Source organism: Alteromonas sp. W364 (genome assembly GCF_031846205.1).
Classification (GTDB): Bacteria; Pseudomonadota; Gammaproteobacteria; order Enterobacterales; family Alteromonadaceae; genus Glaciecola; species Glaciecola blandensis.
Genome location: NZ_JAVRID010000007.1, coordinates 1 through 57,671, shown reverse-complemented (window position 1 = coordinate 57,671; position 57,671 = coordinate 1). Strand labels below are relative to the sequence as shown.

General features: G+C 43.5%; 50 protein-coding genes (1 of these 50 running past the window's edge). 32 read left to right on the top strand and 18 right to left on the bottom strand.

Annotated elements, in window-relative coordinates:
• From RM556_RS12280 to proB, 3 genes are all read right to left on the bottom strand, one after another.
• Positions 1 to 54, bottom strand: partial view of a TonB family protein gene (locus tag RM556_RS12280; RefSeq protein WP_311374719.1) — the 5' portion only. Its footprint begins 1,146 nt before the window's first position; the window shows 54 of its 1,200 coding nt (coding positions 1-54); the start codon lies at positions 52 to 54; its stop codon lies off the left edge, out of view.
• A gap of 166 nt (positions 55 to 220) precedes the next feature.
• Positions 221 to 1,471: a glutamate-5-semialdehyde dehydrogenase gene (locus RM556_RS12275; protein ID WP_311374807.1), complete on the bottom strand. Its 1,251-nt coding sequence runs from the start codon at positions 1,469 to 1,471 to the stop codon at positions 221 to 223.
• 7 nt (positions 1,472 to 1,478) lie between these two features.
• Complete coding sequence (gene proB / locus RM556_RS12270; protein WP_311362520.1) at positions 1,479 to 2,603, bottom strand: glutamate 5-kinase; 1,125 nt, start codon at positions 2,601 to 2,603, stop codon at positions 1,479 to 1,481.
• Positions 2,604 to 2,863: 260 nt separating this feature from the next.
• Here proB and RM556_RS12265 point away from each other — a divergent pair, with 260 nt between their 5' ends.
• From RM556_RS12265 to RM556_RS12245, 5 genes are all read left to right on the top strand, one after another.
• Entirely contained in the window at positions 2,864 to 5,359 is a 2,496-nt protein-coding gene (locus RM556_RS12265; RefSeq protein WP_311374718.1) for a M1 family metallopeptidase, read from the top strand.
• A gap of 89 nt (positions 5,360 to 5,448) precedes the next feature.
• Entirely contained in the window at positions 5,449 to 5,925 is a 477-nt protein-coding gene (locus RM556_RS12260; RefSeq protein ID WP_311374806.1) for a DUF6702 family protein, read from the top strand.
• Positions 5,926 to 5,948: 23 nt separating this feature from the next.
• A complete protein-coding gene (locus RM556_RS12255; protein WP_311362522.1) occupies positions 5,949 to 6,230 on the top strand; it encodes a hypothetical protein in 282 nt (93 codons plus the stop codon).
• A 198-nt stretch (positions 6,231 to 6,428) separates the two neighbouring features.
• Entirely contained in the window at positions 6,429 to 7,586 is a 1,158-nt protein-coding gene (locus RM556_RS12250; protein WP_311362523.1) for an AarF/ABC1/UbiB kinase family protein, read from the top strand.
• Positions 7,587 to 7,617: 31 nt separating this feature from the next.
• Positions 7,618 to 8,685, top strand: coding sequence for a mechanosensitive ion channel family protein (locus RM556_RS12245; RefSeq protein ID WP_311374717.1), 1,068 nt, complete (start codon positions 7,618 to 7,620; stop codon positions 8,683 to 8,685).
• Between the two features lie 274 nt (positions 8,686 to 8,959).
• Here the strand turns inward: RM556_RS12245 and RM556_RS12240 are convergent, their stop codons facing one another.
• A complete protein-coding gene (locus RM556_RS12240) occupies positions 8,960 to 9,304 on the bottom strand; it encodes a MerR family transcriptional regulator (RefSeq protein WP_311362525.1) in 345 nt (114 codons plus the stop codon).
• 90 nt (positions 9,305 to 9,394) lie between these two features.
• Between RM556_RS12240 and RM556_RS12235 the strand changes: the two genes are divergently transcribed.
• Positions 9,395 to 10,297, top strand: a complete 903-nt coding sequence (locus RM556_RS12235; protein ID WP_311374716.1) for an alpha/beta fold hydrolase — start codon at positions 9,395 to 9,397, stop codon at positions 10,295 to 10,297.
• Between the two features lie 25 nt (positions 10,298 to 10,322).
• Here the strand turns inward: RM556_RS12235 and RM556_RS12230 are convergent, their stop codons facing one another.
• Positions 10,323 to 11,573 carry a hypothetical protein gene (locus tag RM556_RS12230; protein ID WP_311374715.1) on the bottom strand — a complete coding sequence of 417 codons (1,251 nt, stop codon included), beginning with the start codon at positions 11,571 to 11,573 and terminating at the stop codon, positions 10,323 to 10,325.
• 141 nt (positions 11,574 to 11,714) lie between these two features.
• On the opposite strand from RM556_RS12230, the gene RM556_RS12225 reads away from it, so the two are divergent.
• From RM556_RS12225 to RM556_RS12215, 3 genes are all read left to right on the top strand, one after another.
• Positions 11,715 to 13,595 carry a DUF885 domain-containing protein gene (locus tag RM556_RS12225; protein WP_311374714.1) on the top strand — a complete coding sequence of 627 codons (1,881 nt, stop codon included), beginning with the start codon at positions 11,715 to 11,717 and terminating at the stop codon, positions 13,593 to 13,595.
• A gap of 175 nt (positions 13,596 to 13,770) precedes the next feature.
• Complete coding sequence (locus RM556_RS12220) at positions 13,771 to 14,220, top strand: hypothetical protein (protein ID WP_311362529.1); 450 nt, start codon at positions 13,771 to 13,773, stop codon at positions 14,218 to 14,220.
• Between the two features lie 26 nt (positions 14,221 to 14,246).
• The gene (locus RM556_RS12215; RefSeq protein WP_311362530.1) at positions 14,247 to 14,717 is read left to right on the top strand and encodes an EVE domain-containing protein; all 471 of its coding nucleotides are present in this window, start codon (positions 14,247 to 14,249) and stop codon (positions 14,715 to 14,717) included.
• A 68-nt stretch (positions 14,718 to 14,785) separates the two neighbouring features.
• On the opposite strand, the gene RM556_RS12210 is transcribed toward RM556_RS12215, so the two are convergent.
• A complete protein-coding gene (locus RM556_RS12210) occupies positions 14,786 to 15,097 on the bottom strand; it encodes a DUF6482 family protein (protein ID WP_311362531.1) in 312 nt (103 codons plus the stop codon).
• Between the two features lie 248 nt (positions 15,098 to 15,345).
• Here RM556_RS12210 and RM556_RS12205 point away from each other — a divergent pair, with 248 nt between their 5' ends.
• The 3 genes from RM556_RS12205 (at position 15,346) to RM556_RS12195 (ending at position 17,989) form a co-directional block, all read left to right on the top strand.
• Positions 15,346 to 16,260, top strand: coding sequence for a DUF3014 domain-containing protein (locus tag RM556_RS12205; protein ID WP_311362532.1), 915 nt, complete (start codon positions 15,346 to 15,348; stop codon positions 16,258 to 16,260).
• Positions 16,261 to 16,800, top strand: coding sequence for a DUF1285 domain-containing protein (locus tag RM556_RS12200; RefSeq protein ID WP_311362533.1), 540 nt, complete (start codon positions 16,261 to 16,263; stop codon positions 16,798 to 16,800). It begins immediately after the preceding gene.
• A 196-nt stretch (positions 16,801 to 16,996) separates the two neighbouring features.
• A complete protein-coding gene (locus RM556_RS12195) occupies positions 16,997 to 17,989 on the top strand; it encodes a fatty acid desaturase (protein WP_311362534.1) in 993 nt (330 codons plus the stop codon).
• Between the two features lie 38 nt (positions 17,990 to 18,027).
• On the opposite strand, the gene RM556_RS12190 is transcribed toward RM556_RS12195, so the two are convergent.
• Positions 18,028 to 19,578, bottom strand: a complete 1,551-nt coding sequence (locus tag RM556_RS12190; RefSeq protein ID WP_311374713.1) for a methyl-accepting chemotaxis protein — start codon at positions 19,576 to 19,578, stop codon at positions 18,028 to 18,030.
• 153 nt (positions 19,579 to 19,731) lie between these two features.
• Here RM556_RS12190 and RM556_RS12185 point away from each other — a divergent pair, with 153 nt between their 5' ends.
• The 6 genes from RM556_RS12185 to RM556_RS12160 all read left to right on the top strand — a co-directional run bounded on the left by RM556_RS12185 (position 19,732) and on the right by RM556_RS12160 (position 27,708).
• Entirely contained in the window at positions 19,732 to 21,036 is a 1,305-nt protein-coding gene (locus tag RM556_RS12185) for an amidohydrolase family protein (protein WP_311362536.1), read from the top strand.
• Positions 21,037 to 21,155: 119 nt separating this feature from the next.
• Positions 21,156 to 21,725 (top strand): VTT domain-containing protein, encoded by a 570-nt coding sequence (locus RM556_RS12180; protein ID WP_311374712.1) that lies wholly within the window; start codon positions 21,156 to 21,158, stop codon positions 21,723 to 21,725.
• Between the two features lie 145 nt (positions 21,726 to 21,870).
• Positions 21,871 to 22,629 carry a methyltransferase gene (locus RM556_RS12175; protein WP_311362538.1) on the top strand — a complete coding sequence of 253 codons (759 nt, stop codon included), beginning with the start codon at positions 21,871 to 21,873 and terminating at the stop codon, positions 22,627 to 22,629.
• A gap of 353 nt (positions 22,630 to 22,982) precedes the next feature.
• Positions 22,983 to 25,328, top strand: coding sequence for a TonB-dependent receptor domain-containing protein (locus RM556_RS12170; RefSeq protein ID WP_311374711.1), 2,346 nt, complete (start codon positions 22,983 to 22,985; stop codon positions 25,326 to 25,328).
• A gap of 111 nt (positions 25,329 to 25,439) precedes the next feature.
• A complete protein-coding gene (locus RM556_RS12165; protein ID WP_311374710.1) occupies positions 25,440 to 26,660 on the top strand; it encodes an alkaline phosphatase family protein in 1,221 nt (406 codons plus the stop codon).
• On the top strand, positions 26,644 to 27,708 hold the full coding sequence (locus RM556_RS12160; protein WP_409220086.1) for an alkaline phosphatase D family protein: 1,065 nt from the start codon (positions 26,644 to 26,646) through the stop codon (positions 27,706 to 27,708). The genes RM556_RS12165 and RM556_RS12160 overlap by 17 nt, the downstream gene beginning before the upstream one ends.
• 224 nt (positions 27,709 to 27,932) lie before the next feature.
• Here the strand turns inward: RM556_RS12160 and tusA are convergent, their stop codons facing one another.
• The 3 genes from tusA to rph all read right to left on the bottom strand — a co-directional run bounded on the left by tusA (position 27,933) and on the right by rph (position 29,601).
• A complete protein-coding gene (tusA, locus tag RM556_RS12155; RefSeq protein WP_311362541.1) occupies positions 27,933 to 28,178 on the bottom strand; it encodes a sulfurtransferase TusA in 246 nt (81 codons plus the stop codon).
• Positions 28,178 to 28,819, bottom strand: coding sequence for an orotate phosphoribosyltransferase (gene pyrE, locus RM556_RS12150; protein WP_311374709.1), 642 nt, complete (start codon positions 28,817 to 28,819; stop codon positions 28,178 to 28,180). The genes tusA and pyrE overlap by 1 nt, the downstream gene beginning before the upstream one ends.
• 68 nt (positions 28,820 to 28,887) lie before the next feature.
• A complete protein-coding gene (gene rph / locus RM556_RS12145; protein ID WP_311362543.1) occupies positions 28,888 to 29,601 on the bottom strand; it encodes a ribonuclease PH in 714 nt (237 codons plus the stop codon).
• Between the two features lie 162 nt (positions 29,602 to 29,763).
• On the opposite strand from rph, the gene RM556_RS12140 reads away from it, so the two are divergent.
• The 3 genes from RM556_RS12140 (at position 29,764) to RM556_RS12130 (ending at position 33,924) form a co-directional block, all read left to right on the top strand.
• Positions 29,764 to 30,627 carry a YicC/YloC family endoribonuclease gene (locus tag RM556_RS12140; RefSeq protein ID WP_311374708.1) on the top strand — a complete coding sequence of 288 codons (864 nt, stop codon included), beginning with the start codon at positions 29,764 to 29,766 and terminating at the stop codon, positions 30,625 to 30,627.
• Positions 30,628 to 30,915: 288 nt separating this feature from the next.
• Positions 30,916 to 33,219 (top strand): TonB-dependent receptor domain-containing protein, encoded by a 2,304-nt coding sequence (locus RM556_RS12135; RefSeq protein ID WP_311362545.1) that lies wholly within the window; start codon positions 30,916 to 30,918, stop codon positions 33,217 to 33,219.
• 24 nt (positions 33,220 to 33,243) lie between these two features.
• A complete protein-coding gene (locus tag RM556_RS12130) occupies positions 33,244 to 33,924 on the top strand; it encodes a Fe2+-dependent dioxygenase (protein ID WP_311362546.1) in 681 nt (226 codons plus the stop codon).
• Here RM556_RS12130 and RM556_RS12125 read toward each other — a convergent pair.
• On the bottom strand, positions 33,899 to 35,125 hold the full coding sequence (locus RM556_RS12125) for an acyltransferase family protein (protein WP_311362547.1): 1,227 nt from the start codon (positions 35,123 to 35,125) through the stop codon (positions 33,899 to 33,901). The genes RM556_RS12130 and RM556_RS12125 overlap by 26 nt on opposite strands.
• 64 nt (positions 35,126 to 35,189) lie before the next feature.
• Positions 35,190 to 35,807, bottom strand: coding sequence for a CIA30 family protein (locus tag RM556_RS12120; protein ID WP_311374707.1), 618 nt, complete (start codon positions 35,805 to 35,807; stop codon positions 35,190 to 35,192).
• 225 nt (positions 35,808 to 36,032) lie between these two features.
• Between RM556_RS12120 and RM556_RS12115 the strand changes: the two genes are divergently transcribed.
• Both RM556_RS12115 and RM556_RS12110 read left to right on the top strand, forming a co-directional pair.
• On the top strand, positions 36,033 to 37,649 hold the full coding sequence (locus tag RM556_RS12115; protein ID WP_311362549.1) for a sigma-70 family RNA polymerase sigma factor: 1,617 nt from the start codon (positions 36,033 to 36,035) through the stop codon (positions 37,647 to 37,649).
• 199 nt (positions 37,650 to 37,848) lie between these two features.
• Complete coding sequence (locus RM556_RS12110; protein ID WP_311374706.1) at positions 37,849 to 38,577, top strand: hypothetical protein; 729 nt, start codon at positions 37,849 to 37,851, stop codon at positions 38,575 to 38,577.
• 8 nt (positions 38,578 to 38,585) lie between these two features.
• Here RM556_RS12110 and RM556_RS12105 read toward each other — a convergent pair whose 3' ends face one another.
• A complete protein-coding gene (locus RM556_RS12105; protein WP_311374705.1) occupies positions 38,586 to 39,569 on the bottom strand; it encodes an MDR family oxidoreductase in 984 nt (327 codons plus the stop codon).
• Positions 39,570 to 39,961: 392 nt separating this feature from the next.
• A complete protein-coding gene (locus tag RM556_RS12100; RefSeq protein WP_311374704.1) occupies positions 39,962 to 42,928 on the bottom strand; it encodes a TonB-dependent receptor domain-containing protein in 2,967 nt (988 codons plus the stop codon).
• Between the two features lie 462 nt (positions 42,929 to 43,390).
• Here RM556_RS12100 and RM556_RS12095 point away from each other — a divergent pair, with 462 nt between their 5' ends.
• Positions 43,391 to 44,458 carry a histidine kinase gene (locus tag RM556_RS12095; RefSeq protein ID WP_311374703.1) on the top strand — a complete coding sequence of 356 codons (1,068 nt, stop codon included), beginning with the start codon at positions 43,391 to 43,393 and terminating at the stop codon, positions 44,456 to 44,458.
• On the top strand, positions 44,451 to 45,206 hold the full coding sequence (locus RM556_RS12090; RefSeq protein WP_311374702.1) for a LytTR family DNA-binding domain-containing protein: 756 nt from the start codon (positions 44,451 to 44,453) through the stop codon (positions 45,204 to 45,206). The genes RM556_RS12095 and RM556_RS12090 overlap by 8 nt, the downstream gene beginning before the upstream one ends.
• A gap of 108 nt (positions 45,207 to 45,314) precedes the next feature.
• On the opposite strand, the gene katG is transcribed toward RM556_RS12090, so the two are convergent.
• On the bottom strand, positions 45,315 to 47,582 hold the full coding sequence (gene katG, locus RM556_RS12085) for a catalase/peroxidase HPI (RefSeq protein ID WP_311374701.1): 2,268 nt from the start codon (positions 47,580 to 47,582) through the stop codon (positions 45,315 to 45,317).
• Positions 47,583 to 48,089: 507 nt separating this feature from the next.
• Between katG and RM556_RS12080 the strand changes: the two genes are divergently transcribed.
• From RM556_RS12080 to RM556_RS12055, 6 genes are all read left to right on the top strand, one after another.
• Entirely contained in the window at positions 48,090 to 49,346 is a 1,257-nt protein-coding gene (locus tag RM556_RS12080; protein ID WP_311374700.1) for an HlyD family efflux transporter periplasmic adaptor subunit, read from the top strand.
• A gap of 15 nt (positions 49,347 to 49,361) precedes the next feature.
• Positions 49,362 to 50,087, top strand: coding sequence for an ABC transporter ATP-binding protein (locus tag RM556_RS12075; protein WP_311362557.1), 726 nt, complete (start codon positions 49,362 to 49,364; stop codon positions 50,085 to 50,087).
• 2 nt (positions 50,088 to 50,089) lie between these two features.
• Positions 50,090 to 51,403 carry an ABC transporter permease gene (locus RM556_RS12070; RefSeq protein WP_311374699.1) on the top strand — a complete coding sequence of 438 codons (1,314 nt, stop codon included), beginning with the start codon at positions 50,090 to 50,092 and terminating at the stop codon, positions 51,401 to 51,403.
• Between the two features lie 11 nt (positions 51,404 to 51,414).
• Positions 51,415 to 52,620 carry an FtsX-like permease family protein gene (locus RM556_RS12065; RefSeq protein ID WP_311374698.1) on the top strand — a complete coding sequence of 402 codons (1,206 nt, stop codon included), beginning with the start codon at positions 51,415 to 51,417 and terminating at the stop codon, positions 52,618 to 52,620.
• 76 nt (positions 52,621 to 52,696) lie between these two features.
• On the top strand, positions 52,697 to 54,043 hold the full coding sequence (locus tag RM556_RS12060; RefSeq protein ID WP_311374697.1) for a sigma-54 dependent transcriptional regulator: 1,347 nt from the start codon (positions 52,697 to 52,699) through the stop codon (positions 54,041 to 54,043).
• The gene (locus RM556_RS12055; RefSeq protein ID WP_311374696.1) at positions 54,043 to 55,374 is read left to right on the top strand and encodes an ATP-binding protein; all 1,332 of its coding nucleotides are present in this window, start codon (positions 54,043 to 54,045) and stop codon (positions 55,372 to 55,374) included. The genes RM556_RS12060 and RM556_RS12055 overlap by 1 nt, the downstream gene beginning before the upstream one ends.
• Positions 55,375 to 55,386: 12 nt before the next feature.
• Here RM556_RS12055 and RM556_RS12050 read toward each other — a convergent pair whose 3' ends face one another.
• The 3 genes from RM556_RS12050 to moaB form a co-directional block, all read right to left on the bottom strand.
• Positions 55,387 to 55,647, bottom strand: a complete 261-nt coding sequence (locus RM556_RS12050; RefSeq protein ID WP_311362562.1) for a MoaD/ThiS family protein — start codon at positions 55,645 to 55,647, stop codon at positions 55,387 to 55,389.
• A gap of 63 nt (positions 55,648 to 55,710) precedes the next feature.
• A complete protein-coding gene (gene moaC, locus RM556_RS12045) occupies positions 55,711 to 56,190 on the bottom strand; it encodes a cyclic pyranopterin monophosphate synthase MoaC (RefSeq protein WP_311374695.1) in 480 nt (159 codons plus the stop codon).
• A 5-nt stretch (positions 56,191 to 56,195) separates the two neighbouring features.
• A complete protein-coding gene (moaB, locus tag RM556_RS12040; protein ID WP_409220084.1) occupies positions 56,196 to 56,720 on the bottom strand; it encodes a molybdenum cofactor biosynthesis protein B in 525 nt (174 codons plus the stop codon).
• A gap of 198 nt (positions 56,721 to 56,918) precedes the next feature.
• Here moaB and RM556_RS12035 point away from each other — a divergent pair, with 198 nt between their 5' ends.
• A complete protein-coding gene (locus RM556_RS12035) occupies positions 56,919 to 57,536 on the top strand; it encodes a tRNA-uridine aminocarboxypropyltransferase (protein ID WP_311362565.1) in 618 nt (205 codons plus the stop codon).
• Positions 57,537 to 57,671 lie beyond the last annotated feature (135 nt).

Genomic DNA, 57,671 nt, shown 5'->3' with positions numbered 1-57,671 from the left:
CTTGCTGAAACTATTCAACAACCGTTCTTCTTCCATGGTTTCGAAATCAATCATAATGTCTTTTACATCGTCGGGCTTAAGCCCGTTATAGTTATAATTATATGTATCACATATATGTATTGCATTATCCCGCAGTGATTAGCGCATCACTGTAGGTAATTTTGTACTGCTTCCATGCTTCAATTTGCTTGATTCAACTAGTGCCAATTTGTGATGCGTTTTACTTACGCACAGTGCCGTCTCCAAACACCACAAACTTCTGTGTCGTTAGAGATTCAGCCCCCATTGGACCGTAAGCATGTAGCTTACTAGTTGAGATGCCGATTTCAGCACCTAAACCAAGCTCGCCACCGTCGGAAAACCGAGATGACGCATTAACCATCACAACAGATGAATCAATTTCTTTAACAAAGCGCTGTGCTAGAGAAAAATCTTCGGTGACGATAACTTCTGTATGTCCGGAACCATATTCGCGAATATGCTCAAATGCCTGCTCTTCATTTTTAACCACTCTAACGGCGATTTCTAATGCAAGATATTCAGCATGCCAATCATCTTCATTGGCCTGCAGCGCAGCCTTGAAATATCCTATCGATTGCTCACAAGCATGCACCACTACTCGCTTAGACTCAAACATTTTCGCAACTTTGGGTAAAAATTCATCAGCGACATCTGTATGGACTAATAGGGTTTCAAGGGCATTACAGACACCTGTTCTTTGGGTTTTACCATTTTCCAAAATGGCCAGCGCTTTGTTTATATCTGCCGCTTTATCGACGAAAAGATGGCAAACCCCTTTAAAATGCTGGATGACAGGGATTCGACTATGTTCTGTAACGTAATTAATCAAACCTTCGCCACCGCGCGGAATAACCAAATCTATGGTATGACTTAAGGTCAACATGGTCGCCATCACGTCACGATCAGCAAGCGGAATAACGGTCACAATATCGGAACTGAGAGACATTTCGTGTAAAGATTGCTTCAAAATACTGGCTAGAGCCTGATTGCTATGTTGCGCCTCCTTACCACCTCGCAGAATGACCGCGTTACCCGATTTTAGGCACAAAGCCGCCGCATCAATCGTCACGTTCGGTCGCGACTCATAAATCATGGCAACAACACCAAGAGGGATCCGCATTTTCCCTACTTGGATCCCTGACGCTTGAGGCTGCATATTTGAAATACTGCCTAAGAATTCAGGTTGAAAAGCAATTTGTTTCACCGCTTCTGCAATATTATGAATAGCATGTTCGTCTAGCTTTAAGCGATCTAGCATCGCGGAGGAAATTTTAGCAGCTTCTGCATTTGCCATGTCTTTCTGATTTGCAGCTAAAATCTGTGGCACGTTATCTAGCAAGTTTTGTGCAATTAACAACAATAGAGCTTGGCGTTGTGCTGATGTGATCCCAGCAATTTGATGCTTCACCGCAGCCGCCCTTTTGGCAGTAGCAGTAATATCGAAAGAGATATTGGACTCAGTCATGTGTATTTTTCCTGTATTTATTCACTAGCACCAAGTCATCACGATGAATGGCAGCTTCTCCATGACAAAAGCCAAGTATCGCCTCTATGTCACTACTATTTTTACCTTGAATACCTTGTAGTTCGGCACTTGAATACAAACTAATGCCCTTTGCCACTACCTCACCTTCAAATAATATATTCACTGCATCGCCGCCGAAAAAGTGACCGCTAACATCGACGATACCTACTGACAGTAATGATGCACCGGCATTTTTTAGGGCCTGAAATGCCCCCCCGTCAATATTGACATGTCCTTTGGCTTGCAAGGAGTGACTTAACCAATGATGGCGCGCCGATTGCGTACTTTGTTTCGCTTGAAATAGTGTGCCTGCGCACTGACCCTTGAGTAGGGCATCGAACACGTCTGCTTTTTGCCCATTCACTAAGAGGGTTTGAATACCGCTGTGCGTGCATTTTTCAGCAGCCTGAAGCTTGGTCACCATGCCACCTGTGCCGACAGCGGAGCCTGCACCACCGGCTAAGGCTTTGATCGAAGGTGTGACTTCGCCGACATGAGAAATCAACTTCGCCGCAGGGTTTTTCCGAGGGTCGGCATCGAATAAACCATCAACATCAGTGCAAATAATAAGCGTGTCTGCTTGAGCAACCAATGCCGTATGCGCGCCTAAATTATCATTGTCGCCTACCTTAATTTCATCCACCGCCACCGTGTCATTTTCGTTAACGATAGGTAATGCCCCGTTCGCTAACAGTTCGCGTAAGGTATTCTTGACATTCACATATCGTTTGCGGTCATGGAGATCGTCAGAAGTAAGTAATATTTGTGCGCATGGAAAATCAAAAAAACGTGCCCAATTTGCCATCATTTGGGTTTGTCCGATCGCGGCCATCGCTTGTTTTTCAGCAATGCTAGCTTTCATTCCAGTTTTTACGTATCGCCTACCAGCAGCAACGCTGCCTGAAGAAACCAATACGACTTCCTTGCCTTGTTGGCGACTAGACGTAATGAACTTTGCTATGGATAGAAGGAATTCGGCACTACAGCCTTTCCCATCAGGAGAAACTAGGGCGCTGCCTACTTTGATTACAGCCCTTTGCCATGTAAACGAGGTCATGAGTTAATATTTGTTACAAAATATATATATGCTCTGAGAATACTGAAAAACTGCGGCTAAACAAGAAAAAACAGCGCTTTCTTTAGAAAAAAAGCGCACAAATTATAAGGGAATATGCAGGGACACTTTTCTTTGAAGGTAAAGTCGATACAATAGTAAGAAAAAAACGAACTAATAAATAAGTAGTGGGTGACTGTAGACTACAATCTGCATGCAAAGCCAAGCAAACGCTACTGCTCTTCGGTGACAGGGAAAAACAAATGAGACTAAAACGAACTTCGCTTTTTGCGACAGTATTTACTTTATTGTCTGCAGCAAGCGTAATCGCTACAAACGTGCATGCAAGTTCTGCTATTAAACAAACCAAAGGCGACTTTGAAGACAAATTTCGCCAATTAGATGAAGCGCTACCGACACCAAATGTATATCGAAATGCAGCGGGTGAGCCAGGTCACATGTACTGGCAACAGAAAGTAGACTACGTTATTGATGTAAAACTCGACGAAGAGAAGCGTCGTTTAAGTGCTAGCCAAACCATCACTTATCAAAATAACTCTCCGGATACACTCAAGTATTTGTGGATCCAACTCGACCAAAACAAGTTTCGTGAAGACTCGATGTCAGCGCTTACCACCACGTTTGGCGGCATTGGCAACCGAGGTCCTGCGACTCAGGGGGCCAGCGGTGATACTCCAGCACGCTTAAGCCTTGGTGCATTGCGCAGACAGCAATTTGTTGAAGATACTGAACTTGGTTACGATTTACAAAAAATCACCGACACCAATGGTAATGCCCTAAAGTATGTTGTTGTAGGTACCTTAATGCGTGTAGATTTACCTACACCATTAAAGCCGAATACAAGCACTCAATTTAATATTGATTTTGCGTTTAACATTGTTGAAGAAGATGCTGTTTCAGCCCGTTCAGGCTACGAGCATTTCCCTGATGACGCACGCGACGGTGGTAACGATATATTCTTATTAGCGCAGTGGTTCCCGCGTTTAGCTGCCTATACTGATTACGAAGCATGGACTAATAAAGAGTTTATTGGTCGCGGTGAATTCACCCTAGAGTTTGGTAATTACGATGTGAGCATCACCGTTCCAGCTGACCATGTGGTTTCTTCAACAGGTGCCTTGGCGAATCCAAACGATGTGCTAACGAAAACACAGCGTGATCGCTTAAAGAAAGCCGAAACAGCCAAACGACCAGTATTCATCGTGACTGAAGAAGAAGCCTTAGATAACGAAAAAGACGGTACCAGCAAAACAAAAACGTGGCGCTTCAAAGCCGAAAAAGTCAGAGATTTCGCTTGGGCTAGTTCACGCAAATTTATGTGGGATGCAAAAGGTTATCAACAAGGTGGCGAAGATCAACCACTGGTAATGGCAATGTCTTTCTACCCGAAAGAGGGTGGCGATTTATGGAAAAAGTACAGCACAGAGTCTGTCATCCATACCATGGAAGTATACAGCCGATTCTCATTTGATTACCCATATCCAGTTGCCCAATCAGTTAATGGTCCAGTGGGCGGCATGGAATACCCAATGATCACTTTCAACGGCCCACGCACAGAACTACAAGACGATGGCGAGCGCACCTATTCCTTGGCTGAAAAACGCTTTTTGATTGGTGTGGTTATTCACGAAGTCGGTCATATTTACTTCCCAATGATTGTGAACTCAGACGAACGCCAATGGACATGGATGGATGAAGGTCTTAATAGTTTCTTAGACGGTGTTGCTGGTCGTGAATGGGACCCAAAAATTCCATGGGGTGTTGAGCCACGCGATATTACTGGCTACATGAAATCCAGTACTCAGGTGCCAATTATGACGCAATCTGATTCAGTGCTTCGCCTTGGACCTAATGCTTATACTAAGCCAGCTGCAGCCTTGAATATTTTGCGAGAGACTATTCTTGGTCGCGAGTTATTTGATTTTGCGTTTAAAGAGTATGCACAACGTTGGATGTACAAGCGCCCAACCCCTGCTGACTTTTTCCGTACCATGGAAGAAGCTTCTGGTGTCGACTTAGATTGGTTCTGGCGCGGATGGTTTTATTCAACCGACCACGTAGATATCTCACTTGATCATGTTTATAAACTGCGTTTAGACACTGAAGATCCTGACATCGATTTTGCTCGTCAACGTCAAGCAGAACAGGACAAGCCATTGTCTTTGACTGATGAGCGCAATAAAGCGGAAGGTATTGAGCTATGGGTTGATCGCAACGACGATGTTTCTGATTTTTATGACGAAAACGATCCTTGGACGGTTACCAATAAAGAGCGCAATAAATACCGTAAATTCCTGAGCAAGCTGGACCCATGGGAAAAGCGCGTTTTTGAAAGAGCGATAAAAGAAGACAAAAACTATTACGTGCTCGACTTCTCAAACAAAGGCGGCTTAGTGATGCCAATTATTCTTGAGCTAGAGTTTGAAGATGGCAAGAAGGAAAACATGTATATTCCAGCGGAAATTTGGCGTAGAACACCCAAAGCGGTGTCTAAACTGATTGTGACTGAGAAAGACCAAGTGTTGAAATCAGTAACCGTGGATCCACGTTGGGAAACAGCAGATGTAGATATCGAGAATAACCATTATCCACGTCGAATTATTCCTTCAAGAATTGAAGCATACAAGAGCAAAAAGAATACAAGCGGTGTTCGTCGTGACTTAATGCAAGACAGTAAAACAAAACTTAAGTCCGATGCTGAAATCGAGAAAAAAGCTGCGGAAGAAGAAGATAATTAATGCGCAGGGTTTCTTTTTTCAATGTAACGCAGGCAGCACGAGTGGCAATATTGTCACTCGGATTGTCTGCTTGTTTCGCACTTAGCTTGATGGCAAGCGTGTTCACTGTGAGTGAAGTTTCCGCGCATCAACAAAAGATGGCGATAAGTACTGTGTTGTTTAATCCTCGCACTCAAAATATAGAGATCATGCATCGTTTCAATCTGCATGATGCTGAGCATGCGGTAAAAGAGATCTTTGATGGTAAGGCTGACATTATCGCGAATGAAACAACGCAAGCCGACTTTGCGAAATATGTCACCGAACGCTTTGCAATTTACACCTTAGATCACAAAGCATTAGGACTTAGTTTTGTCGGCACCGAATTAGACGGTAAGCACTTTTGGGTTTATCAAGAGGCGCCAGCACCAGAAAGCTTAGATGGCATGGTTATCGAACATAATGCTTTAAGAGATATCTGGCACAAACAGACAAATACGATTAATGTAGAGGGTATGGGCGATATTCAAACTTTAACGTTTACCGATAACACGGAATTGTTGAGTGTTGAATTTAAACATCATTAATTAAAAATCCGTAAGGAAATGCTATGTCAGATAAGCAATACCGACCTTTAGACGAATTTAAGAATAAGAAGAATATAGTTTGGGTGCTCATGTCTGCATCTATGTGCTTCTTCATTCTTTTTGTACTATTCACTGGCACGAGTGTCGGCATTATTGGCTCGGTGTATAGCGTAATGTTATGGACAGGTATTTTTGGTGGTGTACTAGCGCGCTATTTTGACAAAAATGGCTGGTTAGGCTTTGGTGTTGGCAGTGTGATAGGCATGGGATGTTTTATTCTTGCTCCTATTATTCTTGCCGCCTAAGAGCACACTCTGAAACCCCGAAAAGTTCCCTCTAGCCGCTTAGCTCGGTTTGCGAAGTTAAGTGGCCTAGCCGGTGCTGTCACCGGTAATATTCTAAAAGGCACGGCTAAACAGCTCCTCAATGGCGAGCGACCATCATTTTCTCAGTCTTTGCTGACTACCGACAACGCGAACTCTATCACAGAACGATTGGCTCACATGCGCGGAGCAGCAATGAAGCTTGGTCAATTGCTATCCATGGATGCGGGAGAGTTATTACCGGCGGAGTGGGAACCTATTCTTTCTCGATTGCGCCAAAACGCAGATGCGATGCCTAAAACACAGTTAGTCGCTACCTTAGAAAATGCATGGGGCAAAGAGTGGCATAAACAATTTGCCTACTTTTCGCTGGAACCGATTGCCGCTGCGAGTATTGGTCAAGTGCATCGCGCTAAATTGCATGATGGTCGAGAGTTGGCAATCAAAGTGCAATATCCCGGCGTGAGAGAGAGCATCGATAGCGATATAGACAACGTCGTCGGTTTAATTAAATTAACCGGTGCGCTGCCCAAGCATATCAATATCGACCCTTTATTAGATGAAGCCAAAGCCCAATTAAAAACCGAAGCAGACTATTTGCAAGAAGCTCAGTTTCTTAAAGCCTACCGAGAGGATCTAGCCCAGAACGAACACTTTATTGTGCCTTTCGTTGTTGACGAGCTTACAAGTAGTGACATTCTTGCGATGGAATATGTAGAGGGTAGCAGTATCAGCTCTTTAGATGAGGGGATTAGTGGCGAGCAGCATCAAGTACTAGCGAACGATATTTGTGAAAAACTAATGGCGCTGACATATATCGAGCTATTTGACACTCAGTTAATGCAAAGTGACCCTAATTTTGCCAACTATCTCTATCAAAAGGACTCAGGAAAAATTGTCTTGTTAGATTTCGGTGCTTGTAGAACCCTGAGTGACCATACATCTGAGCACTACAAGGCCATGGCGATAGCGATGCAAAACCAAGATCGAAAAGGCATGGAGCTAGCGCTTCTTGAGTTAGGATTGATTGACAAAAACATGTCTAGCAAGGTCACTGATATCATTTTAAACGCATGCACCATTGCAAGTGAGTGCCTACAAACTAAGTATGCTAACGAAACATACAATATCAAAGCGCAAGGCTTGATAAAGCGAATACAAAACGAAACCATACCGCTCATTGCAGATAGAACAGCAACCGCGACACCAAAGTTCGATGTGGCGTTGGTCAACAGAAAAATTACAGGTATGGTACTGTTGGCAAATAAATTGGGCGCAGGATTAGATTTCAAATCTGCTTTAGCACCTTACATAAGCCCTGTGGTAATCAAAGACTAAACAAACACTTGGACGTGTGAAAAGGAGCAACATGGATACAATACTAGCGCTGGGTTTAGCACTTGTTCCCTTTATGCTAACAATACTTTTTGTTGTGTTCTTCTTGATAGGTGCCCATAAAGTGTTGCTGGGTGACAAAAGCATGCACCCCGATGCAAAGCTCCCACGGAAACTGATACTACTACTCTTGTATATTGTGGGTTTAATTGCGATAGCCATTGCTTTGCCTGTTACCGAAAGCACGCGAAACCAAGTAATTAGCCTTATTGGTATTCTACTTTCTGGTGTTATTGCGTTTAGCTCAACGACTATTGTTGCCAATGTTATGGCAGGCATTGTACTACGCTTCACCAAGCCATTTAGAACCGGCGATTTCATTCGTGTTGAAGGTTATTTTGGTCGAGTCACTGAAAAGGGTTTGTTTGATACCGAAATTCAAACCGAACAGCGAGAACTCATTGCGTTTACCAACTCTTACCTAACGTCACATCCATTGCAGGTTGTGCGCTCTTCAGGAACGATCATTTCAGCCAGCCTCTCGCTGGGTTATGACGTTCACCACGACCGTATAGACACACTACTACTGAAGGCCGCTGAATCAAGCGAGCTCAGTGATCCGTTTGTTCAAATCATTGAACTTGGTGATCACGCAATTACTTATCGCGTGTCTGGTTTGTTAACGGAAGTAAAAAGCATGATTTCGGCACGCTCTCGTTTGTATGCCAATATTTTAGATGTACTGCATGACGATAAAATTGAAATCGTTTCTCCGGGCTTTATGAATCAACGTAAACTGCCAGATGACATGGTTGTACTGCCAGCAAAAGCAAGAGCCAAAGTAAAAGTGAAAGTGAAAGAAGACGAAAAGCTGCCAGAGGATCTGATCTTTGACAAGGCTGAGCAAGCCGAAACGAAAGAACGCTCAGAGCAAGAACTACTAAAACAAATCGGCCAGCTAGAAATTGATTTGAAAGCAGCCGAAGGCGACAAGAAGGTGAGTATTCAAAACCAGCTAACCGCGACTCAAGAAGCCTTAGCAATTTTACAAGCACCCGAGATTATTGATGAAGACCGGCCATCTACAGATAAGACAGATTAGGTTGAATTTTACTAGCTCGTATCTGATCTGACACTTCGAAAGAAAAGCGTAGACCTAATTTGGTTGGCTGCTCCAAGGCAGTTTCTTGTGTGGCCGGAGATTCCTGCCTGCGCAGGAATGACGTAGGAGGTATTGGCTATGACTCCTTGTGGATGCGACCTCCCAGTCAGAACATCATGTAAAATGCAGCTTTCCTGAATTATCGTGCACATAGCTATGGCCTAATTTCTTGTGCAAAATAGCCGCTCGGCAGGGTCAGATGAGTTATGACCAATCAAGCTGAATTACGAGCCAACCAAACGTTTAGGGTGCTTTTCGCTTGTTGAAGTTCAGCTATTTTTTCATCAATAGCATTCACTTGGTCACTCAACACTTTCTCTAGGACAGGGCAGTTAGGATCTGGGTTTTTGAGCTTAGGTATCGCCTCTTTTATGGTATTCAGTGTAAAACCAACCGACTGCCCTAACTTAATGAACTTTAGCTCTCTGATGTGCCAATCTTGATAAATACGATAGCCATTTGCAGAACGTTCTGGCGGCGTAATTACGCCTACTTTTTCATAGTATCGTAAAGTCTCTTTAGCTACTCCAGTCAACTGACTTAACTTATTAGCATTCATAATTTCTCACTTTTTGTGTTTTAACACTTGACCCTGTAGTTAACTTCACACTTTATACTAAATCTAAGTTAGCGTTAAGTTGAGTTCAAAATGTCAGACATACAAACACCTCAAACAATTAAGAAGCCTCTTGATTTACTTACACTGGATAACGTGGGTATTCGAGCGTATCACTATCAACCCAATAGCGAATCTTCTGAAGATCCTACTGGAATTATAGTCATTGGAAGTGCAACCGGGGTGCCACAAGGTTTTTATAAACGCTTCGCTGAAGCAGCAGTTAGTCAGGGGTTTGAAGTCATTACTTTAGATTATAGAGGCATCGGCGAGTCGGCACCGGCAACACTTAAAGGCTATCACATGGATTATCTCGACTGGGCGAGACAAGACCTAGCCGCCGGCATTGAATATGCGCAAACTGAGCGTAGAACACGCCAACTTTCATGTCGTTTAATTATGGTGGGGCATTCCTACGGTGGCCACGCGCTTGGCCTTTTACCAAACATCGAGCATATAGATGGTGCCTATATTTTTGGTGCGGGAGCGGGTTGGCATGGTTGGATGCCAGCTCTTGAGCGCTTCAAGGTCCGCCTATTGTGGAACGTAATTGCACCTATTGTAGTGAAGCTCAATGGTTATCTTGCATGGAATAGTTTAGGCATGGGTGAGAATTTACCTCTAAACGTGTATCGCCAATGGAAACACTGGTGTAAGTTTCCCCACTACTTTTTTGACGACCCAAAAATGCAACACATGCATGAGGTGTTTGCCCGATACGACAAACCCTTGGTGGCTGTGAATGCGATAGACGACAAGTGGGCTCAACCCGCTTCAAGAGATGCGTTCTTCAAAGGCTATAAAAATGCACAAATCACCAACATTGATTTACAGCCGAGCGATTGTGGCCTGCAAAAAGTTGACCACATGGGCTACTTTAAACGCGATGCTACTGCAATCTGGGATGAAGTATTCGCGTGGGCTAAAACGCTGTGATAATAAGTAAACTGCTTATTACCAGTTACTCAAACTGAAAGGCCAGTGGCAGCACCACCGCCACTATCAGCGACCAGCAAGTATAGACAGGTAAGTAGCTCGCTACGGTGGACTCCAAGCGAGTGAATCCCTCATTCTTGCGAAGACAAACGACATATTGTTGAAGCAGTAAAATCAAATGCAGAAAGATCAGTAAGTTTGCACCCGTGACTACTATACGATTGACCGTCATCCCATATTCTGCCCAGCGAAAAATGATGGCTGAAAGGGCAATGACATTCACCACCAGCGTCGCACTGACCAACAAAACATTGACGTAGTCAGCCACTTGAACGTCTTCACTCCTCTTCTTCCCAGAGATGGAAAAAACGGTTAAGGCCAAAATGAGTATGAGTAGGCCATTGAAGTTGATTAGAAAGTTTCTGTCGGTGAATGGGCTATTGCCTTGTAAAAAGCTCGCAAACAAATAGGCCAACACGGTAATAAGAAACAAAGGCGAAAATACATTTGCGAGTATCGGGGCAAACTTTGTTTGTCGATTTAATGTGGTATCAAACAGATAAGTTGCTACAAGAGGCGCAGATACTAAGCCCAAAACGATCACATACTCTGAATACCATTGCATGATGTCTAAATCGATAACTGAAAATAGACCCAAAGTAATACCAGTAAGTACCATGCCACCTAATAGAATAAGCACAGTGTAAATGCCCACCTCTCCGATATATCTGATGAACTTTAAACGAGCAGCAGCACTCTTCCAGTCATCAGACATGAAGCTGAATGCTAGCAAGCTAAAACACACTAAAGGAAAATGCAGAAGCGCCATTACTATTGAGGCAGAGTTTTCATCAAAGGGTAGCACCAGAAGATAAACCACATAGGCGACAAGGCTTGGTGCGACCAACTTGATAGTATTGGCCTTAGGTGCCGACTGTAGAAAGTACATAATCAATGAAGTAAGCACAATCAAAGGGACAAAACGTGGATAGTACCAATCGCCTTCAACTTGAAAAAATACGGGGATTTTCACTAAAAAGGTCGCTAGTAGACAAACGCCGAGCAAAAACAAAAAGGAGGTGTGAGTGAATGAGCTTGGTGCATTGTAATGGATGCGAGCATGCCAAACCTTCAAGGTTTCGGAGTCGCGATTGACTTCCATAGCACGGGATAACTCAGCCTTAAACGATTCTGGCGACTTTCGATAAGCCTCTTCTAACATGTCAGGTTGTTGTAGCTTATCTAAAATTGTATTCCCGTTATCGTCAGCGCTCATTCTAGTTATCTATACATTAATGTTTGTAATACTTAGTCTAACGTAAAAGCTCTAATAACAAAGCGCTTTGTAATGTTGCTTAAGTGAGGTTTTTATCCTAATCTCAATGATACACTAAGCCCACTCTGAAAGGATGCCACCATGCGTATTTCCGCATTACTACTTGTTAGCTCTATTTCCATATTCGGGTGCTCTCCAGCAGAGCCTGAAGCAAATTCTACACAGATGTCTGAAGCTCAGTCGATGAATGTGCCCACTAGCGAAGAGATTCAAGCTGAAAGCGCTCGTTTAAACGCTTGGTTTGATAAAAAATATGAAGAGCAGGTGATGCAGAGTCCGACTCAACTTGCTTATCTTGGCCGCGATGAGCGCCAAAATGAAATAGATGACTTTTCAGAGGCTGGTTATGACGCGTATGTCGAGATGCATGCAAAGCAATTGGCAGAACTCAAAAGTAGCTTTGACTACGACAAGCTCAACGAGGAGACCAAAATCTCCTATGATCTTTGGGTTTACCTTGCCGAGCAGATTGCTGAAGAAGACAAGTTTCGTTACAACACATATGTGTTTGAACAAATGGGAGCAATGCATAGCTTTTTCCCACAATTATTGATTGCTATCCATCGTGTTGAAAACCAGCAAGATATGGAAAACTATCTGTCCAGAATTAGTGAAAGTGCAAGAGCAATTAAGCAACTTATCGAATTTTCAAAAACAGCAGCAGAGAAGGGCGTACGTCCCCCTTACTTCGCCTTTGACGCAGTCATTTCTGAATCAAAGAAAATCATATCTGGTCAACCTTTTGATGAAACAGATAATGATAGTGACTTGTGGGCGGATGCTAAATCTAAAATTGACGGTTTAGTTAGCAATGAGGCAATAACGCAAAAAAGTGCTGATGAGCTATTAGCAAAAATTAAAACTGCGTTGTTGAATGACTTTAAACCTGCTTATGAAGCACTTATTGCTTGGCAAGAAGAAGATAAAGTAAATGCGGGTACAAAAGCACTCGGCGCAGGTGACCTTCCAGATGGTAAAAATTACTACAATGAGCGCTTATCGAACCAAACTACAACCAGTTTAAGCGCAGATGAAATCCATGAGATTGGCCTGAAAGATGTAGCAAGGTTGCGTGAAGAGATGAAAGCTGTTCAACAAGAATTTGGCTTTGAAGGCACGTTACAGGAATTTTTCGTATTTTTACGTGATACGAAGGACGACGAACGCTTATATTACCCGAACACGGATGAAGGTCGCCAAGGTTATATCGACGATGCAACCGCTGCCATCAACAAGATCAAAGAACAACTACCCAATTACTTTGGCATTCTTCCTAAAGCTGACATGGTAGTGAAAAGAGTCGAGGCATTTAGAGAGCAAGACGGTGCTGCGCAACATTATATGGCATCCACGCCGGATGGCTCACGTCCTGGCGTTTATTACGCGCATCTTTCTGATATGACAGCCATGCCGAAACGAGAACTAGAGGTTATTGCATATCATGAAGGTTTACCGGGTCATCACATGCAATTAGCAATTTCACTAGAGCTAAGCGGCTTACCTACCTTTAGAAAGCAAAGCTATTTGAATGCTTATGGCGAAGGCTGGGCGCTTTATTCAGAACTACTAGCGAAAGAAATGCCAGGAACTTACGAAGATCCTTTGTCTGATTTCGGTCGTTTAGGCTCAGAGATGTGGCGTGCTATTCGCTTAGTTGTTGATACTGGCTTGCACGCCAAAGGTTGGAGTGAAGAGCAAGCGATCCGTTATTTTCAAGAAAACTCTGCTATTACTAATGAGCAAGGATTATCTGAAGTGCGTCGCTATTTAGTGCTCCCTGGTCAGGCAACGGGTTATAAAATTGGAATGATCAAGATTCAAGAACTGCGCAAAAGAGCAGAAGATACTCTCGGCGATAAGTTCGACATTCGAGCATTCCATGACACCATCTTAGGCGGTGGCGGCTTGCCGTTAACTATCCTTGAGCGCAAAGTAGATGCTTGGATAGCAGCGTCCCTATAAAAAAAATAACTTCATTTTTGTTCCTGGTGATCTTTAGCAATCGGTGTATTCGAGCGTTAAAGTGGGCGTAAACGTTCAACGTGCCGTGGCGCGGAGTTCAGTTTGCGTTCAGCTAGATGCGTTACTATCAGATTCTACTATGCTTTAGAAAAGCCCACGATTGCTTGGACAAATTATGCGAAAACAATACTCTTTAATTAGCGTCATTCTCAGTCTCTTTTTTATTTCAGCCTGCACCAGCTCAGGTGAGATACATAACAGTGCACGCAATCAAATGGTAACAACGTTCTACGCAACGGTAGAATCGATGCAAGAGGTTGAATTTGAGTCTCATGTCGAAGAAGGTGCTGCCATTGGTGCTATAGATGGTTTACTTTCTAATGCCTACGGCGATAGCAGAGACCGGTTATTTGGGGCAATGTGGGGAGCATTTTTTGGCGCATTGGTCACTTCAATTGTAGAAGGTGATACCGACGGGTATCAGTATCAGTTAGAAGATTTATATGGCGACAACCACACCGTCATTTTGGAGGATAGCAAGGCGACTGTTGGAGATTGCGTATTAGTTACCGTATCGGGTGTCGTCGATATCGACCTAGTTTCTGATGACTACTGTTACGAATAAAGTTAACAAAAAGACGAGAATAATACATGACTCAATATTGGCTTTTCAAAACCGAACCCGATGCTTTTAGCATAGATGATTTGGCCGCCTGCCCAAATAAACGTGAGGGCTGGGACGGTATTCGTAACTACCAAGCTCGTAACTTTATGCGCGACCAAATGCTCGTTGGCGACAAAGCATTTATTTATCATTCTAGTTGCAAGGATGTGGGCATTGTAGGCTTAGCTAAGGTTAGCCAAACCGGCCTTGTAGACCCTTTACAGTTTGAACCGGAAAGTAAGTACTTTGACCCCAAATCGAGCCCCGACAATCCTCGTTGGGTTATGGTTGAACTAGAACATGTAGAGACTTTTAATAACATACTCAGCTTAAAAACGATTAAGAACATGCCAAGCATCAGTGAAATTGGTCTTGTTAAAAAAGGCGGGCGCTTATCGATCATGCCAGTATCTGAAAACGAGTTTCAGCTTCTACTGTCAGCGGCGAAACAGTCCTAAATTACAAACGGTTTCATAGCGATTTGATGTGCCCATGTTGGTATTGCCGTCTAGTAGGGTATTGCCGCTTAGTATGGTTGTTCCATAGAGAACGGCATCTCAGTCAGATCACTGGCTTTAACTGGGTTGCCAATCATCTCATCGTAGGGAGAGTCATGAACCATCACTGATTTTTCAACCTCGCAGTGTTCAAATAGGTCTCTTACCATTTGCGAATTATGAAAGCGCATTGGACTGTCTTTTTTATCTGTCACAAACCCAGATTGCCCATCTACCGTTATTTTTACTAGGTAAACATTCATTTCAAATGATTGAACTTCTAAACGCTCTATTTTGAGCGGCTTTTTCGCAATTTGCGACATGGGGAACTTGATATTCATATTGAGTTAATCTTTTTCGTCTATATTTATATGAGCAGTGGGCAACCAAGCCAGTGATTTACTTGTTACCGGTTCTTTAGCTTATTACGCGAAACATGCCGTTCAGTTCAAATCTAGTTAATTCGAACATCACTTCGGTATGGCTAAAAGCAAGTTGAACCTTGTCCAATGGCAATAGTCGTAATAAGTATGGTCTGTTAACCTGTGTGTTTAATTTTTTATTGTTACGTCAATTAGGGAGCTAATCTATGTCTGAACAAGAAACGCAAACGTCTAGTCAAATGGCACAAATGAAGCCATATCTTATTGCGGCTGGGGTGCTTTTTGTGATCTTGTTAGTGGCTTTTTTCTGGCCCTCTAGTAGCGAGCCAGAGACAATCGTTTCTCAGCCTGTCGCGGTGGAGATAGAGCCTGAGCAAAGTGCATTCAATGACGAATCTTTAAATAACCTCAATAGCGCCGATGCGGGTCAACGCAATGTGCCTGAGCCGGACGTATTTGAAGGCACACCAGAAATCCAATCCCTAGAGCTTGAAGCTAACGATGAAACGCCACCACCTCCCTCAATGGAAATTGAACCAGAGCCTTTAGACGAAAGTGATGGTGCGGTAAAAAGTGCCTTACTTGCCATAGCTGAGTCTCCGCTAGTAGCAAAATACTTAGTGGATGAAGGTCTTTTGCAAAAGTTTGTGATTAACGTAAACAATATAGCAAATGAAGAAATGTCGCCTAACCACAGCTTACTGACTAAGCCAGATTCTAGTTTCAGAATATATCAGCAAGCAGATAGAGAATGGATAGATGCGGCCAGCTTCAAAAGATATAACAGCTATGTTGATGCATTAGAATCAATGAGTACCGATGACTTGCTCTCTTTGCTGGACACTTATCGCCCGATTATTGAAGAAAAGTATGCCGAGATCTCCATGCCTAATTCCTCTTTTGATACTACCTTGCTGGATGCCATCAATGAATTGTTGGACACGCCTGTAGTACCACTGCCAATAGAGGTTTATTCCGACAGTGTGATGTATAAGTATCGCGATGATAAATTAGAAAACTTGTCAGGCCCACAAAAGCAGTTGTTGCGCACTGGCCCAGAGAATACACGTCGAATCAAAGACATTCTTCGAGATTTAAAAGATGCTCTGCAGGACCGTTAAATGGATTTAGGTGCAATCGCCCAGCAACTGAGTGATTCTGGCGCGAATAAACAATCCTTACCGCCTGTCGACAAATGGGATCCACCTTTTTGTGGTGACATGAATTTGGTCATCAAAAACAATGGCGACTGGTGGCACGAAGGCACACCCTTCACACGAGCAAAGCTGGTCCACTTGCTCGCTAGTGTCTTAAAGAAAGAGGACTTCAATTACTTCTTGGTGACACCGGTTGAGAAAATCGGAATTCAGGTCGAGGACGTGCCTTTTATCATTGTTGATTGGCAGCAAACAGAGAAAGGCCTAAGCGTAAAAACACAAATTGGTGACGAGTTTATACTGAGTGAAGATCACCCTGTCGAATTACGTGAATTCAACGGAACCGAAGTCCCCTATTGTCTGGTAAGACGGAACTTATGGGCTAGGCTACACCAAAACGTGCTATATCAATGGGTCGATCTTGCCGAAACGAAGCAAAATGAAGGAAAGCGTTTTTTGCAAATCAGCAGCGCTGACTATCACTTCAATATTGGAAGCTATTAAGGCATTTTCACTATTTTGTTTTGGCATCGGTAAACCAAAGCGGTAATCTTACGTATTTACTTTTCTCAGCTTATTTATTCACAGGAAATCGTACGGGCTTGTTGCCAAACATACCTAAGTCTTACTCAATTACACTTCGAGTTTTGTAGGAAATCAGGTATAGTCTCTCGCATAAAATTCGTACGCTTAAAAACTTATGACTAATTCAGACACCAAGTTATCAATAAAGACCATTGTAAAAGCAATCAAGGACGAAGAAAAATTGCTTCGAGAGAAGTATAAGATCTTATCTCATCAAGACATGCTTGGATTAGGCATCCTGCTTGTTTCTTTCAGTGCCCTTGTGGGTGTGGCTTCGCTTTATTTTTACGACCTTATTCCTGCGTGGGTTTGCGTATTACTGGCCGCGGTTATCACCTCTATATCGCATGAATTAGAACACGATTTGATCCACAAACAGTATTTTAGTAATCGCCCGATGATGCATAACTTTATGATGCTCATGGTGTGGATAATGCGCCCGAATACCATCAACCCATGGTATCGTCGCAAAATACATTTACATCATCATAAAACATCAGGTACACAGCAAGATCTAGAAGAGCGCTTAGTGGGTAACGGCATCAAAAACCCTTTCCTACGGTTCTTAGTTATTGTTGACGGCTTATTAGGTCTAGTCGTATTCCGCAAGCGCTACAACAAAGAAATTGATGGCTTTAGTTTCGGTAGAGTCTTCCACGCTGCGTTCCCAATAGCGACGGCCTATTTTGTCGTTCTTTACAGCGTGATTGTTTATCACTTACTAAACTTGGTAGTGCCGCTTGAAAGTTATATGCCAGCTTGGGGATTATCAGTTTTATCTGTATTTGAATTCTTGATGGTTGTGTTGGTATTGCCTAACATCATCCGCTCAAGCTCTTTAAACTTTGTCACGTCGTCTATGCACTACTATGGCAACGTGAACAACGTATACGAACAAACACACGTGTTAACTAGCCGCTTGTACGCGCCCTTCCACCTGTTCTGCTTTAACTTTGGTAAAACGCATACTATCCATCACTTTGTGCCGAATCAGCCGTTTTATTTGCGCCAACTGATCAGTGATAAGATATTGAAAGTGATGAAAGAACAGGGCGTTCGTTTTAACGATTTTGAAAGTATTAAGAACGCCAATTTATATAGCAAATAAGCTCTAGCTCGCATTCCAATACTGGCTTTCGGAGACAGTTATTTGTCTCCGAAAGCGTTAGTCATTCCAACCATTCTTTGTATATTCTCTGAAAGCGACCGTGCGTTGTCTTCCATCTCTTGGGCCAAGGCCGAGTTAGCATCAGCAACACTTTGAATACCATCAATGTGCATCTCAATTTCATTGCACATGCTGTCCTGTGAACCCGTTGAATCAACAATACCGGTTAAGTGATTCGATATGCCGTCAATCATGGTGTAGATTTCTTGGATCGAATCTGCAGATTGATTAGCTTGCTCTGTACTGGCTACCGCATTGTCTCGGCTATCGTGCATTTTCACTACCCACTCTTTTAGCGTTTCACGCATTTGGGCAAGGCTATTCATTGTATTGGCGGCCGATTCTTGCGTCCGAGTCGACAAAGCTCTAACTTCATCAGCAACTACCGAGAAGCCCCGACCCGATTCACCCGCTCTAGCAGCCTCTATCGCCGCGTTTAAGGCCAGTAAGTTAGTTTGGTCAGCAATGGAGTCTATTTCACCAATCGTTTCTGAGACTTTGTCTGAGGCCTGCATGAGCTCATCTGCCGTCACAGAAGCTTGTTCAACAACTTCAGATAGACCACTGACACCATCGCGCCCCTTGATAATCAATTCACGCGCCTCTGCACACTGTTCATTCGTGAGCTTCACTCGCTGATTAGTTGCTTCTGTGCTGCTCATTACCGTTTGACTGCCTGCTGTCATCATTTTCACGGCATTTGAGATTTTTTCCATCTCAGCTTTTTGCTGATGGATACCTTGGGTGGTTCGTTCAACAATAGCCAGCGTATTTTGTGCAATGTTGTTTAACTCTCGCGTTGCATCTAGGGTTCTTCCAAGGATGGTACGTCGCATGGCTTTGTTCATACCCAAATGAAATTTTACGATACCTGAAATGCCCCGGCCCGCCAGAATGTAACGGCTCACACTGTCATATTCAGTTTTAAGGTCGAATGCCATTTTGGGGATCTCAATCAGCTCAGTTTTAAATATAACCAAACCTGTCATTGCCAGAGCAATAATTGAAAAACCAGCATACCAGTCAGATACAAACGAAGTGAAAATGGCAACCACCGCGATGATGACTAAAAATAAGCGTGTTTTTTGTGAATAGCTAAGTTCAGAGCTCTGTGGCTTTTTCCCTTCATTGATCAGTGCATAGAACTCTGTCGCTCGTTGAATTTGGATTTTTTCAGGTTTTACACGAACCGATTGGTAACCAACTAATTCTTCGCCATCATAGACAGGAGTCACGAAGGCATCGACCCAATAGTAACGTCCATCCTTACATAGGTTCTTAACGATTCCATGCCATGACTCACCCTTCTTTAGATGGTCCCACATATCTTTATATGCGGCTTTTGGCATATCGGGGTGCCTGACAATATTGTGATTTTTACCCACAAGTTCGTCGACGGAATACCCCGCTACTTCGCAAAAAACAGGATTGGCATAAGTGATTATGCCTCTAGTATCCGTTGTAGAAACCAACTCGTAGTTGTCGGGATAAACGACTTCTTCGTTGATGATTGCTTGGTCACGCCGCATAGATAACACCTTCAAAATCGAAACTTACAAATTTCGACTCTCTGTAAACAAATTAAAACCCTATTTTGCGCATTCCCTTCATATTCCTTTGATTTGCTGAAAAATATATCCTAATGTGTAGCTACAAAAATAAGATAACGCATGGAACTAACAATGAAAACATCTCTCTTGCCTCTTTCTAAAATCATTGGGGCAACGGCTGCTCTGCTACTGGCTTTTCAAGCTCAAGCTGCAACACACATTTTTGCGAGCAAGCTTATCACCTCACAAGATTCTAAAAGCCAAAGTGATATGACTGTTATCGTCGATAACAACAAAATCATTAAGATTGTAGAAGGAAAAGATGAGGGTGGCGAAGGTGATGTTTTTATCGATTTAAGTGGTAGCACCTTGATGCCTGGCTTAATGGATATGCATGTCCATTTGTCCTTTCAAAATGAAGGACCGTCGAGCTACATGAAGCGCTTCACTTCGAATGAAGCTGACTACGCCATTGCCGCGGTTGATTATGCTGAGAAAACCTTAATGTCTGGGTTTACCACAGTGCGCAATCTAGGTGACATGAAAAATGAAACAGTGGCATTGCGCAACTCCATTAACAAAGGGGTGACCTTAGGTCCACGCATCTATACCTCTGCAAAGTCGATCGCAACTACCGGCGGACATGCTGATCCAAGCAATGGCATGAGTCATGACCAAATGGGTAACCCGGGCCCACAAGAAGGCGTTGTTAACGGCGTGGCTGAGGCTAGAAAAGCAGTAAGACAACGTTATAAAGATGGTGCTGATCTTATTAAAATCACGGCAACTGGCGGCGTACTCAGTGTTGCCAAAAGCGGTCAAAATCCACAATTTATGACCGATGAGCTTGAAGCCATCGTGCAAACAGCAAAAGACTACGGCATGACGGTAGCAGTGCATGCTCATGGTAAAGAAGGCATGAAGCGCGCAATTTTAGCGGGCGTCGATTCTATCGAGCATGGCACCTATATGGATCGTGAAGTCATTAAGTTAATGCGCAAGCATGATGTGTATTATGTTCCTACGATTTTAGCGGGTAACTTTGTTGCAGAAAAAGCCAAAATCGATGGATACTTTCCTGATATCGTTCGTCCCAAAGCGGCTGCTATCGGGCCTCTTATCCAAAAGACTTTCGCGCGAGCACATGAGAATGGCGTATTGATTGCCTACGGAACCGACTCAGGTGTTTCAGCACACGGCAACAACGGCCAAGAGTTTGCCCTTATGGTAGAAGCTGGAATGTCAGAAATGGACGCGATTCGCTCAGCAACCGTCAATGCCGCCAAGCTACTTAAAATAGACAACGAACTGGGTACAGTCAGTGTTGGTAAATTAGCCGATTTGGTTGCCGTGAAGGGTGACCCATTAGAAGATATTTCGTTGTTGGAAAACATAGACTTCGTAATGAAAGACGGTGTTGTAGTAAAACAAAAATAATCATTGTTCACTGCCCTTGATGGGTATAGTAAACTTTGCGATAAAAAACAAAAGAGGTGCAATCCACCTCTTTTTTATTGCGCATTCATGCGTGCTTACCAGCGAGAAATCAGCCTCACATGTCCATCAAAAAGAAGATGAAACGACTTATTAATTCAAAGTATATGCTTCCTGGTATTACTTTAGCCTCGTTTCTTGAATCAACTGTCGTTCCCATCCCATTAGAGGCTCTCATGGTGCCGGTCATGCAAAAGCGCCGTGAGAGCTTATGGTTAATTGCCTTACTTGCTACCGTCGGCTGCTTATTAGGCGCACTGCTTGGTTATGCCTTCGGATACTTCTTATTTGATTTGACCCGTGACTTTGTTATGCAGCACATCACAACTGAAGCACAATTTACTCGTTTTCAGGAACGCATGGAAACTGATGGCTTTTGGTTCACTTTTAGTACTGGCGTTACCCCTATTCCACTGCAGATTGCAATGTTAGCAGCGGGTGTCGCGGCATACTCATTGCCATTATTTATGCTGGCAACGGCTATTGGCAGAGTCATCCGCTATTTTGGTTTGGCCGTGCTGGTTTATTATTTTGGTGATAAAACCGAAAAGCTAGTGAAAAAGTATAAATGGCAAACCGGGCTGATTGCGCTGGTCATCGTTATCACTATATGGTGGTTTATGTTGACCTAGTCAGCCCAAAGAATAATGAGCACAGTTAATTCGTTTCATGTGAAACGTAATAGCAACAATTTGTGTCTATACTGTGTACAAGTAAGATCGTAAAGAAGTAACAATTTATAATAACAAACGTGAGATAACGACAAAGGAAAAATCAATGAAAAAGTTAGTTTCCCTCAGTATGGTATGCGCACTATTAAGTGCATCTGCATTAGTCAGTGCAGACCCAATTAAAGAAAAGATTGAAGCAGCGATGGCATCAGACCTGCGCACCCAAGCTGAGGTTGATCGAGATAGAAATCGTCGACCTGTGCAAACACTGACATTCTTTGAAGTCGAAGACGACATGAAGGTGGTGGAGTTGATCCCTGGTGGCGGTTGGTATACTAAGTTGTTAGCACCAGCGCTAAATGAAAAAGGCGAATACTTCGCAGCCATTGGCACTAGTCGTATCGAAACGAACCTATCAGATAAACCTGGTTTCGAAAAAATGCGTATCGTCGCCAAAGACGCTGAATTGTATAGAGAAGAAGGAGCACGTTTCTATTCAATGAAGGCGACTGACTTAGGCGTAACAGACGCAGATGTTGTGCTGACATTTAGAAACTATCATAACTTCAGCGAGCAGGGTCGCAAGAAAATGAATGAACTGGCGTTCAATGCGCTAAAGCCAGGTGGTATTTATGGTGTTGTTGATCACACTGCACGTCACATGGAACCGCAAAATAGTAGTAACCGTCGTAGAATCGACCCAGTGCTTGCTATCAAAGAAATTCAAGAAGCTGGTTTTGTGCTAGTCGACTTCAGCACACTACATTATCGTGAAGATGATGAGCTTGAATATGAAGTCGGTGCTAAATCAGTATCAGGTAACACTGACCGCTGGACCATTAAGTTCATGAAGCCCAAAAGCTAAATAACAGCAAAAAAGGGGTCAGAGTTAATTTAAAAAGGGGTCAGAGTTAATTATTTTTCGCGGTTTGTTCAGGCCCTCAATAATATAAACCTTCAAATGGCATGGATGCCATTTGGGAGCGGGCAGGATGCCGAAAAGCGTGTTTATATTATTGAGGGCCTGTTCAAATCAGAAAGACAAAATAATTAACTCTGACCCCTTTTTCTATGCCTGTCATTTTAGCGCAATAGTTCTGCAATCGTTCTGTCACCCAAACGACCCAATTACTTCATATATTTGAAAGATAACTGCAATCGTAAATCCCTATTGTATGCGTGCACTCAATATAAAAATGTTAATAGGGACTTTTTCACATGAATACCAAACTCAGCTATCTTAGTTTAGCTTGTTTAGCCGCAATGAATACAAATGCAATGGCAGAAGAAGAACCAACGGAAGCCGCCGTTGAAAGAATTCAAGTCGTTGGCAAAAGCGTTTCATACGCTAACAACGAAACCACCGAGTCGATGCTCAAACAACAAAGCAATCTGACCAGTGTGCTTGCAGGTATAGACAACCTTCCAGGGGTTCTCATTAATGAAGGTGACACCTTTGGTTCTGACGACTGGTCTACAACTGTATCAATACGAGGCTTTCAAATTAGCTTAGATGAACAACAAATTGGTATCACAGTTGATGGCATCGCAAACGGCAATTCAAACTATGGTGGTGGCGCGAAAGCCAACCGTTTCATTGATACTGAGAACTTAGCCCTAATAGAGGTTTCCCAAGGGACTGCTGACATTGCTTCTCGCTCCAATGAAGCATTAGGTGGCACCTTAAACTTCACTACGATCAGCCCAACTGAAGAAGAAAACTTGTTAATGAGTGTTTCGCTAGGAGACTTTGACGCAAGAAAATACTTTGTACGATACAACACAGGTGAAATTGCACGTGATACTTATGCTTGGGTCAGTGTATCTAGTGCAAGTAATACAGACTGGGTCAATCAATCGGCGGAAAACCGCAAAGACCACATTGCTGCAAAGCTAATTTCAGACTTGAACGCTGAGTGGGGTTTAAGCGCTTACGTATCATATGATGACTCCCATGAAGACAACTACCAACGAGTCAGCAAAGCTCAATTCGAAACAAATCCAGAGTCCGACCGTTTAACCGCAGAATGGACAGGTGTGCCATACGTAGACCAACTATATAGAAAAGGCTGGTCAACTTTGCGTGAAAATTTGTTTGCATATGTACAAGCAGACTATGAATCAGACAATTTATCTTTTTCAGGTAACGTTTATTTTCACGATAACTCAGGTCGTGGGGACTGGGTTCCACCCTACCTAAACGATTTAACTGTCGACACAGGTAGACCAGAAACCGAACTTGATTCAACGACTACCGTCCGTGGTGGTTCATCAAATGGTATTATCACTTTTGTTGATCGCGAAGGCTTTGCTTTAGCGCCTGCTGACAACTGCGTTAGCTCAATCGTCTTCCCATATGGCGGCGCTGGTCCAGCATTTGATGCCGACTGTTTTGGTCCAGAAGCAATACCGGTGGGTTCATACCGCCATACACATTACGGCAAGCAGCGATTTGGTTTCAATGCAGACCTTGCTTATATCATCACAACCGACTCTTTTGAAAACGTAACTCGCGCTGGTATTTGGTTTGAGGACTATAGCCGCGATGAATATCGTGATTGGCATAAAATAATTGATTCAGCCTCCAGTTTCGAGTTCGACCATACACCATACTGGATCCAATACGACCGTAGCTTTGCTGTCGATACCACTATGCTATATCTCGAAAATGAAATTGATTTTGAATGGGCCAAAGCTCGTGTCGGTGTGAAGAAATTCATTGTTGAACTAGATAGCAAAGACAATTTCGACGCAAGTAATAACGTAGCTGGCATTGATTCAGACTCTGATGCCTTACTCTCTGCCGGTATCGTGGCAAACCTTCCAATAGAAGGGTTAGAAGTTTTTGCGGGTTATGCCGAAAATTTTGCAGCCATCAAAGACACGGTATTAGAGCGCGATGCGTCAACGCTCACGCAAATTGAGCCTGAAACCGCAGAGAACTTTGACTTAGGACTTCGCTACAATTCCGAGTTCATTGATGCAAGCCTCACCTTCTATTCTATTGATTTCGAAAACCGCATCACCTTCTTGCCACCCGATACACCTGACGCGGGAATTGACTATAACATTGGTACGAATGGCTCGTATGTGAACGTTGGTGGTATCGAATCTGAAGGTATTGAAGCGTCTCTATCTATTCAGCTTGGCGAATATTTTAGTCTCTATGGTTCATACACTAATAATGAGTCGACTTATAAAGACGTACCTGATGAACTTGGTTTAGGCATAGAAGCGGGTAACACCGTGTTTGGTTCTGTGGAGGACATGTTTGTTGTCTCTTTAGATTACAACAAAGGTAACTATAGCGCGGGCTTGTCTAACAAATATGTCGGGGACCGTTTTATCGATGCAGCAAATACAAGCGTTGCAGAAGCATACAGTGTCGCCGATCTCTATGCAGCTGTAGATATTGAACCGGCCTTCGAAGGTGTGCAAAACATGCAAGTCCGTTTTACCCTAAATAACCTATTTGACGAGAGTTACTTAGGTGGAATCGCGGGTCAATCTGCTTGGATTGGTGCACCTAGAACGGCGGCCGTCAACCTTCAATTTACCTTTTAAACAAGCGTAAGTTTCAAAGGTAGACCGACGTTCCTTGCCTGCTCCCTAAGGCACTTTAGTATGCCCTGTCCAGCTTTTGGTCAGGGTTTTTTCATTCGCGAAGGAAAGTTTATGAAAACAGTCATTCCTAAAAATTTCATCTTACTCGTACTTGTTTGGTGTTTTATTTGTGTTGTTAACCTAAGCAGTGCAAGCGCCGCTACTCAAGAAGAGTCATCTAAACGACACTTAGTTATCGTCACCATTGACGGTTTACGATGGCAAGAAGTATTCCAAGGGGCTGACGCCAAGCTCATTGAACACCCAGATTTCGTCCAAAATCCAGAAGCACTAAAAATGCGTTTCTGGGACAAAAGTGCGGAGGCAAGGCAACAAAAGCTGATGCCATTCCTAAGTGGTGTTATTGCGAAAAAAGGAATGATCATAGGTGACCGCAATGCTGGCTCAAATATGTCAATCGAAAATAAGCAACATTTCTCTTACCCTGGTTACAACGAAATATTCACAGGTAAAGTAGATCCATCTTTAACCTCAAATGCCAAGGTGTCGAATAAAAACATCACTTTCTTAGAGTGGCTAAACAAGCAAAAAGGCTTTACTAATCAAGTCGCTGTTTTCTCTGGTTGGGATGTGTTTCCAATGATCTATAACAGAGAACGAAGTCGCTTATTCATTAATGCCGGCTTTGAGGCTATGCCAATACCCACGACATTAAACCCAGCGGAACCAGAACGAACAGAGGACCGGCTTAAAAGAATAGACGTCTTGAACACACTTCAGTCTGAAATTCCTAGCCCATGGTCTACCGTTCGCCATGACGCGTTTACCTATGGTTTTGCAAAGACCTATTTGCAACTCAAACAACCAAGAGTGCTTGTTATTAATCTGGGCGAAACAGACGACTTCGCGCACAATGGCAAATATGACGCCTATCTCGATAGTGCTCGCCGAACTGACGATTACTTGCGAGATTTGTGGACAACATTGCAAAAGATGCCTGAATACAAAAACAACACTAATTTGTTGATCATTACTGATCATGGCCGCGGGGCCAATCCAGATGATTGGCAGCATCACGCCTCAGCAAGTGCAGTAAGAGATTATATGACCTCATTATCAACATTCGAAGAGGGTATAGTTGGCTCAGAACATATTTGGTTTGCTGCCATCGGGCCTGATGTGCATAGTAAAGGTTTGGTGAAAACCAAGGTGGAACAAACACAATCACAGTTCGCTCCAAGCGCTCTGAAATTGCTCGGCTTTGACCCTCATGATTACGACTCAAGTGCAAAAAAATCAATTCAAGGACTCACCGATGAAACAAACAAGTAAATTCCAATATTTTGGTTTGCTAATGCTTAGCATGCTGTGCATCACAATCATTGCCAGTGTCGCTCAAGCACAAGAAAAGACCAGTCATATTTTGTTTGGTTCATGCTCCCATCAAGACAAAGAGATGCCTATTTTTGATGCCATACTCAAGCAACCTGCCGACGCTTTCATCTTTTTAGGCGACAATATTTATGGTGATACCAACGATATGCAGGAGCTTCGTAATAAATATGAAAAACTGGGAAGCAATGAGGGATTCAAAGCTTTACGAAACAAAGTACCGGTGTACGCCATTTGGGATGATCATGACTTTGGTGAAAACGATGCTGGTAAAGAGTACCCCAATAAAAAAGCATCTAAAGAGATTATGTTGGATTTTTGGAAGGTACCTTTAAACAGTCCTCGCAGAAAACATTCCGACGGACTCTATGGTAGTTATGTCATTGGCGAAGGAGAGCAGGCAATAAGGCTTATGTTGCCTGACTTGCGCTACATGCGAGATGATTTAAGTTCGGTTGGCACATTAGCCTACTACGCAGATCGAAAACCAAAGGACATGGGTCCTTACGAAAAATCAACAGGCTCAATGTTAAGTGAGCAACAATGGGTTTGGCTTGAAAACGAATTACAACAAGATGAAAAAATAAAGATTGTCGGTTCAAGCTTGCAATTAATCGCAGACTTTACGGGCTGGGAATCGTGGGCCAACTTTGACGATCGACAGCGTTTGTTTGATTTGATCAAAAAACACAAAGTAAACGGTGTCATGATCATCAGTGGCGATACACATTGGGGAGAAATATCGAAGTATCAAGAAACCATGGATTATCCGCTTTGGGACATCACTAGCTCTGGCTTAACCGAAGAATGGAAGCAAGTCAGTCCGAACAAGCACCGAGTCTCTGGTGCAAGTTCTGATGTGAACTTTGGCTTTATCAACGTGGATTGGGAACCAGCCGATCCTAAAATTCATTTCGGTTTAAGAGATCTGAACGGCAACATTGTGATGGAACAAAACATCACTTTGTCGAGCTTGTCCCCATATTAAGGGTGACCATAGCGCGCGCATTAAAAAGGGGTCAGAGTTAGTTAAAAAAGGGGTCAGAGTTAATTATTGTTTCTTTCAGGCTTGCACAGGTCCTTAATAATATAAACACGCTTTTCGGCGTCCTGCCCGCTCCCAAATGGCATCCATGCCATTTGAAGGTTTATATTATTAAGGACCTAAACAAACCGCGAAAAAATAATTAACTCTGACCCCTTTTTTGCTTTTTACACACCTTTTTTGATGACGTAGCGATAAGGTGCCTGTGCAGTATCAGAAGCAACTAAGGTATGTTGCATAAAACGGCAGAAGCTGGGGACATCGCGAGTTGTTGAGTGATCATCTGCACTGATAGCTAAGGTTTCACCGTTTTGCATTTTACGGATTTGCAAGCGGATCATCATGACAGGCTCTGGACAACGCAAGCCAATGGCGTCTAACTGATGATCTGCTTGTTCAAATATGTCCGTCATTAGATCCCGTATTGCGCGCGATAGTTGTTGATTGCAGTAAATGCGTCTTCGTATCCGCCTTTTTCAGCTAGATACTCAATCACATCTGCTAAGCTCACAATGGAAATAACCTGTGTACCAAAGTCTCTTTCCACTTCTTGAATTGCGGATAATTCGCCTTTGCCTTTTTCTTGGCGATCTAGCGCAATTAACACACCGGCAAGACTCGCTTCATGTTGCTCAATCAACTGCATAGACTCACGAATAGCGGTACCAGCCGTAATCACATCATCCACCAGCATGATCTTGCCTTCTAGTGGGCTGCCTACTAAGTTGCCACCTTCACCATGCGTTTTCGCTTCTTTGCGATTAAAACAGTAAGGAACATCTTTGTCATGGTCATTAGATAACGCAACAGCAGTGGTGGTTGCTATAGGAATGCCCTTATAAGCAGGGCCAAATAGCACGTCAAAATCGACATTCGAAGCTTGCAGAGCGGCTGCGTAGTAACGACCTAACTTAGCTAAATCGCCACCCGTATTGAATAAACCCGCATTAAAAAAGTATGGACTGACTCGTCCAGACTTAAGGGTAAATTCGCCAAAACGAAGAACGTTGCGCGCTATCGCAAACTCTATGAATTCTTTTTTATAATCCTGCATGACCTTTCCACATTACGTTTTTTACTTTGGCGCCTAGCGACGCCAACTTGCTATCTTCTCGAACGGGTTTACGCTAAAGCACTTTTCTGAGCATCGAAAAGCTCTTTAATTCCGTCATTGGCTAATGACAGCATTTCGTTCATTTCGTCGAAGGAGAACGGGTCGCCTTCCGCTGTGCCCTGAACTTCGATCAACTTGCCAGTATCCGTCATAACTACGTTCATATCGGTTTCAGCATCCGAATCTTCGAGGTACTCAAGATCCGCAATTGGGTTACCTTTATAAACACCCACTGATACCGCGGCGATCATATGCTTCATAGGGTTCGCTTTTAAGATCCCCTTCTTGCGCATCCAAGTGAGAGCATCGACTAAGGCAACACAGGCACCGGTGATTGACGCTGTGCGCGTGCCACCATCTGCTTGGATAACGTCACAGTCTAACGTAATTGTATTTTCACCAAGGAGTTTTAAATCAACCGCTGCACGCAATGAACGTGCAATCAAACGTTGTATCTCTAAGGTACGGCCGCCTTGCTTGCCACGAGCAGCTTCGCGATCTGAACGAGTATGCGTTGCGCGCGGTAACATGCTGTATTCAGCTGTTATCCAACCTTTGCCTTGGCCTTTCATAAAGCGAGGCACGCCTTCAACTACAGATGCATTACAAAGCACTTTAGTATTGCCAAACTCAATCAATACAGACCCTTCTGCATGACAGGTGAAATTACGGGTAATTGTTACGGGACGAATTTGACTAGCAGTTCTGCCGCTTGGACGCATGGTTGACTCCTTAATTTTGAAGCGCGGATTATAACGTAGTTGATGCGAAATAACCAAAGCCTGTTAAACTATTGCGGCTTGTTGCTGGTTATCATTTTCAACACATTTCAGAAATAACCAGTCGAGCACCAATATTCACTTATAACTCGATTAGGAAATACTATGATTTACAGCATGACTGGCTTTGCGCGACGTGAAATTAAAGCGGAATGGGGCAACGCCGTTTGGGAAATTCGCTCGGTTAATCAGCGCTACCTTGAAACCTTCTTCCGCTTACCAGAGCAATTTAGAAGCCTTGAACCCATTTTGCGAGAACGCTTTCGTAAAGGCCTTCAGCGCGGAAAGGTGGAATGCGCGCTTCGCTTCAACATGAACGATGCAGCAAGCAACAGCATCAACGTGAACGAAGAACTCGCCAAGAAAGTAATAGAAGCCACCGCATGGGTTCAAAAGCAAGGCGACGTAGCAATGACTAATCCAATCGAAGTTTTGCGCTGGCCTGGCGTTATTGCCGCGCAAGAAGCCGATATGGATACCATACAAGCAGACATGCTCAAGTGCTTTGACGAAACCTTCAAAGACTTTGTTGCCTCGCGCGCCAGTGAAGGCGAAAACATGAAAGCACTTATTGTTCAACGCCTAGAAGCTATCCAAACTGAATCAGAAAAGGTAGCTGCGCACATGCCAACGGTTATCGAGTGGCAAAAAGACCGTATTCGCGCTAAGTTTACCGAAGCGAAAATGGAGTTGGACGCCACTCGCGTTGAACAAGAAATGGTGCTGCTGGCGCAAAAGATGGATGTGGCAGAAGAGCTTGATCGCTTAAATAGCCACGTAAACGAAACCCTATCCATCATGAAAAAAGGCGGTGCCGTTGGCCGACGTTTGGACTTTATGATGCAAGAATTCAACCGCGAGGCCAATACACTAGGCTCAAAATCCATTAATACCGAAGTGACGCAATCTGCGGTTGAGTTAAAGGTGTTGATAGAGCAGATGCGAGAGCAGATCCAGAATATTGAGTAAGGCATCGACAAACCGAAATCCTCTAGAAGTACCTCACTAGCAACCTATTAAGGTTCGCCGCCTCTGACATTGTCCGCCAACTGTTTTCGAGCAGTTAGGCGGGCTTATCCGTATTAATGGACAGTTAGCAGAAAGCTACTTCTCGGACGGATTCAAGAACACTTAAGATTTCAAGCCCAAACATTCAAATGATAATTATTATCATTTGCATTTACATGCTCATTTAATTTTATTACACTCGCCCTTGAACTAATAACACAATCATTAATCCAAGGACCGATATTTACTATGTCATCTCAAAATAGAACCCTTTCTTCACTAGGCTCCGGCGCACTATTAACGACGTTAGCCATTGGTTTGGGTAACGCTTTTGCAAGTGATACCGTTGAACAGTGTGATAAAGCTGATACGCAATGCACAGAAGAGGCAATCGAGCTAATACGCGTCCATGGCGTTCGTAACTCTTTGTACAACGTAAAGAACTCTGGCGATATTCGCCGCATGGCTGATTTAGTTGACACTCCTCAAACAATTACGGTCCTTACTAAAGATCAAATTGAAGAGTCTGGAAAAAGTGACCTCAAAGAAATCCTTGCTGCTCAAGCAGGCGTTACACTAGGTACCGGTGAAAACGGCAATGCATTTGGTGACCGCTACATTATTCGAGGCCACGAAGCTCGTTCAGATGTATTTGTTGATGGTTTGCGTGACCCAGGTATGACGACACGTGAAAGCTTTGCTACTGAGCAAATCGAAATCACCAAAGGTCCAAGCTCTACTTTTGCAGGGCGCGGATCTTCAGGCGGCGCTGTAAACAGTATCTCTAAGAAAGCGTCAACTGCTTATGATTTTGGCCGTGTTGATGCCAGTATCGGTACTGACGATTATTATAGATTGGGGCTTGATTACAACACACCTATAAGCACCAACTTTGCTACACGTGTGAATATATTAGCAGCAGAAGAAGATGCGCCAGGTCGTGAGGGTATTAGCCGCAGTCGTAACGGGATTTTACTTTCAGGCTTATACGACAACCTTGATGACCTGCGCGTTTATACTGATCTTTACTATTTAGAAGCAGAAGACACCCCAGATTTAGGGAGTTATTTTGACAGTGAAACTCGCTCACCAATAGAAGACATTCCTGTTTACGCACAAGATGAAGACTTTTTAGATTCTGAGGTATTCGCATTTACCGTGCGCACTGAATACGACATAAACGAAAATATGACCTTCTACAATTCAACACGTTATGGTGAAACCAGTAATGGTTATATGTCTACTGGTGCTAGAGGCACCGTTAGAGATGACTCTGACCCATTGGCACCCGGCGTAGATACAGTGAATCTAAGCACTCACCAAGGTTGGCAGGAAGTAGAGTATTTCGCTACGCAATTTAACTTGCTTTGGGATGTTGATGCCGCGGGTATTGAACACAAGCTACTATTTGGTTTTGAATTTACCGACGAAGAAGTCGATAACGGCGTATATAGCTATGAAAGTACCGGCGATACGAATTGTGTTACAAGTGGTCGCCGCGGTGCGAGTGCAGCTTATTGCCTTATTGACCCGTCGGGTAACCTGTATGACAACGTAAGTAATTTGATTGGTCGAGACATCACTCGCGGTGATTCTGATGCCTTGTTCAAAGCACAAACAAGCGCCTTTTACGTTATGGATACTGCAACCATTAACGAAAATTGGCAGGTATTTGCAGGTTTACGATTTGATAGTATTGATTACAGCAATGACGTTGTGAGCCGAGGTACTGAGCTTGATTACGCATACAATGATGAATTCTACAACGGCCATTTAGGTTTAGTATATAGCATTACCGATGATGCAAATGTATATGCTACTTACTCAACGGCAACTAATATAAACGGCGGTGAATCTGACCTTGGTGCAAACTGTGGATACGGCGGTTTATGCGGTGACCCTGATCAAGCATCTGTAGCAGACCCTGAAATTGTAGAAAACATTGAGCTGGGTACTAAGTGGTCAATATTAGATGAAAAGCTATTTATAGCTGCTGCATGGTTTCAGTTAACTAAGTCAGATGTGATGGAAAGTGTGGGTGATGCCTATTCAACCCTTGGTTCACTCAACACAGGTAAAAACCGTGTAGATGGTTTTGAATTTGCTATGAACGGTAATATTACCGAAAAACTCAGTGTCCAAATTAGTGCTGCTGTGATGGAATCCGAAGTGTTAGATTCTTATGACGAAGACAATATTGGCCTAGAGCTAAGTAACTTTGCTGGCAACAGCTTCTACGCTCAATTACGTTATCAGTTAACTGAAGACTTCGCCTTTGGTGGTGATTTCACCCATAAAGGCGAAATGTACGGCGGCCAACCTGATACTGCGGCAAGTTATAACAGTACCAATGGCTATTACAGCATTGTGGTGCCTAGTTATAAGGTTGTAAGCTTGTTTGCTAACTATAGTGTGAACGAGTCAACCACTGTTCGCTTGAATCTTGGGAATGTGACTGACGAAGAATATTGGACAGCTGCTTACCGTTCAGGTGCATTTATGTACTTGGGTGATGGGCGTTCAGCTCGTGCCACTATTACTTATGAGTTTTAATAGTACTAAATAGGAAGTATTTCAATGGTCTTAATTGAGCAGTTGCTAAGCAAAACACAAGTAGAAGAGTTTCGTAGTTCGCTTAATCAAGTACCTTGGAATGACGGAAAAGAAACAGCGATGGGGATGGCCTCTGGCGTCAAGCAAAACGGCCAAACTGATGCTAGCGATAAACAGGTGCAAGCACTTGCTAATAAATTACTTGGCATTTTTGGCAGTACACCAAAATTGATATCGGCAGCACTACCTCATCGCATATTTCCACCGTGTTTTAATCGCTATTCCAGTGGTGAAACTTACGGATTTCATGTTGATGCCGCCATTATGCGCATGCCCCATAATAACGAAGTATTACGTTCAGATATGTCTATGACAACGTTTTTGTCAGAAGCTGATGAATACGACGGTGGTGAGCTTATTATTCAAACCGAATTTGGTGAGCAGAAAGTTAAACTCAATGCCGGCGATGCAGTATTGTATCCCTCAAGTAGCCTACACAAAGTTACACCCGTTACGGCCGGTGAGCGTGTTGCAGCAATTACATGGATGCAAAGTTTAGTTCCTAACATTCATATGCGCCAAACCTTGTATGAACTTGACCAGAGTATTCAAGGTTTACTTCAAAACCCCAGTATACAACGTGACGAACTAGACCGTTTGCATCACGTGTATCACAACCTCATTCGCCAATCTTCACAGGTGTAATTCTTCTCGTAAATAACACTCTCGACTTACGCTTACCATTTAACAGAGTGCCGATACAAGTAGACCTCACCATTAAATCGTACAGCAGAACTGAAGTTCCAAGCGTTAATAGAAAAACACTAACGAACTTAAGCATCCAAGGGAGCTGAAGTTCAGCGAACGCAATCTGTAGCCAAATAACAATTGGCAGATGAACGAGATACATCCAATATGAAGCATCTGCGACGTATTGAACCAGTTTGTTCGGACTAGATAGCCATTTTTTACAAACCCCAATACTCAATGAAATGAGAGACCACATCATAACGGCATAGCTCAGCATAAAACTGGCTTTTAATAAGCTGTAATGCGGGTGGCCAATATTACCCTGGAAACCAGATAGATAAATTGCTCCGGTGATAGAAGCAATACACAAAGCAATCTTTGTGAGAGTAATATGAGCGAGAGACTCAATCATCGTTACATCTCTTTGTAGCAACCAACCAAACACAAAGAAACCACCATAAAGGCAAAGCAATGGCACATGGGGTAATAGAGATTTATCTGGTGTATCCAAGCCCCAGTTCTGCATAAACCACAAGCCAATAGCTGTTGGTGACGCAATCAACAAAATCATCCACGATGAGCGACTCGTCATGCCAACAATGTGATCTGCGAGCATAGAAAGTCGATGCTTACTGGGCCCGTGTAAACTGATCAGCCATCTAAATACGAGAACACAGAAAGAGATTAACAATAAATAATATAGAAACCATAGATGTGTACCGGTGAGCAGTCCTTGAGGTAATTCAGCCAAGCTAGCAAAACCTGCTTTCAGCCCATTCACAATATTGACATCACCTCGCATACTTTCAGCACCCATGACCCAAGCTGAAACCAATAATGGTCGCAAGGCAAACCAACCTATAAGTAAGGGCAGACCTATACGCATTAATCGAGATTGGATAAAGGGTTTTATACCCTTTCTACTCAAAGTCATATGACTAAAATAGCCAGCAATCAGAAAAAACAGCGCCATCCGAAAGGAATGACTGACCAATACAAAGTTTGGCAGAATATCGCTGGTTGACATATCCATTACCGCCCAACCAATAAAGATGGGCATGAAGGACAATGCTGTGTGAAATGCTATCCCTAGAATCAAAGCAAAACTTCTTACAGCATCAAGGTAGTCCAATCGTGAGTTATGTTGTATCGCCATTTCCGTCATCTTTTATGTAGAGTATTGTTGGGCATTGTTGTTGAGTGCTCTCAAATTGATCAACTCAGTAAAAACTGACCTTATCTATCTCGTAATCAAAAGTTGTTTTTTGTATGCCATACGCCACAATACTTAAACTATTGATTGTCTGAGTATTTAGTTCAGTTTGCTCTGACCAACTACGCTTGAGCGAATCGAAAGGAATGTCTACTTGGTGAAACTTACCGTCGGCTGGCGCCAAAACGACCGATGAGTGATAATCAAAGTTAGTTATTTCCGTGCTATTGGCCGAGATCGAAATACTGCCGCTGTCTATTTTAACCAGCATACTGATGCCCTTGTATTTACTAGCATCAAAAGGTTTACCCTCGCCATCAAGCAGTAAAACCGTACTTGCCCAACCCGGTTGTCCGCGCGGTGGCACAATTTCACCTGCTAAATGTATAATGCCATTATTAACATCAATCTCGGTTTGTGTGCTGCCACCCACCATGGTGTCGTCCAAAATTTGCCTAGGTAAACCAAAGCTATTATTAGTTTTGTCACTAAAATCATCTATTAAGATAGTGTCAGTGTCCGCAATTGAGGATCCAGACATTGCAATAAGCAATGCTGCAAACGCGGCGCTTAGTAAGTGTGTAGCACGAGGACGTTTATTTAATAAGGTAAATCGCTGTTTCATTAGTATGCTCCAAAGGTAATATAGTTGAACTGATTCACGCTAGCTGCTTGCATAATGACAAACAGAGCGGTCAGACCTTATAGAGTATGTGTCGATGGAAAGACAAAAGGTGACATGAAAATTTAAAATTTTAAAAAGAACTCAAAAATAGGAAATAATTTGTCACTTTTATTTTCTTTATGGCACTTATTGATTAGAAGACCTTTGTTATTAAAATGAGAAAGTATGTTTACACCGCAAAAAGCAATTAATAAGACGGACGATGCCACTTTAGTGTTGATATCTTTAGGTGGCGATCGTGATGCGTTTTGTGAAATTGTGTCGCGCTATCAAAACTTATTATGCTCACTTGCCTTTGCCTCAATTGGCGATATCAAACAAAGCGAAGACCTAGCTCAAGAAGTGTTTATTGAGTCATGGCTAAAATTGCATACCTTACGTGAGCCAGAAAAATTGAAACCTTGGCTGTGCGGAATTCTGCGATTCAAAATCAGCCATTATCTGCGAAAAGAAAAGAACCAACCTGCGACAGGTGCAGAAGATATTGAAGAACAAATATTGACTGATTTTTCTTCGCTCAGTATGGAGAAGTCGGCGATAGAGCAACAAGAACAAGTACTGCTCTGGAATACCTTAAGCAATCTCGACATTATTTACAGAGAACCATTAATTTTGTTTTATCGACAGCAACAGTCAATCGAACGCGTTGCCGATGAACTTGACTTGACGATTGATACAACCAAACAAAGACTCTCTCGTGGCAGAAAGCTATTGAAAACGGCCATGCTAAACTTTGTGGGCACCGCTCTAGATAAAAGCAAACCCGGGGCCGTCTTTACCGCAGGTGTTGCTGCGATGCTAACAGATGTGACTAAATCTGCATCGGCGGCTGCGCTGAGTGCCGGTTCAATGAAAACAGCTTCAACATTTAAGGCCGCGACCTTATTCACACTGTTGGCGTCGTTTTCTGGTCTCATCAGTGCATTTTTTGGTTTACGTGCCGGTCTCTACCAATCAAGAACCGAGAGTGAGAGAAAGTTAACATACAAAGTAGTTGGCTTGTATATGATGTTTGCGCTTATCTGGCTTTCCGGCACTTATGCATTAAAACATATTGCATTAAACCAACCAGATGATGCAATTCTGTATACTCTCTTTGCCCATGCCTTGGTTTTCCTGTTTATTCTTAGTTACTTTTTACTTACCTTCGCAACACTGCATCAAGTCCAAGAGTTAAGGGCTAGGGAACGTATATTTCAACCCGAAGCATTTTACAGGGAAATTGATCAGAAGGATTACAAAAGGCGAGAATACAAAAGTGCACTCAAATTGTTTGGCATTCCATTAATGCACTTTCAATTTGGCACTCCCGAACATGGCGACTCCGCGGCAGTTGGATGGATTGCAGCTGGAAGCAAGGCATATGGCGTCATCTTCGCTTGGGGGCTTATTGCGGTGGCGCCCGTTAGCGTAGGGGTTATTTCAGTAGGTTTTTTTAGTATTGGTGCTGTTAGTCTAGGCCTTCTCAGCTTTGGCGCTGCTGCAATTGGGGGCCTCGCGTTTGGCTCATCCGCAATAGGATATAAAGCCTATGCTTCACTTTCATCTTTAGGTTGGGAAAGCGCTTTTAGCCACGGATTCTCCGTTGCACACGAGGCTGCAATCGGTACATTTGCATACGCACATGAAGTTAATAATGAAATCGCTTATGAAGTTTCTAAGCTGTCTTTGTTTAGTAACGGCACTCACTGGATTTCATTAACAATCGCATTTTTCGTGATTTTACCGGCTTACTTGCATTATAAAAATGTTCGCAAGCGGATGAAAAAAGATGACAAATAGTGATGTTTTAGATGAGTTTTTATCGTTTTAACGCGCGCACGATTATTGCGTTTAGCAAACCTTTTTATATTTTTGTTTATTCATCATTCATCTTTCCCTAGTATGATGTCATAAATGTACTCTGACCCCTTTTTTTATGAAAGCAGTTTTCGTTTTTCTTAGCCTTATATTCTTACACTTAAGCTCTGCGGCTAATGCTGTGCAGGCACTCACGTCTGAGCAATTGAAGTTGATTGGCGAAAAGATTTATTTGAATGAAACAGGCGGCAAAGCCGAGCACCTGGTCGCTTGGAATGATGGTGAATCTTTTGCCAGTCTGGGCATTGGTCATTTTATTTGGTTTCCAGAAAACCTAGAAAGCCCGTTTACCGAAACTTTTCCGGGTTTAATTTCTTATTTTGAATCGCGCGATGTAGCCGTTCCGCAATGGTTGCTTGCCGAGCGAGACTGCCCTTGGCAAACCAAACCGGCATTTTACAACGCACAAAATAGCGAAAAGATGATGTCGCTTCGCAAGCTCATGGCATCCACTTTTGAACAACAGGTCGAGTTCATTTATCAACGCATGCAAGGCGCGCTTGATACCATGTTAAATGAGCTTGACGATCCTGTGGAAAAATCCTTGGTAAACGAGCGATTTAAGGCACTAGCGGAAACTGAAGCCGGCATGTACGCGCTGATAGATTACGTTAACTTCAAAGGGGAAGGCACCGCAGATTCAGAGAAATACCAAGGGCAAGGTTGGGGTTTATTACAAGTATTGCTCGCCATGGAAACAGATAAGAAAAACATTAATCAAGCGTTCACCAAAGCCTGCGGTGACATCCTCACTCGTCGAGTTGAAAATTCACCGCAGCAAGAAGTTGAGCAGCGTTGGTTAGCAGGATGGAAGCGTAGGTGCTCTACCTACTCTTCCTTTCCAAACTAACTTAGAGGTTATGACTTCAGGTCAACGATAACACGCCCTCTCACGTTCCCCGCGAGTAGCTCACCAGCAGTGTTCACCACATCCTCCAGACCAATGACATGACTTATATCGTCAAAGTCACTCGCTTCGAGGAGTTCCGCCAAACGAGACCAAGCTTCTTCGCGATCAGCCAAAGGACGCATGACACTATCAATACCTCGCAATGTGATACCGCGAAGGATAAACGGTGCCACACTGGCTGGAAAATCCATGCCCTGAGCAAGACCACAGGCAGCTACAGTGCCGCCATATTTGGTGCTCGCACACACATTTGCCAAAGTATGACTACCCACTGAATCAACTGCACCTGCCCAACGTTCGCGCGCCATTGGACGGCCTGGTTCAGATAACGCATTGCGATCAATAATGTCACTGGCACCCAAGGCTTTTAAGTACTCGCTTTCTGAGGGTCTTCCGGTAGAAGCAACGACGGTATAACCAAGTTTAGATAGCAGCTTTATTGCATAACTTCCTACGCCACCATTTGCGCCGGTGACAAGAATTTCACCTTTATCTGGCGTCACCCCGTCTTTTTCTAAAGCGATCACACATAGCATGGCAGTATAACCCGCTGTACCAACTGCCATGGCTTGTTGCGCTGAAATTCCTAGGGGTAACTTAATTAACCAGTCGCTTTTTAAACGTGCTTTTTCTGCCAAACCACCACAATGTACTTCACCCACACCAAAGCCGTTCAGAAGAACTTCGTCACCCACTGCAAACTTAGTATTTTCGCTTGAAGTCACCGTCCCAACCAAATCGATACCAGGGATCATCGGGAATGACCTCACAACTGGACTTTTACCCGTAATCGCTAATCCATCTTTGTAGTTCAGCGTGCTGTAACTCACATCAACACTAACATCACCTTCTGGCAATACTGAATCGTCAATGTCTTGTAATTGTGCTGTGTACTGGTCGTCATCTTTCTGAATCAAAATACCTTTAAACATAAAATCTCCGCTGTGGTTTGAAGAATCACAAGTGTGATCGTTGAGTATAGTTAGTTTATTTCAAACAGCTAATACCACCTTGGTAGCACTCAAGCAAACTGCTGTTATACATAGGTTTTTCCTATTAGCAATCGCTCCTGTCACACTTATCACATCAAATCGACCTTTCATCCCAAAGCACTATTTTTACCCATTCAAACTCGTATGATAAAACTGTTACCTACTTCTAATCCCTAGACACTAGGTACTTGAGAGGGCTAGTTTAGCCCTCTTTTTTTATGCCCTCATTCCAAGTCTGTCTACTCATCGCAACACCTTGAAGACACTAAAATAAAACCATAAAAAACGGAGCTCAATATTGCTATTGGCTCCGTTTTTTGATCTTGAGGGTACTAGAAAGTGAAACTTACGCCCACCTTATAAATGCGCCCTAAAGTATCAAATTGACTTGGGAAAGTATTACCCGAGTTTGCTCGAGTTGCACCAATCTGGTTGCCCAGCACAGGTGGATCTTTCTTCAACATATTGTCGATACCAGCGGTTACTACTGCCCAATCCGTTACGTTGTAGCTAGCGAACAGGTCAAAATAGTCATACGAATCAATCTTTCTGAATGCTTCGAACCTGCCAGCTGCTTCTGGCAACTCCACATCAATTGAGTTGATATGTCTCCACTGCAAGGACACTGTTAACTCGTCCATTGTCCACGTAGTACGCTGTATCCAACGTAAATCTGAAATCGGCGTACAGCTTGTTCCGTAGAAGCCCTTACAATCAATAACTGGTACGTTATCAGAACTTTGAGACTCTTGTGTTAAATACTTATTTATATTCCCTGAGAAATTTAAGTCGCCGTATTCATCAAGGTCAAAACCAACATTAAAGGTAATCTCTAAACCTTCAGCTCTTAAGAACTTCAAGTTACTAGTGAATAAGTTAACACCAGCTGAACTCCCGGTTAGATCACCTCCAACACGATTTATCTTCGAACATTCACCTTCAAGTCCTTGTATATAGCAAGAATCAAGGACTTCCTGAGCGGAGAAGTTGCCGATGATATCTTTGATATCTATGTCGTAGTAATCGGCTGACACAGTGAAACTTGAGAAAGTGTCAAAGTCTGGAGTCCAAACAAAGCCAGCGGTAGTGGTATCAGCTTCTTCTGGACCAGGTGGGTTTTGAGGGTCGCTACCAGCAAAGGTGTTAATTTGGCCAGAAATAATATCCGGTATAACACCGACTTGTGCAGCAGACATACCTGTTGAAATACAAAGTTGGCGAAGTCTATCGTCAATATTCGCGGCATTCTCAACAGAACAAGGGTCTAAAGTGGCGTTGCTCAAACCTGAAGTTACCGGAGAAGACAATTCCGCAATATTAGGTGCGCGATTAGCACGCTGCTTCATCACTCTTACAAGCAACTCATCAACCGGTCGCCAATTCACGCCATATTTCCATGAATCGGTAGTACCAATAGTGTCGTAGTCTGAGGTTCTAAAGCCAAGTTCCAAATCGATCTTCTCAGCAAATGCGGCACCGTCTACAAGCGGCAATAATGCTTCGAAATAGATGTCTTGTGTACTGTAACCACCTTTAATTGGTAGTAGATTACCACCAGCGCCACCCTGACAACTTGCTGGAGCAAGTTTTAGACATTCATCAGGCTCTAGCAAGCCAGTTTCATTCCGAAATTCGAAACCGAAACTCATCGATAGCGGTGCATCAGCTGTCGGCAACGAAATCGCATCTACCGGACCAGTGAAAACCACGGAGCCAATCTCTTGCTCATACTTTTGTTGTTGAATGGCAATAGCTCTCGCAAAGCCAGCCTGCTCTTCGGTAATCGTACCAAAACCACCAAACAGATCGATAGGCACACAAGTACCACCGGAAGCACATGTTACGCCATCTCGCGTATCAAGCGCTGCTTGAATATTGGGTAAATTTGTATATCCATCACGAACAGTTGTTCGGTTTGATTCACCGTATTGGTAGGACACATCATATTCCCAGCCATCATAAATCTCACCACGTACGCCTAAATTTAACTGCCAGATGTCTGAATCAAATCGTTCAGTTCGTGGGCCAAGTTCCAAGGTTCTTCTGCGCAAGCGCACATTTAAGGAGTCCTCAGAATCTACAACACCATTCGCGTTAGCATCAGTCCAACTGCCGCCATCTACTAAGGAGCCGCCAGCCACTGCATCGTTCGCACCATCTAATATCCATTGTAAAGCTTGGTCGCTAATAAATGGATTATAAAGTGGTAGATCAAATGCAGCGCCGAAAGTACCCGAAGGAGCTACTTGTTGATCAACTGAACTGTTTGAATAATTAAATGACGCATAAACTTCGGCATTGTCATTAATCGTGTAGTGGGCCAAGGCAGTTGCTGAGTATCGTTGCGCTGGTGTTTGATAGAAATTGAACGGGTTGAAGTTAAAACGACTACATTGATCACCCAAGGTTCTGTCGTCTCTAAATTGTCCAGATACGCCGGTACCAATCAGCTCAAAGCGGGTAGGAATTGCGGTTGTTGATCCACTGCCATTCACAAAATCTACAACATTCGGGCCACCACAACCAGCGACGGGTTCAGCTGGCGTTTGCCCTGCAAGAAATTCAGAATAGCCAGCGCCAGTATTTGAGTTAATACCTAGCTGCCCAAGCGGTCTTTGGCCCAATCGAATAGCCTCACGCTCGAACCAAGATATAGATAAAACGGCATTTCCACGATCATCATCAAAATTGGAACCTAAGGTTAAGGCAATGCTGTCTTGATCACCATCCGACTCATCCGTTTGTGAGTGATTCATTGACAACGAAACACCTTCGAAATCTTTCTTTAGGATAACGTTGATTGCGCCTGCTACAGCGTCTGAACCATAAACGGCGGAAGCTCCACCAGTTACCACATCAATTCGCTCAATTAAGGCCGTTGGAATGTTAGTTGTATCGACTTGACCATTAAAGTTAAACGGCACCATTCGCTTGCCCTCTAAAAGAACAAGGTTTCGCTGTGCACCTAGCCCTCGAAGATCAATCGTTGCAGCACCCGCGGTACCGTTATTGGCGTTACTACCATCCGCAGGAATGGTGGAAGGTAATGCTCGTAATACACGCTCAAATTCTGGTGTTTGTGCGAATGTAATTTCTTCTTCGCCGATAGAAATAATTGGACTTGTCGATTCAATACCTGGTGCTCGAATTCGACTGCCAGTAACAGAGATTTTCTCTATGACTTTCTCTTCTGCCTCCGCAGTGTCTTGCGCGCTTGCTGTGGCGATAGTCATGCTTGACATAATACCCACACAAAGCGCCAGACTGACCGAGTTGGCTAATTTTGACTTTGTAAACATTGGTTTCTCCCCTGAGAACCGCTCACCGATCTAGCTGAAATTGGCGTAGCGATATTTTATTTTTATGTGAGCAAATTGGTTTGCCCAACTCTAAACTAGGCGCAAAGGTACGGTCTCACTAGGCACTATCCACGAAACGACAAAACGATGTGACAAAAGGCATGAATTGCTGGATAAACGGGGGGAACTATTTTTGCTAAACAACAACGTTGTATGAGAAGCCATCTTAGTGATGGACGGAAAACTAAAGATAATCCACTGAATTTAATAACAAATTATTACAATTAGATACAATTTTTAGACATTTCCTTGAAGGCATAAGAATCAAGCCTTGGGGCCAAAGGTATCGAACATAGGGTGAAAAGGGGAGGTGCAAAAGTTGGCTAATTGAACAAAACACGTTTATGGTAATAAAAAGGATAAAAAATAAACAAGTGATTGTGACCTATGACAGAAATGCGAATGCTAAAGTCTCGATACTTTTGGTTGGCCAACAGTGCTTTTTGGGTAGCCGTGTTGGGCATTTTTGTTCATATTCAATATGGCACTGTGCTTGGTACTGCGGACGAGTTGTCTTGGGGACGAACGTGGGTCCTCATGAGCCCTTGGTTTTTAACATGGATACCTGTTACAGCAGTCATCTTCAAAGTAGTCAGTCATAACGCACGTCGCGACCAACACTTAACTGCAAAAATTCTGAGTCATGCGGTTTGGGCGGGCTTACTCCTATCGTTTTACTGGCTCTTTTGCAGCTCTATTAGAATACTGTTACGAGATGATAGTCTTAGCGATTTATGGGATGTCTCAACCCATATCTTCACTAATAGTGCTCAGCTCGATATTGCGATATATGTGGGTGTTCTTGTCATTGCTCTCAGCATTAACTTTTATCACAGAGCCATGCAAGAAAGCATGGAGCTTCGTCGCGTGCAAAATGATCTAGTTCAAGAGCAGCTCAAGGCATTACGGACTCAGCTCAACCCGCACTTCCTATTCAATACCTTAAATACAATCGCTAGTTTGGTTCGATTAAAGAGAGAAAAAGATGCAGTAAGTGCCTTGTCTGAGCTCAGTATGATGCTACGAAAAATATTAGAAAACAAAGAACACACCGATATCAAAGTGAAGGATGAGATCTCGTTTATCCAAAGCTACCTAACCATCCAAAAGATGCGCTTTGCAGACAAATTGAATACCAATATTAGCGTTGAGCCAGACTGTATGGAAATTGAAATACCCAATATGCTTTTACAGCCATTAGTTGAGAACGCAGTGCAACATGGCTCGCAAATGGAATCGAATAGCAACCCCGTTAATTTGAACATCACTCGCAGCGACAATGAGCTTATGTTCGTGTTAACCAATAAGATTTCAAGAGGTGATAAACACGATGGATTTGGCATCGGTTTGTCTACTACGAGGGAACGATTAAACCGCTTGTATCAGAAATTCAGACTAGAGCTAACGCCGCTGAATGACGGTGTGTTTCAAACAATTTTAGCCATACCCATAGGAGCAAAGGATGCTTAATATACTGATCGCAGATGACGAACACTTAGCACGCGAAACCTTAAAACTGTTACTCAGCGAAATTCCATACATCGGCAAAGTGTATGAAGCAAAAGATGGCACTGAAGCCCTTAAAATAGCACATGAAGTCGACCCAGATATTGTGTTGTTAGATGTCGAGATGCCTGGCTATTCTGGTTTGGAATTGGCGAAACATTTACCCGAGCGCAGTACAGTTGTTTTCGCCACCGCATACAATGATTACGCTGTTGAAGCCTTTGAGCTAAGTGCTGCAGATTATATTTTAAAACCTTTTGAAGACGAACGTTTTGAGCTAGCTATAGAGCGTGCTGCAGAGCGCGTTCGGGACAAAGAGTCACAACATTTCCAAAGCCTTCAAGAAGCCTTTCAACAGCTGTTAAGAGAAAAGCAAAGTGAGTACCGAAAGCGTTTAGTGATTAAAGATCCGGGTCGAATTCGACTAATTGATGTTGAAACGATCAACTATATCGCAGGCGCAGGTAACTACGCGGAAATTCATCTGAACGATGGCAAAACAGTCCTACATCGTGAGACCTTATGTGAGCTAGAAAAGCAACTGGACCCAAGTTTGTTTGTGCGTATTCATCGATCATCGATCGTGCAACGAAAACATGTTGTAGAACTACGCCCAAATGACAAAGGTGATTACTCGGTAATTTTAGATTGTGGTGAAACCTTAACTCTATCCAGACGAAATAGAGCGAAGTTAGATGAATTAACTTGTTGATGCTTCTCCATAAACTCTAGCGGCAGCTATGCTAGCCAAGACCCAAAGTAAAAAGCCACCTTAAATTGAGGTGGCTTTTCTATCAACAATCAAAAATAGTGAGAGCTATTACCGATCTAAGTTCATTACCTTAGTCCAAGCGGCAACAAAATCATCGACAAACTTTTGCTTGGAAGTGTCATAAGCATACACTTCAGCTACAGCACGTAGCTCTGAGTTTGAACCGAAGATCAAATCTACTGAACTGGCTGTCCACTTAGTCTTGCCCGTTTTACGGTCAAGTCCTTCATAAACACCTTCTTGTGACGCTTTTTGCCAAACTGTCGACATGTCCAGCAAATTCACAAAGAAATCATTGCTTAGCGTACCTGGTTTCCCAGTAAGTACACCGTGACTAGCACCGGCATGATTTGCATCTAGCGCACGTAATCCACCTACTAACACAGTCATCTCTGGCACGCTTAGATTTAGCTGGTCGGCTTTATCTACCAGTGCTTCAGTCGGCGATTTATAACTTTCCTCAGCATCGAAGTAGTTTCTAAACCCATCGGCTTGCAATTCGAGTAGGCTGAATGAGTTTTCGTCAGTTTGAGCTTGTGTGGCATCACCACGTCCTGGGTTGAACGGTACATCAACATTGAAACCCGCATCATCAGCAGCTTTCTCTATTGCCGCTGCACCACCTAGTACGATAAGGTCAGCCAAAGACACCTTTTTACTGCCTTTGTTTGTTTTCGCTTGAATGTCTTTAAGTACCTTAATGACTTTCGCCGTTTCAGCCGGGTTGTTTACCGCCCAATCTTTCTGCGGAGCTAAAGCAATACGAGCACCGTTTGCGCCACCGCGCATGTCTGAATGACGATAGCTTGCTGCTGACGCCCAAGCTACTCGAACCAATTCTGACACTGACAAACCTGAATCTAAGATTTGTTTTTTCAGTTTTTTCGCATCATTCGAATTGATCGTTGACTGCGTATCTTCCGATATCGGATCTTGCCAAATCATCACTTCTTTCGGGACTTCTTTACCCAAGAAATTAGCAGGTGGACCCATATCTCTATGCGTTAACTTGTACCAGGCTTTAGCAAAAGCCAATTGATACTCTTTCGGATCAGCTAAGAAACGCTCAGCAATTTTTCTGTACTCAGGGTCAAACTTCAACGCTAAGTCGGCCGTTGTCATCACTGGTGCATTAAACTTACCTTTCACATGTGCGTCTGGCACTGATTTATGCAGTGATTCGTCGGTTGGGATCCACTGAATTGCACCTGCTGGACTGCGTGTTTGCTTCCACTCAAAGTTTAATAAATTGCTTAAGTACAATGACGTCCAACGAGTCGGAGCCTGCGTCCACGCACCTTCTAAGCCACTGGTTACTGTATCTTCAGAGTGACCTTTGCCACATTTGTTCTTCCAGCCTAAGCCTTGCTCTTCGATTGGTGCTGCACCTGGCTCAGGACCTACGCAATCTGCTGGCTTGTGAGCACCGTGCATTTTACCGAAGGTATGGCCACCTGCGATTAACGCGAGCGTTTCTTCATCGTTCATTGCCATGCGGCTAAACGCCACGCGAATGTTTTTCGCGGAACCAAGTGGATCTGGTTTACCACGAGGACCTTCAGGATTTACGTAAATTAGACCCATGTGTGTAGCGCCAAGTGGACGCTGTAATTTACCTTCACGGTCTTCGCGGTCGCTAGCAAGCATTTCAACTTCTGGGCCCCAATACACCATATCAGGCTCCCAATCGTCTGCACGGCCACCAGCAAAACCATAGGTGTCAAAGCCCATGTTCTCTAGAGCAACGTTACCGGCTAAGACCATTAAGTCAGCCCATGAAAGGTTTTCGCCGTACTTTTGTTTGATTGGCCACAGTAAGCGGCGAGCTTTATCGAGGTTACCATTGTCCGGCCAGCTATTTAGCGGGTCGAAACGTTGTTGACCGCCACCTGCGCCGCCGCGCCCATCTAGTGTACGGTAGGTTCCTGCGCTATGCCATGTCATGCGGATAAAGAATGGGCCGTAGTTGCCAAAGTCAGCAGGCCACCAGTCTTGAGACGTCGTGAGTAGTTTGTCGATGTCTTTCTTTGCAGCATCGTAATCGAGTTCGCTGAATGCTTTAGCATAGTCGAAGTCCGCACCGTAAGGATTGGAACGACCATCTTGATCGCGTAATTGAGAAAGATCGAGTTGGTCTGGCCACCAAAATTGATTCGTTTTTGCTTGGCCATCTCTGACGTTGCCAGTTCCCATGGCACCTTTTGGCTTAGTGATTTCCGCCGTTTCAGCGGCTGTCGACATTGCGGCGCCAGACAAACAAATTGCGCTGACTAATCCTGCAATACATGCTTTTGAAAACAAGTTTTGCTTTTTCATGTTGTTGTTCCTCTTCGTGAACATATGTGTGTTGAACATTAAAAATATCCACTTCATGCCTAACCCGGATTGACGGCAACAGCGGATAGTCCTTTTGGGTTTATTCAAAGCTTTGGAATTGTTTGCTAGCAAAAACAATTCGTGCGCAAATGCTGTGCAAGCAAATTACTGCGCGAGTAAACCGTATGAATCAGTATAGGCAGGAAAATAGATTTATGGTCCTGAATAAAACCGATTGGTGTAATCGGAAAAACTGTCCGGCGCGGACACTTCAAGTGTCCGCGGACGCTTAAAAAAGCCACAAAATAAAAATTAAGCCAACAAAAACATACACTTAAAAGTTGGCACAAACATCGCTTTATATCATTAAAAATGAACAAAGGATTAAACAAATGTTGGCTTTTTATCTTCTTATAACACCTGTTTGCATCGTCGTTTTTGCTAGCCTTGTTAATCAAATAACACAAATTTTCTCGTGTACTAGAGATGAAAATTGGAGTTTGGATAATGATTAAGGATACCAGCGCTCAAGATGTCGTGGTCAGCCCAAAGCGCAATAAAACTAAGATCGCAATTTTAGTCGGTGTGATCACTTTGCTAATTGCCTTGACTGCCAAAGCCTTTATTTTTGACGCCAAAGCTAGCCGCTCATTCGATAGAAGTAGTGTACAAGTTGCGACGGTTGAATTGGGTGATTTGATTCGTGATGTCAGTGCAAACGGCAGAATCGTCGCAGCCAATGCGCCTCAAATATATAGCCCAGAGCAAGGGTTTGTGGAACTGAAAGTCAATGCAGGCGATAGCGTAAAAGTTGGACAAATCATTGCCGTCGTTGAAAGTCCTGAACTTGCGAATGAACTGCAACAGCAGCGCTCTGAAATGAATAGGTTAGAGGGCGAATTATCTCGCCAAGAGCTTGATTCACGTAGCCAAGCCTTGCAATTAACCAAGCAACTCGATATTGCACAAGTAGACCTCGAAGCGGCTCAGCGCGAAAACCGCAGAGCGCAAGCATCTATTCAAAGTAACTTAATTAGCCAAATTGATTTTGAGAAAGCGGTGGATGACCTTGCTCGGGCGAAACTCACACAGAAACATGCAAAAGAAGAAGTTGCCATCGCAAAAGATAGACTGCAGTTTGAACTTGATAGTGCACGCAGCCGACTTGCTAGACAAAGCCTAGTGGTTGAAGAACTAGAACGAAAGATTGCGCAATTGAACATCGAAGCAAGTGTAAACGGCGTTGTGGGTAACTTGCTTGTCCAAACCAAAGCACTCGTTGCCAAAAACGACGCATTAATGACCTTAGTTGATTTAAGTGCCTACGAAGTAGAACTGAATGTAGCGGAAAGCTATGCAAACGATATTGCGATTGGCATGCCAGTTGAAATCAAGGTATCTGGTAATACGGTCATGGGCACCTTGTCCGCCATTTCTCCAGAAGTGGAAAACAGACAAGTCAAAACACGAGTACGTTTTAATGAAGAATCTGTTGAAGGTATCCGTCAGAACCAGCAGGTTTCCTCACGAATTTTACTCGATAACAAATTACAGGTCGTCAAAGTTAGACGTGGCAGCTTCATGCAATCTGGCGGTTTCGTAGCCTATAAAGTTGATGGTGATATTGCCACCAAAATAAACATTAGCACCGGTGCTAGCAGCATGAGGGAAGTTGAAATCCTCAGCGGTTTGCAACCTAACGACCAAATTATTATTTCAAATTACGACGAATTTAACGGTATCGAACAACTGCGTTTGAACTAAAAAAAGGAATACATCATGTTAAGTATGAAGAATATCAGTAAAGTTTATCAAACAGAAAAAGTCCAAACGCACGCTTTACGCGATTTCAACCTTGAAGTAGAAGAAGGTGAATTTATAGCAGTGACTGGCCCATCAGGTTCAGGTAAAACCACATTCTTGAATATTGCAGGCATGCTTGAACCGTTTACAAGTGGCGAATTCAGCTTAGACGGCGTAGATATCGGTAAGCTTAACGACAACCAAACTGCTGATTTACGAAATCAAAAAATTGGCTTTATTTTCCAAGGCTTTAATCTCATTCCAGATTTGAACCTATATGAAAACATTGAAGTTCCATTGCGATATGCTGGCATAAAGAGAAGTGAGCGCAAACTTCGAATTGAAGAATGTTTAGAAAAAGTAGGCTTAGCTAGCCGCGCAAAACACTTGCCACAACAGCTATCGGGTGGACAACAACAGCGTGTCGCGATTGCGCGGGCTTTAGCGGGTAAACCTCGTTTCTTGCTAGCCGATGAGCCAACCGGTAATTTAGATTCGCTCATGGCGCGTCAAGTCATGGAGCTCTTAGAAAAAATCAATGAAGATGGCTCAACCATTATTATGGTAACGCATGACCCTGAGCTTGCCCGCCGTGCGCCACGCAATATACAGGTTGTTGACGGTCAACTTGCTGACTTCACCATGTATCAAAACAAAACAATTGAAGCGATTGCGGCTTCAGCGCCGGTAGTGGAGGCTTAAGCATGTTTACTCACTATATTGACCTGGCGTGGAGAAGCTTAAAACGCACGCCAATGGTGTCGATTCTCATGGTTTGCGCTATCGCCATTGGTATCGGTATCACCATGACGAGCTTATCGGTTTATCACATGATGTCGATGGATCCGATCCCCTCAAAAAGCGATCAACTTTTTGCGGTCCAACTCAATACCACTGATGAGGGCACTGATTGGTGGACCGAAGACAATATTGCTTTGCAACTGACCTATAAAGACGCGATGTTTCTACATAATCAAGAATCGGCGTTTCGTAAAACAGCCTCAATGAAAGGGATGGCTACCGTTCATATGAACAATGATGAATTGAAGCCTTATTTAGCGGCAACTAGAGTTGTTGGGCATCAGTTTTTTAATATGTTTGAACTAGAGTTCATTTATGGTGGGCCATGGACGATCGAACAAGAACAACTAGCTGCACCTGTCATCGTTATAGATGAAGAAACGAGTGAAAAGCACTTTGGAAGACCAAACTCAGTGGGTGAGCAAATCTATCTGGATGATAGGTCATATCAAATAGTGGGGGTCACAAAAAACTGGGACATACACACGAAGTACTACGATCTTAACAATGGTGCATTCTCTGGCGTCGAATCAATTTTTCTGCCGATCACCTTGATTGAAGCTCAACAATTAGATAACTCTGGCAATACTAATGGCTGGAAGTTTGAAGAGATAGACAGTTTCGAATCCTATCTCCAATCCGAACTCGTTTGGTTACAGTTTTGGGTAGAGCTTCCCGACCATCGAACCAAGAAAGACTATGAAAGTTTCCTTTTTGCGTACCTAGAGGAACAAGGAAAGCTAGACCGTTTTGAGCGTAAAAAGCCAGAGTACAAGCTCAGGGACGTGAATGAATGGATGGAATACAACAGGGTTGTCTCCGAAGATAACAAAGTATTGGTTGGCCTGAGCTTTCTCTTTCTTGCAGTTTGTTTAGCAAATATATTGGGGCTACTGCTAGGTAAGTTCCTCAAGCGAGCGCCTGAAGTAGGGGTGCGTCGAGCGTTAGGAGCTAATAAGCGCCAGATATTCCTACAACATATTATCGAAGTCTCAATGTTGGGCTTGCTTGGCGGCGCGCTGGGTATTGTGGTGGCTCAGATCGGTTTGTGGGGCGTAAGAACGACAAATCAAGAGTACAACGCATTGGCATCAATGGACCTTAGCATGTTATTGGCAGCGCCAGGCATTGCAATATTGGCCTGTATTCTCGCTGGCTTATATCCAGCTTGGTTAGTCTGCAGAACGCAGCCAGCTATTTACTTGAAAACCCAATAGGAGCAACAATCATGTCAGAAATCATCCCTATTTTTCGCGCCCTTCTTCGCTCAAAAGCGGGTGCACTCATGTTGCTCATACAAATTGCCATTACCACGGCCATTGTAAGCAATGCCGCATTTATTATTAACGATCGTATTCAATACTTAAACACTGAAACGGGTTACCCCGAGAAAGAAATTTTTTCGTTTTCGATTAGTAGCTTTGGTGAAATTAGTGATCTTTCGGTTATGTTAGAGCAAACCGAAGAAACAATACGGAATATGCCAGGAGTAATAGATGCAAGCCTCGTGAACGCAGTGCCTGTCTCTGGCAGCGGTTCCGCCTCTACATTTGGTTCACAGCCGAGTAGTGAACGAGGTGAAGAGATAAGAGCGGCCTACTTTACTGGAGATGAGCATATACTCAACACGCTCGGCCTTAGTGTGTTTGACGGGCGCAACTTTGAGAAAAATGAGGTTGTTGTTGGCACCGATAGGAATGCGGTAGCCCAAGTTGCTATTGTAAGCAAAGCTTTTATTGACCAAAAATTTCCTGAAGGCAACGGTTTAGGACAAACTATTTATTTTGGAAATGACCCATTAAAAATTGTGGGCGTTGTTGAAGAAATGGTGGGCCCTTGGCTGAAGGACAATCAAGCACAAAACGTGGTTATTATGCCGATTGCGCGAGCGGACAAGCAGCAAAAGTTCATTGTTCGCGCTGAAGCCGATCAACGTGCCGCTGTAATGCGCCAGATAGATGATATATTACTAGCAGAGCACAACAAGCGGGTGATCATGTTTAAACGTGGCATGGATGAAGCGAAAGACAATTACAATGCCTCTGATATCCTGATGTTGCGAATGCTTGTAGTATTAATTGTCGTGCTAGTATTAGTAACAGCGTTGGGCATATTCGGTATGACCTTGTTTAATATTAACAAACGTACCAAGCAGATTGGAACACGTAGAGCTTTGGGTGCGAGAAAATCAGCAATCGTGAAGTACTTTTTAACTGAAAACAGTATCATTTGTATTAGCGGAATGCTGATAGGTTCAATCGCTGCCGTCTTTTTAGGTAATTCATTGATGACACGCTTTTCTATCCCGGCTTTGGATATAAATTATATCCTCACCACTGCAGTGTTCGTTTTAGTGATAAGCTTGGTTTCTGTTATTTTTCCGGCGATACGCGCTGCAAATATTGCACCGAGCATAGCGACGCGTAGTATTTGATCTGGCATATTTAGTCGGGCACATTTAATCGGGCATATTGTCCCACTGAAAGTCATAAAACAAGAGTGGTAAACACATGGATAAGATTCTGATTGTTGACGATACACCCGCTGTACTTCAGGCCCTGTCGTTACTGTTAGAAATCCATGGCTACGAAGTGATTACAACCACGTCGCCGGCAGAGGCTTTGAGATATGTCGATCAGTTGCGAGTGTCTTTGGTTATTCAAGATATGAACTTCACTCGCGACACAACGTCTGGCGAAGAAGGCAAAGGTTTATTCTTCGCCATGCGTGAGCTTAACCCTCACTTGCCCGTGATTCTGATCACAGCATGGACGGATCTTGAGCAGGCGGTTGAATTGGTCAAAGCGGGAGCGGTGGATTACATCGCTAAGCCTTGGGACGACCAAAAGTTAATCAATACAATCGCCAACCTTGTTGCCCTAGGCAAAGCCAATCAAGCCTCAGAAAAGCTACAACGCCAAAAAGAAGCCTTAGAAGGTAGTAAAACATCTGCACAAAACGTTGGTTTAGTCTACGCTAGCGCCGGTATGCAGCGTGTCGTCGACATGGCTGTGCAGGTTGCCAAGTCTGACATATCTGTATTGATAACGGGTGCCAACGGTAGCGGCAAAGAAAAAATAGCCGAACTCATTCAAGCTAACTCACCACTCCATGAAGCCCCATTTATCAAAGTTAACTGTGGCGCATTGCCCGCCGATTTAATCGAGGCCGAACTGTTTGGCGCAGAGGCGGGTGCTTATACTGGTGCGAACAAAATGCGGGTTGGCCTATTTGAAGCGGCGAATGGCGGCACGCTGTTTTTAGATGAAATCGGTAATTTGCCATACTCTGGCCAAACGAAGCTGTTGCGAGTATTGCAGACCGGTGAATTTCAACGCTTAGGCTCGGTGAATACCTTACACACCAAAGTGAGAGTGATATCCGCTACAAATTCAAACTTAGTTGATGCAATCGCAAGCGGTGAATTCAGAGAAGATTTATATTATCGCCTAAACGTTATCGAACTATCCCTTCCGTCGCTTAGTGAAAGAATTGACGACATTATGCCCTTGGTAAACCACTTTTTAGGCGACCGCGAAGTCAGTTTGGCTGCCGAAAATACACTGCGCCAACACCCTTGGAATGGCAATGTTCGGGAACTAGAAAATGCATGTAAACGAGTCGCTGTACTAAAACCTGTAGGTGTAATAGAAGCGCAAGATTTTGCGCTAATGGATACTGCGGGTAAGCAGCAGAGCAAGAATGACGTCACTAAAAACGCAATTGAGCCAAGCAAACAAGAACTCGAAGATGCGATGCGAGAATACCAAGGTGTCGTCGCCAAAGTTGCGCGTCATTTTGGCTTAAGCCGACAAGCATTATATCGCAGACTGGATAAGCACGGAGTTGCCTATTAATGCGCATAAATACCTTGCCTCGAATTTATATCGTCGTTGCGTGCATCAGTCTACTAGCGACACTTCCTTTACTCTTTCTCAGCCCATTAAGCTTACCAGGTAAGATTGTTGTCGTCATTGCCACCGTCTTGATTGCCATGGCTGCGACTCGTTATTTATTGAGAGATTTAAAAGAGGGTTTAAGCGCATTAGAAACCGGTTTACTCAACCTAAAAGACGGCGAATTTTCAAGTACCTTAGCTTACAAAAAAAGTGACGAAATTGGTCATCTTTGTGATTTGTACAACGACACCGCCATGCAGCTTCGCGCTGAAAAGCATTGGCTTTATCAGCGTGAATTACTTCTGGATAAAGTGACTCAAAGCTCACCTGAAGTACTCTTTTTAGTCAACGACCAACAGCAAATCATCTTTAGCAATATCGCCGCTAGACAGTTTTTCCAAAGCCTAAAAGGTTTAGATGGCAGCATGCTTTCAGCATTGGTCGATGGGGCCCCTCAGGGCGCAGCTGAAGCCATAAAAGCAAGAAAGGAAGGCCTATTTACCTTGCTACCTAGCGACAGCGAACCACAAACGTGGCATATGTCGACAGGTCATTTCTTGTTAAACAATCAAGCTCATACTTTATATATTTTAAAGCAAATGACACGCGAGTTAAGCCGCCAAGAAGTGGCGGTTTGGAAAAAAGTTATCCGCGTTATCAGTCACGAGTTAAACAACTCTCTCGGCCCAATTTCTTCTATGCTTCATAGCGGCAAAATATTAAGTGAGCAACTTAACGAAGAAAAGTTGGGGCGTGTTTTTGAAACCATCGATGACCGTATCAAGCATCTCAGTGATTTTGTTCAGGGCTATGGTAAATTTGCCAAGCTACCTGAACCGAAGATTGAAGCGATTAACTGGCAAGCGTTGATAGAAGAATTATCCCAGCAATGGCAATTTAGCTACTTGGAAAGAGGCATCGATGACTCACATAGTGTAGCCCCCACAAATCTCAGTATTCACGCGGACCAAGTACAAATTGAACAGTTGCTGATTAACTTGCTTAAGAATGCACATGAGTCTGGCTCTGCAGCGGATCAAGTTGTTATAGAAGTGGAGCTTCGTGGTACTGAGGTAATCATACTGGTACTCGACCGCGGAGAAGGCATTTCCGACAATGTAATGAGCAACGCGCTCATTCCTTTTTATTCAACTAAACCCAGCGGCAGCGGTTTAGGCCTAGCCTTATGTAGAGAAATTATCGACGCCCATCACGGCCAAATCGGCCTGTATAATCGCGATGAAGGAGGCTTAGCGGTTAGAGTGTCTTTGCCGCGGTTGATTGGCTAGCGCCAAACAATCTTAACCGCCAGTAACCGCTGGAAAGAAGGCTATTTCATCGCTATCTTTAATAACTGTATCGCGCGAACTCATGGTTTGATTAACCGCGACAAGTAAATGCTCGGCGCTTAATAGTTGCCACTTTTCATCATCTTTTATCATGCCGGTGACCAACTCTGTCACTGTCGCACTGGTTTCGCCAGTCATCTCGTGAATGGATACAGCGACTTCAGACGTGTGAAGTTGCTCTCTTACCGAAGCAAAAAATTTAACGGTCGCCACAATCTGTACTCCTCATTTTTGTCTCAGTTATAGAAAGCGTCGTGTGCCAAATATACTCCCAAACTACGCATACTTGTTTCCTGATTTACCACCTTCCTTGTGTATCATTTGTGTTCCTTCTATGCGCATGAAGGGGTCGACAGCTTTGCACATATCAAAAAGTGTTAATAGGGCCACAGAAACCGCCGTTAATGCCTCCATTTCAACACCCGTCTTGCCTGATAGCTGGCAAAGTGCCTCAACACGAATGCGCTTCTTTTCGGCTTGAATATCAAAATCGACAGACACTTTGGTCAATGCTAAAGGGTGGCAAAGCGGAATTAAGTCAGCACATCTTTTCGCACCTTGGATCCCTGCTATTCTTGCCACTGATAAGACATCACCTTTTGCGTTTGTGTTATCTTGCACTTGCGCCATAGCTTCGTCATTCAGATAGATAAAACCCTCTGCGACAGCCACACGTTTGGTCACGGCCTTGTCAGTAACATCGACCATATTCGCGTTGCCTTTTTGGTCCACATGAGAAAGGGTATTTTTAGTCATTTCGCTTATACCTTCGTCCATTTCTCAGTGAGATGGCCCACAAAATTACAAGGCCTGTAAGTACTATCGAGCTGCTTACCAATGATGTTATTCCAAGCTGTTTTGCACGCGCCTGTTGAGCCTGGTACACAAAAGATGACTGTGTTATTTGCTAAGCCCGCAAGCGCTCGAGATTGTATGGTAGAGACGCCAATCTCTTCCAAAGAAATCGCTCTGAATACTTCACCAAAACCTTCGACATGCTTGTCGAAAAGCACAGACATAGCTTCAGGTGTTGAATCGCGACCAGAAAAACCGGTACCGCCAGTCGTGATAATGGCGTGGATATTTTCGTTAGCGATCCAGTCAGAGGCTATCGCTCGAATTTGATATACATCGTCTTTCACTATTTGATGGCTGTGTACTGTGTGCCCAGCATCTTCGATAGCGCTTGCAAGGTAGTTGCCCGAGGTATCATTTTCCGCCGTGCGGGTATCAGATATCGTTAAAACCGCGACATTTAAAAAAGTTTTTTCTTTGGATGCAGTCATAGCACTCATTGTTGATATTAATTAAGGGAGTACTCATAGACTAAATTGCGCGTGCTCTTTTCTCAACGCTTTTATTCTTTTTTCTGCTGGCCAGTTTGAATTCATTAATGATAAATCAAAGAGATAGTCTTAAACTTGCTCAAGCTTTAGTATACTTGATGAAATTCGTCATCCGGATTCACTACATAGGGAGAGGTTTTGTCAAAACGTGCGGTCTGCTTAACGTGCCACTATCCTCAATCGACCTGCGTGTGCTCGGCTGTAAAAGAATGTAATAATCAGCACGACATTCTTGTTGTTCAGCACCCAAGTGAGGCAAAGAATGCTAAAAATACCGTTCGTTTGTTAAGCTTAAGTCTGAATAAATTAACCGTCATATCTAGCGCCGATGAAGAAGCGATGCTAACACTGAAAGCGACTTGCTTGAATGCAAAGCAAGGGATCTACTTTGTGTTTCCGAATGCTGAAAGCCAAAGCTTTGAAACGGAAGTATCTAAACGCAAAAAGGATATGTGTGTTAGCGCCAACTTACACAAAAAAACAGAACAAGAAAAACAAACATTCATTTTCATCGATGCTACATGGCGAAAAGCTAAGCGCATTTGGTTAGAAAATCCGTGGATGGATTTTTGCAAAAGTCTACACTTCGACGAGCAAATAGACAGCCTTTATCACATCCGAAAGACCAGCATCGACAATGGCTTATCGACCCTAGAGGCCGTTGCGTATGTATTGCAGAAAAGCGAAGAGATTGACGTCGCCCCCTTACTTAGCCTATTTGAGCATATGCAGTCGTTTTGGCTGCAACGTAGATGAGAGCGAAAATAACTCTTTTATTTGCTGCTATAAGATTAGTTTTTATGGCTATTTGCATTCTAAGGTTGGAAAGTACCTTTTTTGAGTTGTATCTATAAAGCTAGCATTGGTTGGAACGAGGTTGGCAACCGACTC

Bases quoted from the DNA above. Each gene is read 5' to 3' on its own strand.
- RM556_RS12180 (WP_311374712.1), top strand. From the start codon at position 21,156: ATGTCCATCAAAAAGAAGATGAAACGACTTATTAATTCAAAGTATATG.
- RM556_RS12120 (WP_311374707.1), bottom strand. From the start codon at position 35,807: ATGAAACAGCGATTTACCTTATTAAATAAACGTCCTCGTGCTACACAC.
- rph (WP_311362543.1), bottom strand. From the start codon at position 29,601: ATGCGTCCAAGCGGCAGAACTGCTAGTCAAATTCGTCCCGTAACAATT.
- RM556_RS12100 (WP_311374704.1), bottom strand. From the start codon at position 42,928: ATGTTTACAAAGTCAAAATTAGCCAACTCGGTCAGTCTGGCGCTTTGT.
- RM556_RS12070 (WP_311374699.1), top strand. From the start codon at position 50,090: ATGTTTACTCACTATATTGACCTGGCGTGGAGAAGCTTAAAACGCACG.
- tusA (WP_311362541.1), bottom strand. From the start codon at position 28,178: ATGACGGACATATTTGAACAAGCAGATCATCAGTTAGACGCCATTGGC.
- katG (WP_311374701.1), bottom strand. From the start codon at position 47,582: ATGAAAAAGCAAAACTTGTTTTCAAAAGCATGTATTGCAGGATTAGTC.
- RM556_RS12245 (WP_311374717.1), top strand. From the start codon at position 7,618: ATGGATACAATACTAGCGCTGGGTTTAGCACTTGTTCCCTTTATGCTA.
- RM556_RS12265 (WP_311374718.1), top strand. From the start codon at position 2,864: ATGAGACTAAAACGAACTTCGCTTTTTGCGACAGTATTTACTTTATTG.
- RM556_RS12090 (WP_311374702.1), top strand. From the start codon at position 44,451: ATGCTTAATATACTGATCGCAGATGACGAACACTTAGCACGCGAAACC.
- RM556_RS12200 (WP_311362533.1), top strand. From the start codon at position 16,261: ATGGATTTAGGTGCAATCGCCCAGCAACTGAGTGATTCTGGCGCGAAT.
- RM556_RS12240 (WP_311362525.1), bottom strand. From the start codon at position 9,304: ATGAATGCTAATAAGTTAAGTCAGTTGACTGGAGTAGCTAAAGAGACT.
- RM556_RS12190 (WP_311374713.1), bottom strand. From the start codon at position 19,578: ATGCGGCGTGACCAAGCAATCATCAACGAAGAAGTCGTTTATCCCGAC.
- RM556_RS12220 (WP_311362529.1), top strand. From the start codon at position 13,771: ATGCGAAAACAATACTCTTTAATTAGCGTCATTCTCAGTCTCTTTTTT.
- RM556_RS12230 (WP_311374715.1), bottom strand. From the start codon at position 11,573: ATGAGCGCTGACGATAACGGGAATACAATTTTAGATAAGCTACAACAA.
- RM556_RS12105 (WP_311374705.1), bottom strand. From the start codon at position 39,569: ATGTTTAAAGGTATTTTGATTCAGAAAGATGACGACCAGTACACAGCA.
- RM556_RS12260 (WP_311374806.1), top strand. From the start codon at position 5,449: ATGGCAAGCGTGTTCACTGTGAGTGAAGTTTCCGCGCATCAACAAAAG.
- RM556_RS12080 (WP_311374700.1), top strand. From the start codon at position 48,090: ATGATTAAGGATACCAGCGCTCAAGATGTCGTGGTCAGCCCAAAGCGC.
- RM556_RS12135 (WP_311362545.1), top strand. From the start codon at position 30,916: ATGTCATCTCAAAATAGAACCCTTTCTTCACTAGGCTCCGGCGCACTA.
- RM556_RS12065 (WP_311374698.1), top strand. From the start codon at position 51,415: ATGTCAGAAATCATCCCTATTTTTCGCGCCCTTCTTCGCTCAAAAGCG.
- RM556_RS12175 (WP_311362538.1), top strand. From the start codon at position 21,871: ATGAAAAAGTTAGTTTCCCTCAGTATGGTATGCGCACTATTAAGTGCA.
- RM556_RS12235 (WP_311374716.1), top strand. From the start codon at position 9,395: ATGTCAGACATACAAACACCTCAAACAATTAAGAAGCCTCTTGATTTA.
- RM556_RS12225 (WP_311374714.1), top strand. From the start codon at position 11,715: ATGCGTATTTCCGCATTACTACTTGTTAGCTCTATTTCCATATTCGGG.
- RM556_RS12195 (WP_311362534.1), top strand. From the start codon at position 16,997: ATGACTAATTCAGACACCAAGTTATCAATAAAGACCATTGTAAAAGCA.
- moaC (WP_311374695.1), bottom strand. From the start codon at position 56,190: ATGACTAAAAATACCCTTTCTCATGTGGACCAAAAAGGCAACGCGAAT.
- RM556_RS12095 (WP_311374703.1), top strand. From the start codon at position 43,391: ATGCTAAAGTCTCGATACTTTTGGTTGGCCAACAGTGCTTTTTGGGTA.
- RM556_RS12055 (WP_311374696.1), top strand. From the start codon at position 54,043: ATGCGCATAAATACCTTGCCTCGAATTTATATCGTCGTTGCGTGCATC.
- RM556_RS12250 (WP_311362523.1), top strand. From the start codon at position 6,429: ATGCGCGGAGCAGCAATGAAGCTTGGTCAATTGCTATCCATGGATGCG.
- proB (WP_311362520.1), bottom strand. From the start codon at position 2,603: ATGACCTCGTTTACATGGCAAAGGGCTGTAATCAAAGTAGGCAGCGCC.
- RM556_RS12205 (WP_311362532.1), top strand. From the start codon at position 15,346: ATGTCTGAACAAGAAACGCAAACGTCTAGTCAAATGGCACAAATGAAG.
- RM556_RS12140 (WP_311374708.1), top strand. From the start codon at position 29,764: ATGATTTACAGCATGACTGGCTTTGCGCGACGTGAAATTAAAGCGGAA.
- RM556_RS12115 (WP_311362549.1), top strand. From the start codon at position 36,033: ATGTTTACACCGCAAAAAGCAATTAATAAGACGGACGATGCCACTTTA.
- RM556_RS12215 (WP_311362530.1), top strand. From the start codon at position 14,247: ATGACTCAATATTGGCTTTTCAAAACCGAACCCGATGCTTTTAGCATA.
- moaB (WP_409220084.1), bottom strand. From the start codon at position 56,720: ATGACTGCATCCAAAGAAAAAACTTTTTTAAATGTCGCGGTTTTAACG.
- RM556_RS12165 (WP_311374710.1), top strand. From the start codon at position 25,440: ATGAAAACAGTCATTCCTAAAAATTTCATCTTACTCGTACTTGTTTGG.
- RM556_RS12060 (WP_311374697.1), top strand. From the start codon at position 52,697: ATGGATAAGATTCTGATTGTTGACGATACACCCGCTGTACTTCAGGCC.
- pyrE (WP_311374709.1), bottom strand. From the start codon at position 28,819: ATGCAGGATTATAAAAAAGAATTCATAGAGTTTGCGATAGCGCGCAAC.
- RM556_RS12185 (WP_311362536.1), top strand. From the start codon at position 19,732: ATGAAAACATCTCTCTTGCCTCTTTCTAAAATCATTGGGGCAACGGCT.
- RM556_RS12075 (WP_311362557.1), top strand. From the start codon at position 49,362: ATGTTAAGTATGAAGAATATCAGTAAAGTTTATCAAACAGAAAAAGTC.
- RM556_RS12210 (WP_311362531.1), bottom strand. From the start codon at position 15,097: ATGAATATCAAGTTCCCCATGTCGCAAATTGCGAAAAAGCCGCTCAAA.
- RM556_RS12130 (WP_311362546.1), top strand. From the start codon at position 33,244: ATGGTCTTAATTGAGCAGTTGCTAAGCAAAACACAAGTAGAAGAGTTT.
- RM556_RS12160 (WP_409220086.1), top strand. From the start codon at position 26,644: ATGAAACAAACAAGTAAATTCCAATATTTTGGTTTGCTAATGCTTAGC.
- RM556_RS12255 (WP_311362522.1), top strand. From the start codon at position 5,949: ATGTCAGATAAGCAATACCGACCTTTAGACGAATTTAAGAATAAGAAG.
- RM556_RS12125 (WP_311362547.1), bottom strand. From the start codon at position 35,125: ATGGCGATACAACATAACTCACGATTGGACTACCTTGATGCTGTAAGA.
- RM556_RS12170 (WP_311374711.1), top strand. From the start codon at position 22,983: ATGAATACCAAACTCAGCTATCTTAGTTTAGCTTGTTTAGCCGCAATG.